At 63.8% G+C, this 57,671-nt stretch carries 44 protein-coding genes, 1 tRNA gene and 3 pseudogenes (1 of these 48 running past the window's edge); 21 read left to right on the top strand and 27 right to left on the bottom strand.

What is annotated here, in order from left to right; translation table 11 throughout:
• The 4 genes from DDA93_RS12535 to DDA93_RS12520 all read right to left on the bottom strand — a co-directional run.
• A protein-coding gene (locus DDA93_RS12535) for a LuxR family transcriptional regulator (RefSeq protein WP_116778949.1) crosses the window boundary here: on the bottom strand, nucleotides 1–2,202 show its 5' portion. 483 nt of this gene lie to the left of the window's left edge; 2,202 of the gene's 2,685 nt are visible here — the first part of the coding sequence; its start codon is at nucleotides 2,200–2,202; its stop codon lies off the left edge, out of view.
• Nucleotides 2,199–4,523, bottom strand: a complete 2,325-nt coding sequence (locus tag DDA93_RS12530; RefSeq protein WP_116778948.1) for a LuxR family transcriptional regulator — start codon at nucleotides 4,521–4,523, stop codon at nucleotides 2,199–2,201. The genes DDA93_RS12535 and DDA93_RS12530 overlap by 4 nt, the downstream gene beginning before the upstream one ends.
• A 337-nt stretch (nucleotides 4,524–4,860) precedes the next feature.
• Nucleotides 4,861–5,448: an aminoacyl-tRNA hydrolase gene (gene pth, locus DDA93_RS12525; RefSeq protein WP_116778947.1), complete on the bottom strand. Its 588-nt coding sequence runs from the start codon at nucleotides 5,446–5,448 to the stop codon at nucleotides 4,861–4,863.
• Between the two features lie 19 nt (nucleotides 5,449–5,467).
• Complete coding sequence (locus DDA93_RS12520; protein ID WP_024477531.1) at nucleotides 5,468–6,091, bottom strand: 50S ribosomal protein L25/general stress protein Ctc; 624 nt, start codon at nucleotides 6,089–6,091, stop codon at nucleotides 5,468–5,470.
• A 332-nt stretch (nucleotides 6,092–6,423) separates the two neighbouring features.
• Here DDA93_RS12520 and DDA93_RS12515 point away from each other — a divergent pair, with 332 nt between their 5' ends.
• Complete coding sequence (locus DDA93_RS12515; protein WP_116778946.1) at nucleotides 6,424–7,737, top strand: UDP-glucose/GDP-mannose dehydrogenase family protein; 1,314 nt, start codon at nucleotides 6,424–6,426, stop codon at nucleotides 7,735–7,737.
• A 20-nt stretch (nucleotides 7,738–7,757) separates the two neighbouring features.
• Here the strand turns inward: DDA93_RS12515 and DDA93_RS12510 are convergent, their stop codons facing one another.
• The 3 genes and pseudogenes from DDA93_RS12510 to DDA93_RS12500 all read right to left on the bottom strand — a co-directional run bounded on the left by DDA93_RS12510 (nucleotide 7,758) and on the right by DDA93_RS12500 (nucleotide 10,456).
• Nucleotides 7,758–8,747: a ribose-phosphate diphosphokinase gene (locus DDA93_RS12510; protein WP_116778945.1), complete on the bottom strand. Its 990-nt coding sequence runs from the start codon at nucleotides 8,745–8,747 to the stop codon at nucleotides 7,758–7,760.
• Nucleotides 8,744–10,188, bottom strand: a pseudogene (glmU, locus tag DDA93_RS12505) (bifunctional UDP-N-acetylglucosamine diphosphorylase/glucosamine-1-phosphate N-acetyltransferase GlmU). The gene DDA93_RS12510 and the pseudogene glmU overlap by 4 nt, the downstream one beginning before the upstream one ends.
• A gap of 196 nt (nucleotides 10,189–10,384) precedes the next feature.
• A tRNA-Gln gene (locus DDA93_RS12500) sits at nucleotides 10,385–10,456 on the bottom strand.
• A 488-nt stretch (nucleotides 10,457–10,944) separates the two neighbouring features.
• Between DDA93_RS12500 and DDA93_RS17140 the strand changes: the two genes are divergently transcribed.
• Nucleotides 10,945–11,841 (top strand): DUF222 domain-containing protein, encoded by an 897-nt coding sequence (locus DDA93_RS17140; RefSeq protein WP_347693678.1) that lies wholly within the window; start codon nucleotides 10,945–10,947, stop codon nucleotides 11,839–11,841.
• 38 nt (nucleotides 11,842–11,879) lie between these two features.
• A complete protein-coding gene (locus DDA93_RS16835) occupies nucleotides 11,880–12,542 on the top strand; it encodes an HNH endonuclease (protein WP_347693675.1) in 663 nt (220 codons plus the stop codon).
• Between the two features lie 392 nt (nucleotides 12,543–12,934).
• On the opposite strand, the gene DDA93_RS12490 is transcribed toward DDA93_RS16835, so the two are convergent.
• Nucleotides 12,935–14,743: an ATP-binding cassette domain-containing protein gene (locus DDA93_RS12490; protein WP_024476890.1), complete on the bottom strand. Its 1,809-nt coding sequence runs from the start codon at nucleotides 14,741–14,743 to the stop codon at nucleotides 12,935–12,937.
• Between the two features lie 65 nt (nucleotides 14,744–14,808).
• Nucleotides 14,809–15,783: a 4-(cytidine 5'-diphospho)-2-C-methyl-D-erythritol kinase gene (locus tag DDA93_RS12485; RefSeq protein ID WP_019483618.1), complete on the bottom strand. Its 975-nt coding sequence runs from the start codon at nucleotides 15,781–15,783 to the stop codon at nucleotides 14,809–14,811.
• Nucleotides 15,784–15,927: 144 nt separating this feature from the next.
• On the opposite strand from DDA93_RS12485, the gene DDA93_RS12480 reads away from it, so the two are divergent.
• From DDA93_RS12480 to DDA93_RS12470, 3 genes are read left to right on the top strand one after another with little or no spacing between them, the layout of a single operon-like run.
• Entirely contained in the window at nucleotides 15,928–16,758 is an 831-nt protein-coding gene (locus DDA93_RS12480) for a hypothetical protein (protein ID WP_019483619.1), read from the top strand.
• Nucleotides 16,758–17,207: a phage holin family protein gene (locus DDA93_RS12475; RefSeq protein ID WP_019483620.1), complete on the top strand. Its 450-nt coding sequence runs from the start codon at nucleotides 16,758–16,760 to the stop codon at nucleotides 17,205–17,207. Before DDA93_RS12480 ends, DDA93_RS12475 begins: the two co-directional genes overlap by 1 nt.
• A complete protein-coding gene (locus DDA93_RS12470; RefSeq protein ID WP_019483621.1) occupies nucleotides 17,204–17,791 on the top strand; it encodes a DUF3618 domain-containing protein in 588 nt (195 codons plus the stop codon). The genes DDA93_RS12475 and DDA93_RS12470 overlap by 4 nt, the downstream gene beginning before the upstream one ends.
• 146 nt (nucleotides 17,792–17,937) lie before the next feature.
• Here DDA93_RS12470 and rsmA read toward each other — a convergent pair whose 3' ends face one another.
• The 3 genes from rsmA to DDA93_RS12455 all read right to left on the bottom strand — a co-directional run bounded on the left by rsmA (nucleotide 17,938) and on the right by DDA93_RS12455 (nucleotide 21,295).
• Nucleotides 17,938–18,822: a 16S rRNA (adenine(1518)-N(6)/adenine(1519)-N(6))-dimethyltransferase RsmA gene (gene rsmA / locus DDA93_RS12465; protein WP_026041189.1), complete on the bottom strand. Its 885-nt coding sequence runs from the start codon at nucleotides 18,820–18,822 to the stop codon at nucleotides 17,938–17,940.
• Nucleotides 18,823–18,916: 94 nt separating this feature from the next.
• Nucleotides 18,917–20,113: a resuscitation-promoting factor gene (locus DDA93_RS17020; protein WP_279325275.1), complete on the bottom strand. Its 1,197-nt coding sequence runs from the start codon at nucleotides 20,111–20,113 to the stop codon at nucleotides 18,917–18,919.
• Nucleotides 20,114–20,365: 252 nt separating this feature from the next.
• Nucleotides 20,366–21,295: a TatD family hydrolase gene (locus DDA93_RS12455; protein WP_024476886.1), complete on the bottom strand. Its 930-nt coding sequence runs from the start codon at nucleotides 21,293–21,295 to the stop codon at nucleotides 20,366–20,368.
• Between the two features lie 262 nt (nucleotides 21,296–21,557).
• Here DDA93_RS12455 and DDA93_RS12450 point away from each other — a divergent pair, with 262 nt between their 5' ends.
• The 3 genes from DDA93_RS12450 to DDA93_RS12440 are packed head-to-tail and all read left to right on the top strand — an operon-like array spanning nucleotide 21,558 to nucleotide 26,427.
• Complete coding sequence (locus tag DDA93_RS12450) at nucleotides 21,558–22,526, top strand: MoxR family ATPase (protein WP_237715316.1); 969 nt, start codon at nucleotides 21,558–21,560, stop codon at nucleotides 22,524–22,526.
• 8 nt (nucleotides 22,527–22,534) lie between these two features.
• Nucleotides 22,535–24,094, top strand: a complete 1,560-nt coding sequence (locus tag DDA93_RS12445) for a DUF58 domain-containing protein (protein WP_207771343.1) — start codon at nucleotides 22,535–22,537, stop codon at nucleotides 24,092–24,094.
• Nucleotides 24,091–26,427: a DUF3488 and transglutaminase-like domain-containing protein gene (locus DDA93_RS12440; RefSeq protein WP_116778942.1), complete on the top strand. Its 2,337-nt coding sequence runs from the start codon at nucleotides 24,091–24,093 to the stop codon at nucleotides 26,425–26,427. Before DDA93_RS12445 ends, DDA93_RS12440 begins: the two co-directional genes overlap by 4 nt.
• A 19-nt stretch (nucleotides 26,428–26,446) precedes the next feature.
• On the opposite strand, the gene DDA93_RS12435 is transcribed toward DDA93_RS12440, so the two are convergent.
• Both DDA93_RS12435 and rsmI read right to left on the bottom strand, forming a co-directional pair.
• Entirely contained in the window at nucleotides 26,447–27,928 is a 1,482-nt protein-coding gene (locus DDA93_RS12435) for an NAD-dependent succinate-semialdehyde dehydrogenase (RefSeq protein ID WP_019483628.1), read from the bottom strand.
• Between the two features lie 205 nt (nucleotides 27,929–28,133).
• The gene (gene rsmI, locus DDA93_RS12430; protein ID WP_035747592.1) at nucleotides 28,134–28,955 is read right to left on the bottom strand and encodes a 16S rRNA (cytidine(1402)-2'-O)-methyltransferase; all 822 of its coding nucleotides are present in this window, start codon (nucleotides 28,953–28,955) and stop codon (nucleotides 28,134–28,136) included.
• A 332-nt stretch (nucleotides 28,956–29,287) separates the two neighbouring features.
• Here rsmI and DDA93_RS12425 point away from each other — a divergent pair, with 332 nt between their 5' ends.
• On the top strand, nucleotides 29,288–30,808 hold the full coding sequence (locus DDA93_RS12425) for a glycosyltransferase family 39 protein (RefSeq protein ID WP_024476381.1): 1,521 nt from the start codon (nucleotides 29,288–29,290) through the stop codon (nucleotides 30,806–30,808).
• A gap of 153 nt (nucleotides 30,809–30,961) precedes the next feature.
• On the opposite strand, the gene DDA93_RS12420 is transcribed toward DDA93_RS12425, so the two are convergent.
• Nucleotides 30,962–32,122, bottom strand: coding sequence for a TIGR01906 family membrane protein (locus DDA93_RS12420; protein WP_024476380.1), 1,161 nt, complete (start codon nucleotides 32,120–32,122; stop codon nucleotides 30,962–30,964).
• Nucleotides 32,123–32,249: 127 nt separating this feature from the next.
• A complete protein-coding gene (locus DDA93_RS12415) occupies nucleotides 32,250–33,242 on the bottom strand; it encodes a stage II sporulation protein M (RefSeq protein ID WP_019483632.1) in 993 nt (330 codons plus the stop codon).
• Nucleotides 33,243–33,323: 81 nt separating this feature from the next.
• On the opposite strand from DDA93_RS12415, the gene DDA93_RS12410 reads away from it, so the two are divergent.
• Nucleotides 33,324–34,127, top strand: coding sequence for an RDD family protein (locus DDA93_RS12410; RefSeq protein ID WP_024476379.1), 804 nt, complete (start codon nucleotides 33,324–33,326; stop codon nucleotides 34,125–34,127).
• A gap of 28 nt (nucleotides 34,128–34,155) precedes the next feature.
• Here the strand turns inward: DDA93_RS12410 and DDA93_RS12405 are convergent, their stop codons facing one another.
• From DDA93_RS12405 to DDA93_RS12390, 4 genes and pseudogenes are all read right to left on the bottom strand, one after another.
• Nucleotides 34,156–35,415, bottom strand: a complete 1,260-nt coding sequence (locus tag DDA93_RS12405; RefSeq protein WP_051317648.1) for an Ig-like domain-containing protein — start codon at nucleotides 35,413–35,415, stop codon at nucleotides 34,156–34,158.
• 132 nt (nucleotides 35,416–35,547) lie between these two features.
• Complete coding sequence (ahcY, locus tag DDA93_RS12400; protein ID WP_024476377.1) at nucleotides 35,548–37,038, bottom strand: adenosylhomocysteinase; 1,491 nt, start codon at nucleotides 37,036–37,038, stop codon at nucleotides 35,548–35,550.
• A gap of 38 nt (nucleotides 37,039–37,076) precedes the next feature.
• Nucleotides 37,077–37,301, bottom strand: coding sequence for a hypothetical protein (locus tag DDA93_RS12395; RefSeq protein WP_019483636.1), 225 nt, complete (start codon nucleotides 37,299–37,301; stop codon nucleotides 37,077–37,079).
• Between the two features lie 80 nt (nucleotides 37,302–37,381).
• Nucleotides 37,382–37,764: pseudogene (locus DDA93_RS12390) on the bottom strand (DUF3499 domain-containing protein).
• Between the two features lie 313 nt (nucleotides 37,765–38,077).
• Between DDA93_RS12390 and DDA93_RS12385 the strand changes: the two are divergent.
• Nucleotides 38,078–38,452, top strand: a complete 375-nt coding sequence (locus DDA93_RS12385) for a metallopeptidase family protein (protein ID WP_243400615.1) — start codon at nucleotides 38,078–38,080, stop codon at nucleotides 38,450–38,452.
• Nucleotides 38,453–38,500: 48 nt separating this feature from the next.
• Here the strand turns inward: DDA93_RS12385 and DDA93_RS12380 are convergent, their stop codons facing one another.
• The 4 genes and pseudogenes from DDA93_RS12380 to DDA93_RS12365 all read right to left on the bottom strand — a co-directional run bounded on the left by DDA93_RS12380 (nucleotide 38,501) and on the right by DDA93_RS12365 (nucleotide 44,371).
• A complete protein-coding gene (locus tag DDA93_RS12380) occupies nucleotides 38,501–38,698 on the bottom strand; it encodes a hypothetical protein (RefSeq protein WP_116778940.1) in 198 nt (65 codons plus the stop codon).
• 27 nt (nucleotides 38,699–38,725) lie between these two features.
• Nucleotides 38,726–39,798 (bottom strand): annotated as a pseudogene (locus tag DDA93_RS12375) (DUF5719 family protein); the annotation flags it as partial.
• Nucleotides 39,799–40,157: 359 nt separating this feature from the next.
• On the bottom strand, nucleotides 40,158–43,784 hold the full coding sequence (locus tag DDA93_RS12370; protein WP_084442848.1) for a glycosyltransferase family 2 protein: 3,627 nt from the start codon (nucleotides 43,782–43,784) through the stop codon (nucleotides 40,158–40,160).
• A 2-nt stretch (nucleotides 43,785–43,786) separates the two neighbouring features.
• Complete coding sequence (locus DDA93_RS12365; RefSeq protein WP_019483641.1) at nucleotides 43,787–44,371, bottom strand: WhiB family transcriptional regulator; 585 nt, start codon at nucleotides 44,369–44,371, stop codon at nucleotides 43,787–43,789.
• A gap of 331 nt (nucleotides 44,372–44,702) precedes the next feature.
• On the opposite strand from DDA93_RS12365, the gene DDA93_RS12360 reads away from it, so the two are divergent.
• Nucleotides 44,703–45,431, top strand: coding sequence for a TIGR03089 family protein (locus DDA93_RS12360; RefSeq protein WP_024476372.1), 729 nt, complete (start codon nucleotides 44,703–44,705; stop codon nucleotides 45,429–45,431).
• Here the strand turns inward: DDA93_RS12360 and DDA93_RS12355 are convergent.
• On the bottom strand, nucleotides 45,409–46,014 hold the full coding sequence (locus DDA93_RS12355; RefSeq protein WP_019483643.1) for a GtrA family protein: 606 nt from the start codon (nucleotides 46,012–46,014) through the stop codon (nucleotides 45,409–45,411). The genes DDA93_RS12360 and DDA93_RS12355 overlap by 23 nt on opposite strands.
• A 193-nt stretch (nucleotides 46,015–46,207) precedes the next feature.
• Here DDA93_RS12355 and DDA93_RS12350 point away from each other — a divergent pair, with 193 nt between their 5' ends.
• The 5 genes from DDA93_RS12350 (at nucleotide 46,208) to DDA93_RS12330 (ending at nucleotide 52,610) form a co-directional block, all read left to right on the top strand.
• On the top strand, nucleotides 46,208–47,389 hold the full coding sequence (locus DDA93_RS12350; RefSeq protein WP_116778938.1) for a 5-(carboxyamino)imidazole ribonucleotide synthase: 1,182 nt from the start codon (nucleotides 46,208–46,210) through the stop codon (nucleotides 47,387–47,389).
• A 23-nt stretch (nucleotides 47,390–47,412) separates the two neighbouring features.
• Entirely contained in the window at nucleotides 47,413–47,916 is a 504-nt protein-coding gene (gene purE / locus DDA93_RS12345; RefSeq protein ID WP_116778951.1) for a 5-(carboxyamino)imidazole ribonucleotide mutase, read from the top strand.
• Complete coding sequence (locus DDA93_RS12340; protein WP_116778937.1) at nucleotides 47,913–49,505, top strand: LCP family protein; 1,593 nt, start codon at nucleotides 47,913–47,915, stop codon at nucleotides 49,503–49,505. Before purE ends, DDA93_RS12340 begins: the two co-directional genes overlap by 4 nt.
• A gap of 15 nt (nucleotides 49,506–49,520) precedes the next feature.
• On the top strand, nucleotides 49,521–50,783 hold the full coding sequence (gene manA, locus DDA93_RS12335) for a mannose-6-phosphate isomerase, class I (RefSeq protein WP_116778936.1): 1,263 nt from the start codon (nucleotides 49,521–49,523) through the stop codon (nucleotides 50,781–50,783).
• A 189-nt stretch (nucleotides 50,784–50,972) separates the two neighbouring features.
• Nucleotides 50,973–52,610 carry an ABC-F family ATP-binding cassette domain-containing protein gene (locus tag DDA93_RS12330; RefSeq protein WP_116778935.1) on the top strand — a complete coding sequence of 546 codons (1,638 nt, stop codon included), beginning with the start codon at nucleotides 50,973–50,975 and terminating at the stop codon, nucleotides 52,608–52,610.
• Nucleotide 52,611: 1 nt separating this feature from the next.
• Here DDA93_RS12330 and DDA93_RS12325 read toward each other — a convergent pair whose 3' ends face one another.
• Both DDA93_RS12325 and glpX read right to left on the bottom strand, forming a co-directional pair.
• Nucleotides 52,612–53,643 carry a peptidoglycan bridge formation glycyltransferase FemA/FemB family protein gene (locus tag DDA93_RS12325; protein ID WP_116778934.1) on the bottom strand — a complete coding sequence of 344 codons (1,032 nt, stop codon included), beginning with the start codon at nucleotides 53,641–53,643 and terminating at the stop codon, nucleotides 52,612–52,614.
• Nucleotides 53,644–53,683: 40 nt separating this feature from the next.
• Complete coding sequence (gene glpX, locus DDA93_RS12320; RefSeq protein ID WP_116778933.1) at nucleotides 53,684–54,733, bottom strand: class II fructose-bisphosphatase; 1,050 nt, start codon at nucleotides 54,731–54,733, stop codon at nucleotides 53,684–53,686.
• Between the two features lie 157 nt (nucleotides 54,734–54,890).
• Here glpX and DDA93_RS12315 point away from each other — a divergent pair, with 157 nt between their 5' ends.
• From DDA93_RS12315 to DDA93_RS12305, 3 genes are read left to right on the top strand one after another with little or no spacing between them, the layout of a single operon-like run.
• Complete coding sequence (locus DDA93_RS12315) at nucleotides 54,891–55,520, top strand: DUF4245 domain-containing protein (RefSeq protein ID WP_243400614.1); 630 nt, start codon at nucleotides 54,891–54,893, stop codon at nucleotides 55,518–55,520.
• Between the two features lie 38 nt (nucleotides 55,521–55,558).
• Entirely contained in the window at nucleotides 55,559–56,173 is a 615-nt protein-coding gene (locus DDA93_RS12310) for a carbonic anhydrase (RefSeq protein WP_116778932.1), read from the top strand.
• Nucleotides 56,174–56,212: 39 nt separating this feature from the next.
• Nucleotides 56,213–57,640: a class II fumarate hydratase gene (locus DDA93_RS12305; RefSeq protein WP_019483653.1), complete on the top strand. Its 1,428-nt coding sequence runs from the start codon at nucleotides 56,213–56,215 to the stop codon at nucleotides 57,638–57,640.
• Nucleotides 57,641–57,671 lie beyond the last annotated feature (31 nt).

Genomic DNA, 57,671 nt, shown 5'->3' with positions numbered 1-57,671 from the left:
AAATCGCTGCTGCGGCACTGGATGCTGCAACAAAAAAAGAATCTCAAGAATCTCGGCTTCAGCGTGGACTAATCCGAGGGACCGGGCTTGATCGGCCCGTGCCACCACGACCGATAAATCAGGCGCATTCACGGCGGGCCACGACCGTGCAACTGTCACATAGGCATTGGAGACCAGCCGCCGGGGTAGGTCTCCTTGGTAGGGGAGCGCATCTAAATCGTGTGCATAGGAGGTGGACTTGTCCAGCCTGCCGACAAGTCCCCAAGCAAAAGCGGCAGTACCGAGCGCCAGTGGCAGCACCAATTCTGGATCGGAATATCGCAACACTTCGATTCCATCGGCCAGTAGTTCACACCCAGCTCTTACTCGCCCGCGTCGAACCTCCATCATTCCTTCGATAGCCGTCATTTCCCCGCCAAAGTATTGAACCTGTTTCGGAGCGTTCTGCTCATGCCATTGCAGTAATTGGGCGACTGCTGCGTCGTCTCTGATCTGCACCGACAGCACACCCTGTCGGGTGATGATAGCCCGATAGTGATCAGCCATCAGTCCTCCGGGCCTTGTCTCCGAAACTGCTCGCCACACAGTTCCACTAACATCGGATGCGCGCCCTGTGATCGCCGACAATTCCCCAAGTAGCACCCGGGCAAAACCGCTAGCGAGAGTCTCCGGTGAGTGTTCCTCAACTATTTGCCGAAGCCCCGAAATGGCGGCGGCATAATCCCCTGCGAGGCTGAATGCTAAATTCTTCAAGACCGCAGAGCCCCGCTCGAGGTGAAAGAACTGTTCTGGAGGCAGTCGATGTCCGGCTTTAGTCCACCTTCCCGCTATGGCCAGGAGACCATCAGGCCCTCCCCCACCTCGCAGGTAAATCTGTGCCTCGGTGACCGCCGCCGCACAAAGGGTGTACACATCTGTTGCGCTTTCGATCAGGCCAGAAACTTCGGACGCTGCGGCTTCAATGTCGGCAAGGCCCAACAGGCTCCGCGCGTTTTCTACCCGAGCAGCAATGGCGAATTGACGTGAGGTTACTGCCGCAGAAAAACGTTCAGCAAGGCCGGGCGCATAACCGTTGTTCGCCTGCCGTGCCGCTTCTAGCAAATCGTGATCGTCAACGGAGTAGCCAAGTTCCAACTTGAATGTAACGAGGGTACTGGCGCAGACGGCCTCCAATTCACTCTGACCCACCACCGATTCTTGGAGCCATCGAATGATCTGGACACGCCTGCCCGGTGGCATGAGGCTTGTAATAACTTCTCCATACAACTTTGGTGCGACTGTTATGCAACTCTTGGCGCCGCCATGATGGTTTGAGTAGGCCAGAAGATTGAGCTGAAACGCTCCGTCCATCGCAACCGCGTCCAGAATTTTCCCAGCAAGGGCCACGGGCATGCATCCCACCGATGCAACCGCTTCCACCACCTGGCGTTCGGCCGGGCTACATTCGTTGAGGATATTCTTCACACGATCAAGAAGCACATCACCTAAAGACTCCGGGGTAGAGGAGATTAACCAGACACCGTTTGTCTCAACCAAGGCCCCAGCGCTGATGAAGTGGGAGATGAGCGCCCTGGCAAGGTAGGGGCGCCCTTGAGACCAGTCAAAAATCAAAGCTACAGTGCCTGCACTGACTGTGCCTCCAAGCTGCTGCTGACAGAGTCGAGCGGTCTGATCACGGCTAAGTGCCGCGAGGTCAACCCGCTTGACTAGTCCATCCCGCCAAAGCTCATGAAGTTCTATGGGTTTGTCCCCGGGTTCATCGGAAACTGCTAGCAGCCGAATTTCCCCGGCAACCGCAAGCTGTCCTAGTAGGTGACCGCTATCCTCATCTAGGTGGTGGGCATTCCTCAGGACGACCAACACCGGCAGCCGAAGATCGCTAGCTGCGGTTGTCCGAAGACCCGATTTGATGAGGCGGAGTACTGAAAGGGGCGAGCCTACATCGGATAGATACTGACCCCCGATCACCGGCGCCAGCGCACCATAGGGAACGCATCTAAGGGTTGAATCGGCGTAAACGGTAACCGATAAGGTTTTCGACTTCAACCGATCCAGCACGGAGTCTACAACTGCCGTTTTACCGATGCCCGAGGGGCCACAGACCAAAACACCACCAATGGTCGGGTTCATAATGCTCGCCGAAATCTCCTCAACCTCCCTTTCGCGACCAATAAGCCCGCCAGGTTCGGCCTGAATGCTCATTGTGTGGTTACCTCGCCGAGTGCAACTTTGGCTAGCAACTCTGACTTCGTCCGGACGTGCAGTTTTGTGTAGACACGATATAAATGCCCTTCGACGGTGCGGACGCTGACCCCCAAAGTTGTTGCAAGATCCCGGTTGGTAGTGCCCTCCACCATTGCTTTCACAACTTCTAATTCGCGCGTCGTTAGGGATGCTAGCTGTCGGCGTGCCCCTAGAGCTGTACTGGTCGATCCAATAATCCCGCGCACCCGGTCAGCGACATGTGCCCTAAGCCCGGCACATTCCGACTGATCAGCGAGCTGAGTCGCTGCTGCGGCGGCGTCACGGGCAAATGGCAGGTCACCATTTGTCCGGGCTATGCCCATTGCCTCCAACACCAGATCGGGGTCTTCCGTCTCGACCCCCTTGGCATACAGCGCGCAAAGAGATGCGTAGCGCCCCTGGCAGGTCACTCCCAGTTTCATAACCGACCGTGCCACACTCTGGTCCCCGAGCCTCAGTACGTGGGACAACGTCAGCAGTTGCCAGAAAGAGTTTCCCCGCTCTCCGTCTTCTTCAATGAGGGCCTTCAATGCAAGTGCAGCTCTATCAGCGGAAACAATGCCCTGCAAAGCCAATGCGGCAAAGTGCTTGGTTAGTCTTCGCACTATCCACGGCACCTTATTGGACGGATTAGAGGCCGCCAGTAAATATCGTTCTGCGCGCTCTGGGGAATCTTCCGAGGTAATCCAGGCTAAGGCTGCAGCGACCAGCGGAGTTACCCCACCAGGATCAGATATTTGAAGCTGGGACAGAGCCGGAGTCAAGAAACTTTCAGCCTCAACGGGACGGCCTCCAACAGCGTGGACCAAACCCTCGACGATTTCTTCATACGTTCCGGTGCTTCGTCCCGCCCCACCGAGGTGTCGCCCCGCCACCTCGAGCATCGCCGTCATGTCTCCACTCACTGCTTCCAGCGTTGCCAACGTGACGGCAATTCGTGCCAACTGCGGCCGGCCGTCTGAAAGGCGAGAAGGGGCAAAAGCCTTCGCTGTCTCTCTTGCCTCATCCTCTCGGCCGGTGAAAGCTAAGGCTTCACACATCAGAATGGATACCTGAAGACGCTCGCCTCGATCAATTGCATAAGGATCAAACGTCGGCGACGTCAACTCGTCGATAGTCCGACGATAATCGCCGTCGTAAGCTGCTCGATACGCGCGGTTCAAGTGTCCCGCGGACGCGAGATCATTCTCTGTCCGGGCAGACAATGGGTCCCAACCGATTGTCTGTTCTGCCCACCGCAGATCGACCCGGCTAGCTCTCCCGAGGAGGGCATCCCTGAGCAGGGGGCCAGTGACCGAGACGACAGCCCGATGATCCCTCTCGATCGACACCATCTTCAGTTCGTGAAGTGCATCCAGATCACCTAATTGATCTGCCGCAACTGCGGCCAGGGGAGTAGCCTCGGCCGCCGCTAGGCCATCAAGCAGCTGCTGCTGCGACGGTTCGAGAGCTGCAATCTGGTCCATCACTATGCGGGCCGATGCCGGACCCAGATCCACCTCGGCAGCAGTCAGCACCCAAACTCCACTGACACAGCGCAGCGCACCCGAGGAGAGGTAGTCGTCTACTAGTGCGTTCAGAAGCCGGGGGTTTCCTCCACTCTGCCGATGAAGAAAAAGCGAGGCCGCCCGACACACCACTCCCCCTAAAGCGGACTTCATATCGGCGGCCACATCTTGTTGAGTCATCGATGCCAGATTGACCTGAGCAAGAGTTTGCTTCCGACAAAGATCCTGGAAACAAACTGGCGCTTTTGAAAGATTATCGCAGGCGGCGAGTAGCCGAATTGATCCCGTTTGAGCCAACTGCCCCAGCACGGTTGCAGAACCCTCATCAAGAAGCTCAGAGTCGTCGACCACAATAATTTTGGGGAGACCTAACGCACGCTCTTCGAGTAACTGGGTCAGGCCGGTGATTACCCGTACTGGGTGCTCCAGAATGTTGACGGGCAAGTCGGCAAGTAGTACGCGCAAGGCGCCGTAGCGCAATTGGGTATCGTGGTTCGAGCCACGTAAATGAATAATGCAAGTACTCGATCGCAAACGGTCAATCACCGATCGCAGTACTGTCGTCTTGCCGCTTCCGGCCTCACCCACGATAATCACCCCAGGAGGGCCGGATTCATTAACCAACTGGTCGCATACTGAATCCGCGAGCTGTCTGCGGATCCCCGCCGTTGGCGGCTGAACCTGTCCCGCACCAGAAACCATATTCGTCGGGGGACAGCCCGGTGATGATAGGGGGGTTTGGTAAACATACGTATTAAGGTCGAAACTCATGGAGAGACCAGCCCTTCGCGTTCCCAGCGTGTGAAGTACTGATCACCATAGGATCCTTGCTGATCGCGCGCATGAGTAGCGACTACTCGATTTTCCGAGCGGCATCACGCAACGACTACTCGGATCCTTAGCCCCGATTACACGCCGAATCGGCACCTCGGCTTCATGGGCCTGGCAGGAGAAGTTCCAGGGCAACAAAAAGGGACCGACGTTGGGATGGGGGTGGCCCAGTCTCAGAGGCCGCCCAACGTCGGCCCCCGTATTTGGGGCCTAGTAGGCCTGACGCGGTTTGGGCTTTGGCTGTCCCTGACCGGTGGTTGTCAACTTACTTTATACGCTATTTCCCAGCGGAGTGGAACTTCTGCTGAGCGCTGACAAGGCCCTCCACGATGAGAGATTCCACCGCGTCGGCCACATCTTCCAGAAGGAACGCGAGGTCCTTTTTCTCGACCGAGCTGAAGTCCCTGAGCACGTGGTCAGCCGCATCCTGCCGGCCTGGCGGGCGACCCACTCCGACCCTGACCCGAAGGTAATCCTTGGTTCCGAGTGCCTTGGAAATGTCGCGAAGCCCGTTGTGTCCGCCTTCACCGCCACCGGTCTTCAGCTTGACCGTGCTGAAGTCGATGTCAATCTCGTCATGCACCGCGATAACGCGCTCGGCGGGAATGTCGTAGAACCGACACAGCGCGTTCACCGGGCCACCTGTCAGGTTCATAAAGGTCAGCGGCTTGGCGAGCACCAACCGCGGCCCACCCAGACCTAGCCGCCCCTCAAGCACGGCGGCATGAGCTTTGTGGCTTTTGAACTTTCCGCCCAACCGGGCGCCCAGGACATCGAGAACCATCTGTCCCACATTGTGCCGGTTATGCCTGTAGTCGGGACCGGGGTTGCCGAGCCCGACTACAAGCCAGGAGTCAGTCGCCATGAACGCGCCGGAGAAGTGGCTACTCGCCTTCTTCTGACTTCTCGCCGGAGGCAGCTACAACGTCGCCTTCTGCGACTGTCTCTTCGTCATCTTCGCCGAGGTCCTGGACGGTCGGCTCGCTGATGTTGACGATCAGGGTGTCGTCTTCGATCAGCAGGGTGACGCCCTTCGGCAGTTCGATGTCTGAGGCGTGGATGTGCTCGCCGACGGTGCGTCCCTCGACGTTGACGGTCAGCGAATCCGGCAAATGGGTTGCTTCTGCTTCAACCTCAACCGAGGTGTGCTCAAGGTTCATGACGGCACCCGGTGCCAGTTCCCCTTCGACGTGGATATAGACGTCAACAGTGACCTTCTCGCCGCTACGAACGGTCAGGAGGTCAAGGTGCTCGACGATGCGCTTCAGCGGGTTGCGGACCACGTATTTGGCGAGGGCGAGGTGCTTTTCCCCTTCGACGTCGAGGGTAAGCAGGGCGTTGGAGGTCCGCAGTGCCAGCGTGGTGGCCTTGGAGGGCAGCAGAACGTGGATGGGATCGGCGCCGTGGCCGTAGATGACCGCGGGGATTTTGTCCTCGCGGCGTGCGCGGCGTGCTGCACCCTTGCCGAATTCGGTGCGTACTTCTGCGGGGAGCGTGAGGTCAGACATTGAGTCTCCTGTGTTGACGAGTAGTGGATCGTTGCTGGGCAAACGATCGGCATCTGTCTAGAAACAGTCAACACGCTTAGTGTTGGACTCTCGTCACTAGCCACCGTCGATCACGGAACAATTCCCGGAGGTACCGGGATGCTCCCTCGCCTAGGCATCGCGTTCAATCCTACAGCACCCTGAGCGTCCGGAAGGACACCGCCGAAGCCCGGAAGCCGGCGTCGTCATCTGGTGTTCCTCATGATCCTCTAATGTGTGACACATACCGTTGAAATCGAGGACGCCCGGCGGGTTTCCCGACGAAACCCGGACAGGCCGTACGAAGGATCAGCATGCGAATATCTGTTATCGGTTGTGGGTACCTTGGCGCAGTTCACGCGGCCTGCATGGCGAAGTTGGGACACGAAGTCGTCGCAATCGATGTGGACGAGCGGAAGATCAGCGAACTCCAGGCTGGCCGGTCCCACTTTTTCGAGCCCGGCCTGCCGGAGCTTCTTCACGAAGTCCTCCAAACCGGCCGGCTAAAATTCAGCTCAAACATCGCGGATGCCCGGGGTTCGCAGGTGCATTTCCTCTGCGTAGGGACACCGCAGCGGAAGGGCGAATACGCCGCCGACCTGAAATACGTGGACGCTGCGTTCTCCTCGCTCATTGACGCGCTTGAGGCCGGAAACCTGGTGGTCGGGAAGTCAACGGTTCCAGTGGGTACTGCTGCGCGGCTCGCCGATGACCTGTTGGAGAGGTTTCCCGAAGCCACCCTGGCGTGGAACCCTGAGTTCCTGCGAGAGGGCTTCGCCGTCAAGGACACCCTTAGCCCCGACCGACTGGTGTACGGAGTGCCGTCCGGCGAGGACGGGCATCGGGCTACCGAGCAGCTTGATGAGGTGTATGCGGGACCGATGGGGCTGGGCACCAGGAGGCTGGTTGTCGACTATGCCACCGCTGAACTGGTCAAGTCGGCGGCGAACTCGTTCTTGGCAACCAAGATTTCTTTCATCAATGCGATGGCGGAAGTATGCGACGCGGCGGGAGCGGATGTCACCCTCCTGGCGGACGCTATCGGGATGGACGACAGGATTGGCCGCAAGTTCCTCAACGCGGGCATCGGTTTTGGCGGGGGCTGTCTTCCCAAGGACATTCGTGCGTTCATGGCACGAGCGGGCGAGCTCGGCGCTGATCAGGCCCTGACCTTCCTTCGGGAGGTGGATGACATCAACCTCCGACGTCGGATCAGGGTCGTCGAGCTGACCCGCCAGTTGGTGGGCGGATCGCTCCTCGGGAAACGGATCACTGTGTTGGGGGTAGCGTTCAAGCCCAATAGCGACGACGTCAGGGACTCCCCCGCACTCAGCATCGCTGCCCAACTCCAGCTTCAGGGCGCTGACGTGACAGTTACCGATCCGGAGGCTCTGAGTAATGCGAAGGGTCGTTTCCCGGAGCTAACCTACGAGCCCGATTTCAATGCGGCAGTCACCAAAGCCAACGCCCTGCTGGTCCTGACTGAATGGGATCAGTACCGCTCGCTGAGTCCGGCGGACCTGGCCTCGCAGGTAACGAGCAAAAACATTCTTGACGGACGTAACGTTCTGGATCCAGTCCAGTGGCGGGCCGCTGGGTGGACCTACCAGGGTATCGGGCGGCCGTAACGGCCATCCCGATACCCCAATCAGTCGACTCTAGCGTTGCCGTCAAAGAGGCTGGTGACGGATCCGTCGTCGAACACTTCACGGATTGCCCGCGCGATCAGCGGCGCAATTGAGAGCACGGTGAGCTGCGGGAACCGCTTTTCGGATGGGATGGGCAGGGTGTTGGTCACCACTACCTCGCGGGCGCCGGACTCGGAAAGACGGCGGGCCGCCGGGTCCGAGAACACGGCGTGGGTCGCGGCAATGATGACATCCTTGGCGCCCGCGTTCTTCAGAACCTGGACCGCCCCGGAAATGGTCCCGCCAGTATCGATCATGTCGTCGATCAGCACACAAGTCCGTCCCTCGACCTGACCCACTACCTGCTTGGAGACGGCCTGGTTGGGAACCGTGAGGTCGCGGCTTTTGTGCACGAAAGCCAGCGGTGACCCGCCCAACCGCTCGGCCCACTGCTCGGCTACCCTGACCCGGCCGGTGTCGGGGGACACCACGGTGACGTTGTCGGCGTCGACCCGGGTGCGGATGTAGTCAGCGAGCAACGGAATGGCCATCAGGTGGTCTACGGGACCGTCGAAGAAGCCCTGGATCTGCGAGGTGTGCAGGTCAACGGACATGAGCCGGTTGGCGCCGGCCGTCTTGTACAGGTCGGCGACGAGCCGCGCGGAGATCGGTTCGCGGCCGCGTCCCTTCTTGTCTTGCCGGGCGTAGGGGTAGAACGGGGAGACAACAGTGATCCGTTTGGCCGATGCACGCTTCAGCGAATCGATCATGATGAGCTGCTCCATCAGCCAGTTATTCAGGGGCGCCGGGTGTGCCTGGATAACGAACACGTCGGTGCCGCGCACGCTCTCGCCGGATCGAACGTAGATCTCGCCGTTCGCGAAATCGTAGGCGGAGATGGGCAGCAGCTCGGTGCCAAGTGCTGCAGCAATTTCCTCCGCAAGTTCCGGGTGGGCCCGGCCAGAGGCCAGGACCAGTTTCTTCTCGCCGCGTGCGGTGATCTCACTCATGAACGGTCGCTTTCGTCAGTGCTGGTGATGCTGCTGGTGGATTCACCGGTGGCAAGTTTTTCAGGAGCGGCCGCTTGGGCCGCGTTTGCGGCTGAGCTGCGGGGCGTTTGGCCTGCACCCAACCCTCGACGGTGCGCTGGGGTGCGACGTTGACAGCAAGTGCGCCCGGCGGAACCTCGTTGCGCACAATGGCGCCGGCGCCAGTGTAGGCGCCGTCGCCGATTGTCACCGGGGCGACGAAGACGGTGTTCGATCCGGTGCGGACATTGCTGCCGATGGTGGTGCGGTGCTTGTTCACGCCGTCGTAGTTGGCGGTGATGTTGCCGCAGCCGATGTTCGTGTCCTCACCGATCTCGGTGTCCCCCGCGTACCCGAGGTGTGACAGCTTCGATCCGCGACCGATGATGACGTTCTTCGTCTCGTAGAATGCCCCGATCTTGCCGTCCTCGCCGAGGACCGTTCCGGGTCGCAAATAGGTGAACGGGCCAACGGTGGCGCGGGCGCTGATAGCGGCACCGGATCCATGGGTCCGAAGCACTGTCGCCCCTTCCCCCACCACCACATCGGTGAGGGTGGTGTCAGGGCCGACGACGGCGTCGCGCGCAATCTCGCAGGCGCCGTGAAGCTGGGTGCCAGGCAGGATCGTGACGTCCTCTGCCAGCTGCACCGAGGTATCGATCCAGGTGGTGGCGGGGTCGATGATTGACACACCGGAGCGCATCCATCGGGTCAGGGTGCGACGGTTGAGCTCGGCGCCGAGGGCTGCCAGCTGCACGCGGTCGTTGGCTCCCTCTACCTGCCAAGGATCGTCGGAGACGACGGCGGCGACCCTGCCACCCCGGTCTGAAGCGATGCCTAGGACATCGGTCAGGTACATTTCGCCCTGGGAATTCCCTGCGGTGACTGAGGTGAGGGCGCTGCGCAGAATTGCCGCGTCAAACGCGTAGATGCCCGAGTTGATCTCGTTGATGGACCGCTGGGCGTCGGTGGCATCCTTGTGCTCGACGATGCCGGTGACAGTGCCGTCGGCGGCCCGCAGAATCCGCCCATAGCCGGTAGCGTCCTCAAGAACGGCGGTCAGCACGGTCACCGCGTTGTCCTTGGTCGAGTGGGATTCAACCAGCTGAGCGAGAGTGTCGGCTGTCAGCAGCGGCACGTCTCCGTAGGTGACAACTATGGTTCCCTCAAGGGGCGCCCCGGCGGCCCGGTCAAGTGCGTCAAGCGCTACCTGAACTGCTCGACCGGTGCCTGGCACATCGTCCTGGTCGACGATGACCGCTCCCGGGTCGAGGCTGGCAATGTGGCTGGCGACGAGGTCTCGTTCGTGCCGGACCACGACAGCCATTGCCTCGGGGACCACTCCCCTGGCCGCGGCCATGGCATGCCCCACCATCGATCGCCCGCCCAGAGTGTGAAGGATCTTCGGTGTACGGGATTTCATCCGGGTACCCGCGCCCGCGGCGAGCACGATGACAGCGGCCGGGCGAAGTGCTCCTGCCTCTGAGTCTGATACCTGGGGATGCGTGTTTGAGGTCTGCGGACCCATTGAGGAGACACTCCTGCCTGTAGTTTCTCTGTCAACCGGAAAAGTACAGGCTCACACCGGCAATACTACCCGCGGCACTACCGCCCGACAGTTCCGCCCATAGGATTCGAACCTATACTCCACAGCTCCAAAGGCTGGGGTGCTGCCATTACACCAGGGCGGACTGCGCTGAAGGAACTGACTAATTTCCGTCCCGAAGCGCGGTTATCCAGTTTGCCACGAGTCGGGGGCATCCTGCGACTTGGTAGCCCCCATCCGGTCAGTCCGTGGCGAAGTGGGCAGAGTCACCTCGCCGGGTTTCCTCGGTTGCGGGCCATCCCTTCCAGCATGGAACCTGCACATGGGCCCTAACACAGTATTTCCCTCCCACCAGGAAGTGAACTGCAGCGGACTCGTGCACCTTGATGCGCTGCATCTCTCGTTGCAGCGGGTGCCCAGGGGGCGGTCCGGTGTTGGTTATGTGGGCCCGAAAAAGAGTTGAAAAAGTTTTTTTGGTGGCCCTGAATCGGCCCCTATTTTGTCAGTAGGCGATGATGGAATAAAGGTATGAAAGGCAGCGACGCTTCTGCTCCCGGATCGGGATTCTCCCCCGAATCCGGCCCCGGTTCTGGCCCGGATTCTGGCCCCGGTTCCGTCTTCGAGAGCGGGTCCGTGAACACTGCTTCGGGGAATGCGGGTGGGTACGGTCCGGGCGGTCCGCTGGGCGGGGAAGCGACCTGGACCGCTCCGACCGCTCCGACCGCTCCGACCGCTCCGACCGCTCCGACCGCTCCGACCGCTCCGACCGCTCCGACGAATCCGACCGGTCCGGGGGCTCCGTTGCCGTTGTCTGGCCAGGTGTCGGTCGCGGCGATGGTGACGTTGAACGCTCAGCAGACCGTGAACCTACTCAAAACGCTCGCAGTGTTGCGGTCCTGGGTCGACGCGCAGGAAGCCAAAGCGGCCACCCATCTTCATGACCTGATCGCCGAGGAACACCCCTGGGTCGAAGACCTGGACCGTATTCATGCCCTGGCCAGCGCGGAGATCAGCGCCGCACTGCGCATCCCGGAACGGACCGCAGAGTTCCTCCTGGAGACCAGTGAACTACTGACCCGTGAGTATCCGGCCACGCTACGCGCCCTGGAGGACGGCAAGCTCTCCCAACGCCACGCCACCGCCGTGGTACAGGAAGCCACCAGCATCCCCAACACCGTCCCAGCGGTGAGGGCCGCGTTCGAAGCCCACCTCATCGGCCTGGCGTGTCAGACCACGGTCGCGAAGTTCACCCGCCAAGCCCAACGGCTACGCGAAGCCCTACACCCCGAATCAATCACCCTCCGGCGCCAAAAAGCCTCCAGGACCGGCGCGTGTATCTGGACCCGGCGCAGGACGGGATGGCCTGGCTCCAAGCCTTCCTACCCTCCGAACAGGCCGCCGGGATCTTCCACCGCGTCGACACCGCAGCCCGGGCCTTGCAGGGCCCGGACGAGGCCAGGACTCTCACCCAACTCAGGGCCGATGTTCTGGTGGATGTCCTCACCAGTGCCGGACCCACCGGATACCTGAGTGGCCCGGCCAGAGGGACCAGCGGGCTCGAAGATTCCGTGCCCGCAGATTCCGTGCCCGCAGATTCCGCGCCCAGGAGCGATCATGAACCCGGCAGCGGCGGCAGCGGCGGCAACGGTCATAACGCGTCGACCGGGTCCAACGGGTCCAACAGTGGCGACGGGTCGGGTCAGTCGGGGGAGGCGAGCACGTATTGGGGTGTGCAGGCGAAGGTGTTCGTCACGGTCCCGGTGATGACTCTCCTCGGCGGGGATGCCCCGGGTGAACTGGAAGGGTACGGTCCGATTGATCCTGAGACGGCACGGAAGCTCGCCGGGCACGCACCATCGTTCACCAGGATCCTCACCCACCCCTTTACCGGGGCCAGGTTAGGCGCTGATGCGACCACGTACCGGGTCCCGCAGGACCTGAAGGATGCGGTCCGGGTCCGGGACGGGACGTGTCGGCATCCGGGATGTAACCGGTTGGCGGTGTTCTGCGAACTCGACCACACCACCCCCTGGTCCCAAGGAGGCACAACCAGCTACGGGAATCTGGCGTCCCTGTGTAAACGCCACCACATGTTCAAAACCGAAGGCTACTGGCACTACCAACAACCCGACCCCGGCACCATCATCGCGATCTCACCACTCGGCGAAACCTACCTCACCACCGCCGACCCACCACCAGCCCCACCACCCGACATCCCCCCGCCCTTCTAGCCCCGGTGATACGAACCCGAGGACCTCTCCGGATACGCCCGCGCGTGCCCCGGAGCCAGTTGGACCGGCGGATCGGATCCTCCACCAGATGGTAGGTGTAGATCAGCAGCAGGCTGATGGTCACAGCTATCGCCGTGCTGCTGCCTGGTCGGCCTCTACAGAATCGCGAAAAGGAACACAGCTGCAGCTACCGCTGTGAGGACGAGAACCCCCACCAGCGCCAGCTTGTCAGAGTGACGCATCCGGTACTTATCGCGACGCCTACCTCGAGGTAATCCAGCTACATTTGTCATACACCCAAGGTAGGCGCCGCCTGGTGGACCCGGAATACTGCCGCCTACTTCAATTTATGCAGATGGTACTTGAATGGGAACTCACTCACACTTGAATTCCTACTTACCGAGCACTTCGGCAGCGGTAAGCCACTGCAGTTCCAGATCCTGCTGTTCGGCCTGAACTACCTGGAGTTTCTTATTGAGGGTTGCCATCTTGTCGAAGTCGACGTCTCCCGAAGCTCCATCATTCATTTGGTGCTGAATTTTCTCGACCTGCGCCGCCGCCTTGCCGAGCTGGCGTTCGATGCGGGTCAGGTCCTTCTTCGCCTGTCTTGTCTCCTCGGAGCTGTACCTGGCAGCGGACTCCGCGCCATTCTGCCCTTCGTCGGAGTTCAGGGGCGAAGCGCCCGACCCGGCTTCAGCCGCGCGTCGCAGTTCCAGATACTGATCGACACCGCGGGGCAGATCACGGAGCTTCCCATCACCCAGCAGCGCCATTTGGGAGTCAGTGACCCGTTCCAGCAGGTAGCGGTCATGCGAGACGACCACGAGAGTACCCGGCCAGCCGTCCAGCACATCCTCGATCGCTGCCAGAGTGTCGGTGTCGAGGTCGTTGGTTGGTTCGTCAAGCATCAGCACGTTCGGCTCACCGACCAGTAGCCGAAGCAGCTGCAGCCGACGTCGTTCGCCACCCGAGAGGTCCTTCACCTTTGTCCACTGCTTCTCGTTGGTGAAGCCAAGCTGTTCCACCAGCTGACTGGCAGAAACCTCGCGACCGCCGACGCTGAACACTCGCTTTTCCTGCTCGATCACTTCAGTGACGCGCAGGTGCTCGAGTTCGTCGAGCTCCTTGACCTCCTGGGAGAGCACTGCCGTCTGAACCGTCTTGCCCTTCTTCAGCCGACCGGCGTCAGGAGTGACGTCACCGTTCAGCATCCGCAGGAGGGTGGTCTTGCCCGACCCGTTGACGCCCACCAGGCCCAGCCGCTGCCCGGGAGCCAACCGGAGAGTAATTCCGTCGAAGAGGGTCTTCTCCCCCAACGCCAGCGAAACATTCTCCAAATCCAGTACATCTTTGCCCTGACGTGCCATCGCCATCTTGCTCAACGCGAGCGAATCCCGGTGCTCGGGCACGTCCGCGATCAGCGCGTTCGCCGCCTCAATGCGGAACTTCGGCTTGGCCGTCCGTGCGGGAGCGCCCCGGCGTAGCCAGGCCAGTTCCTTCTTGACCAGCTGCTGCCGTTTTCCTTCGACCACCGAGTCCATCCGGTCACGCTCTGCGCGGGCCAGGACATAGGCTGCGTAACCGCCGTCGAACCCGTCGACGACGCCGTCGTGCACCTCCCACGTGCGGGTACAGATTTCGTCCAGGAACCAGCGATCGTGGGTCACTACCAGCAGGCCACCGTCGGTCGGACGCCAGCGCTCGGCAAGGTGGCGGGCAAGCCACGCCACGCCCTCCACATCGAGGTGGTTGGTGGGCTCGTCGAGCATGATGACGTCGTCATCGCCGATCAGGAGCTTCGCCAACGCGACCCGACGCTTCTGCCCACCAGAAAGCGATGAGACCTTCGCATGCCAGTCAACCTCGGCGACGAGACCGCCCATTACGTCGCGGATCTTGGGGTTCGACGCCCACTCATGGTCTGCCTGGTCGCCCACGATGGCCTCACCAACGCTAAGGTCACCGTCCAGGACGTCCGTCTGGTCCAGATACCCGACGTGTACGTCGCGTCGTCGGGTGACACGTCCCTCATCGGGGGTGGCTCGCTGTGCAAGGAGTCGCATCAGGGTGGATTTGCCGTCGCCGTTGCGACCCACCATCCCGATGCGGTCGCCGTCCTCGATGCCGAGGGAAACGCCGTCAAGGACTGTGCGGGTGGCAAACGTAACGCTGACGCTTTCAGCGCCCAGAAGATGTGCCAAGGGAGTGCTGCTTCCTAATCGTGGAGTTAAAAAATGGCTTGAACTGGCCCAGCTTCGGTGGCAGGTCAGGCGATGTAGTCGGTAACAATTCTGGCACCGTAGACCGGCCCATGCACGGCTGTGGCTTTCAGGCCGCTATCCGTAAGCTGTCCGGCCAATGCCGCCGCATGTTCTTCGCTCTCCGCAAGGAAGGCGACGGTAGGCCCCGAGCCGGAGACCAGGCCGGCGAGGGCTCCTGCGCCCGTCCCGGTTTTCAGGATGTCGACAAGCCCCGGGGCAAGCTCAAGCGCAGCGGCCTGCAGGTCGTTGTGCAGCAGATCCGCCAGTGCCCGGGCATCGCCGGACCGCATTGCCCCAAGAATCCGTGGGTCAATCTCGGGCGGCGCCCCCGGTTCGGTGCCTTCGCGCAGACGAATCTCATCGAGAGTCCGGTAGACCTCTGGCGTAGACAGTCCATAGCCAGAGGTCACGAGCACCCAGTAGAGGGGGGTTTTGGAAATCGCCGGGGTTAGCTGCTCGCCCACCCCAACGCCGACCGCTGTGCCGCCGACCAGTGCGAACGGAACATCGGCGCCGAGTTCCGCGGCCATGTTAGCCAGCTCGTCACGGGAAAAGCCACTCTTCCACAGTGCATCGCATGCGATCAGCGTAGCGGCCGCATCGGCAGATCCACCGCCCATCCCGCCTGCCACGGGTACCCGCTTCGTGATGTCCAACAATAACCCGGTTGAGTTCTCGCTGAGATCGGCGAGCAGCGCGGCCGCGCGGGCGGCCAGATTGGTGGCATCCAGCGGAATGCTCTCAACCGGCAGGTTGAGTGACCCCTGCCCGTTGACTGTCACAATTGTGCCCGGTTCTTCACTGACGGTTGCGGTGACCTCTTCGTACAGGGAAACGGCTAGATAGACGCTGGCGACACTGTGGTAGCCATCTTCCCGTAGCGGGCCAACCCGAAACGAGACGTTGATCTTTCCGGGCGCGCGGACTCGGACGCTGGCTGGTACGCCACCAAATAGTCCTGCCGTTTTACCTGCCTCCATAGTCTCCAACCTAGGCTACCGGGCACTGAACCGGGAAACCTGCGGCCGTCGAGGCCGCAAAAACGAAAGTAAAAGCATTGCGGAAAACTAGTAAGCGTGCTTACATTGCGAAGGTAAGCAGGATTACTATCCGGAGGAAATACTATGACTACCCAGAATTGGTCAGAGGACCCATTGACGGCAGCGCCGTCAGGAGAGCGTGTTCAGTCCGCCTCGGTGACCTCGTCCGTAACCACCGAAGAACGCAACGGCTCCACCGGGGTAAAAGACCAGGCGACAGGCCAGGCGAAAGAGGTGGGCCGCGAAGGTTTGGATGCAGCACAGAATGTCGCCCAGACCGCGGGCACCGAAGCGAAGAATGTTGCGGATGAAGCCAGCACACAGGCGAAGAACCTGCTCGGCGAGCTGGGGTCTGATCTCAAGGAACAGGCCGGTGCCAGCCAGCAGAAGGCCGCCGAGGGCTTACGCTCCATCAGTGATGAGCTCGGTTCGATGGCCGACAATGGCGACCAGAGTGGACCCGCCAACAGCCTCGTTCGCCAGGCTGCCCAGCGCTCGGGCGACGTCGCAGGTTGGCTGGAAGGCCGGGACCCAGGCTCCCTCCTGGAGGAAGTGAAGGGATTCGCCAGCCGTCGGCCAGGGACGTTCCTGATGATGGCCGCCGGAGCAGGTCTGCTCGCTGGTCGCCTCACCCGAGGCCTGGCTGGGGCGGGATCCGACGATCAGAACGCCACGCCAGCCAACCCGGCGCCCGAGTACCCGCCGACGGTTCCAGCACAGCGTGATACTTCCAATAATTTCAGCTCGCCCACCGCCGCCACCCCGGTTACTAGTGCTACGGGAGTAGCTGCTAGCGGAACTGGCGCTTCGGGACATGACCTCAGCGATCCCCTGAGCGACCCGTTGGCCGCAGAACCGGTCATTGAGCCCGGTCGGCGCACCCAGGACGGGCCACTGGACAGGGACTTGCGCTGATGAGCGGAACCCACACCGGAGGGCCCCCATCATACGAGCCGCCGCGCACCGAGGCCGAGGACCGGGCCGCCAACGAATCCCTGGGGTCTCTACTCAGTGATGTCAGCCGCGACCTCTCCACGCTGATGCGCCAGGAACTCGAGTTGGCGAAAGCCGAACTCCGTGAAAGCGGAACCAAGGCCGGCAAAGGTGCAGGGATGTTCGGTGGCGCAGCTATCGCCGGACACTTTGTACTGCTGTTCCTGTCGCTCGCGCTGATGTGGGCGCTGGACGGCCTCGTTGGCCTTGGCTGGTCTGCAGTGATCGTCGCAGTCATCTGGGGCATCATTGCCGCCGTGCTTGCGTTGACCGGCAAAAAAGAACTGAAAAGCGTGCGCGGCATGCCCGCGACAGCCGAAACCGTCAAAGACATTCCCCCCACTCTGAAACCAGGTGAACCTACCCCATGAGCCAGACACCAGAACAGATTCGTGAAGATATTGAACGCACCCGTCGCGACCTTGGCACCGACGTCGACGCCGTCGCCGACAAGGTAAGCCCGTCCAGCATCGCTCAACGCCAGGGCGACAAAGTGCGGAGCGCTGTTGGAGGAATCAAGACCTCCGTAATGGGCTCGGCCGACCAGGCCTCCAGCGGAACGAAGTCGGCAGTCCACAACGCCGGCGATGCCGTCCAGGATGCACCACATCAGCTGGGCAACAAGACCAGGGGTAACCCCTTGGCCGCGGGCTTGATCGCGTTCGGCGCTGGAATGCTCATTTCATCGCTGATCCCGGCGAGCGAGAAGGAGAAGGAAGCTGCAACGGCGCTGAAGGAGAAGGCTGAGCCTCTCACCAGCAGCGTCACCGACGCGGCGAAGACAGTTGTCGAGGATCTGAAGGAGCCAGCGCAGGAGGCGATGGATTCGGTCAAGGAGACAGCCGCCAGTTCAGTGAACACTGTCAAGGAAGAAGGCACGTCGGCAGCCGCCGACGTCAAAGGCTCGGCCCAGGACGCGAAAGACAACGTTCAAAACGAAGCCAGCCGCTCCTAGCGGGCGCTAGCCGTCCCAAACCCCGGGATCGAGTCAACGCAAATAGCCGAAATCCGTTGGAAAACCGGTCATATCTGTTGACTCGACCCCGGGGTTAGCGCCACGCACGAGCACGATCCCCGGGGTAGCACCACGTACGGACTCGATTACGGAGCGGTCGACTGCACGGGTTTCGCCTCGGCGATACGGGCAAACGCGGCGATGTCGAGCATTTCACCCCGAAGACTCGGGTCTACGCCAGCAGCGGCAAGGGCCTCTCCAGCGAGGACCGGGCTGCCCGCCCACCCGGCGAGGGCGGCGCGCAATGTTTTGCGCCGCTGGGCAAACGCCGCGTCGATGACGGCGAAAACCTCACGGCGGCTGGCCGACGTCGCCGGCGGCTCGTGTCTGACAAACCCGACGAGCCCGGAGGCGATCTTCGGCGCCGGCCAAAACACATTCATCCCGATTACGCCCGACTTGCGCATGGTCGCGTACCAGGCAGCCTTGACCGAGGGTACCCCGTAGGTTTTTGAACCGGGGCCCGCTGCCATCCGATCGGCTACCTCGTCCTGCACCATGACCAGTCCGTGGCGCAGCGACGGGAAGTTCTCCAAAAGGTTCAGGACCACCGGCACTGCGACGTTATATGGCAGATTCGCCACCAGCGCGGTGGGCGGGTGTGGCAGTTCGGTAACCCGCATCGCGTCAGCGAGCACCACGTCCAGGTTGGCTGCAGTCTCCGGCCGCCACCTGGCGACCGTGTCCGGTAGGCGCCCGGCCAGCACCGGGTCGATTTCCACCGCCACCACCCGGGCCGCAGCGTCGAGAAGGCCCAACGTCAGAGATCCGAGGCCAGGACCCACCTCGAGGACCGTCTCTCCCGGGTCAATATGAGCTGCCGCGACGATCCGCCGAATAGTGTTGCCGTCGATGACGAAATTCTGGCCGAGGGTCTTGGTGGGCCGCAAATCCAGGTCAGCGGCCAACCGGCGGACATCACCGGCGCCGAATAGGGGTTGGACCGGCTGGGGGTTAGGGGGCTGAGTCACCTAAGCCATGGTAGTCGGGCGCCACGCAAAAGCGGGCCCCGCCTGGGGAACCCGATTTTGGTGTTTGGTTGCCCGTAGGCCGCTACCCGAGGTGCTATCCAAGCCCGAGCTTCGCCGAACAGGAAGGCCAGTGGCCCCAACCGCCGTTTTGCTTGAGCACTTCAGCAGTGGCAATCTGCTCCGCTGGCGACGCGAGATGCGGCAGCGGGGCATACTTGCCACCACCCGCACCCAGCCAGCTCGGGGCACTGAACTGCAGTCCACCGTAGTAGCCGTTTCCGGTATTGATGGACCAGTTCCCCCCGGACTCACACTGGGCCAGCGCCTGCCAGGCCCCGCCGGCTGGGGCGGGGCCGCTTGATCCGGCGGGCTCAGGCTCATCCGCAGGTGCCGACACCTCCACGCGCTCCGGCTCCGGCTCCGGTTTGGTCTCGGGCTCTGGTTCTGGCTTCGGCTCCCGCGTGCCGATGGCAAGTAGTTCAGTCACGGGTTCGAGGGTGACTTTATCGCTGAGGAGTTCGCGATTCTCCTCCCGACCGTCGATCACCACGGCAGTGAAGATTTTGGTCCGCTCGCCGTCGACACCGGCCCTGGTAACGCGCTGCTCGCCCACATCGAGCGTGTCGTCGTGGACCTCGTCGGTGGTGAAACTGATGCTTTCGGTGACGGTCTCGCGGTGGTCGCTGTCGACTCGGGTGATTTTCAGCCCAAGGCCGTCGACGAGGGAGGAGGTGACCGGAACGCTGACCCGATCCTCGTCACCGAGAACAATTTCCGCTTCGTCGAACAGGTCCTGAACCGATTTTACGGTGGATGTATGGGTTGCCGTCGAACCATCGACGGTCACGGTCACGCTTTTGGGGGTCGAGATTTCCAGTTCGGAGCTGAGCGTAGTCAGGCGGGTTTCGAGGTCAGCTGAAATTGCTGAGGAATCGGCGACCCCCAGCTCGTTGACTACGTCCCCTACCGTCGATCCGGTGGTGTGAACAACGGTGTCCGCTCCGTTGAGTACGACGTCGATCGCCGTGGCCCTGGTGATCTGGATGGCCGAACCATCCTCGACGGCTGCCGCCAGCGAAGGGGTGACCTGGTCGTTCTCGGTAACGACGACGTTGGAGTTGGCTAGCACTTCGCCGACGGTTCCGCCAAAGGTCTGAACGGTACTTGCCTGGCCGTCGATGTTGAGGACTATCGACTTGTTGTTGCCAACAAAGGCGACGAGTCCAAGCACCAGACACATCATGACTATCCCCTGGCCGGCTGTCTTGATCCAACGATTTCTGCTCGCCACAAAGTCCCTTACGGTCGACTTCATCCGGGCACGGGGGAAACACGGCAGTAAATTGGCACACCGGTGGCCCGGGTACGTCACTGCCGTGAAGGCATGCACTAGTGGCGGGAGATCTGGTCGCCCGAACGGCAGCGACCAGCCAATCCCGCAAAAGAACTGTATTAGACGGAAAGCCTTCCCCGACCCCGGCTAATAAATGCTCACCGTAACCGAAATGAGATAAACGGGCAAGTCGGGCCAGTCCCACACTGGTTAGCCGAGCTCCCACTCTCCATACACCCGCCGGGTGTTATCTGCGATCGACTGGCACAGTGTCGCCAGGTCGGCGTCAAGCACATCCGCCATCCCTCTGACCGTGTAGGGCACCAGATACGGTGCGTTTGGCCGGCCGCGGAACGGGTGCGGCGTCAGGAACGGAGCGTCAGTTTCGGTCAGCACCAGCGCCGGATCGGCAATACGCAGCGCTTCCCTGAGATTGTCTGCATTTTTGAAGGTCACCGTCCCGGCGAAGGACATGTACCACCCGGCGTCGTTGCAGATTCTGGCGAGATCGGCGCCACCGGAGAAGCAATGGAAGACCACCCGGTCCGGCGCACCCTCACTGCGAAGGGTGGAAACGACGTCGTCGTGTGCGTCCCGGTCATGGATCTGGAGCGTGAGATCCAGCCGTTTGGCGATATCGAGGTGCCGTCGAAAAGAATATTGCTGGCTGTCGATCCCCGCAGCGGGAGTCCGGTAGTAGTCCAGGCCGGTCTCCCCAATGGCCCGCACCCGGGGATGAGTAGCCAATTCTTCGATTTCCGCGAGCGCGGCGTCGAGGCCTCCGCGCTCCGCGAGCAGCGGGGCATCGTTGGGGTGAATCGCTACCGCCCCCAGCAGGCGGGGTTCCTGATCGATGGCCTGAACAGTGAATCGTGATGACTCGAGATCGCACCCCACCTGCACTGCGCCGCACACGCCCACAGCGGCAGCAGCATCAAGAGCTGCTGCGACGCTGACCAACGGGAGACCGCTGCGGAAGTCCAGGTGGGTGTGATTGTCCATCACCGGCACCGGCAAGGGTTCGGGCGCTGGCGGGTAGCTCCGCTTGTCTTCGCGACCGGCACCAACCGGAGCGTCGCCGTCGGCGGTTGGACTGGGTGAGACGGGGCGGTAGGCCGGAGGAATAGCTGTAGAAGGCATAGTCCAACCCTAGCCACCGGCACATTGGCTGAGGAACTTATCTCCACGACACCAAGTTGTCCTAGTAATCTGTAACAAAGCAGTTGCTGCGTACTCCACGGACCGAACAACCGCCGGGGTGACTGACCAGGGCTGGCCGACTCAACTGCACGTTGGCGTGCAGTGTACGCGGAAGGTTCGCATGGACGCCCACAACCAGTACGTCTCACCCAATGGCAGGACCGGGAGGGAGGACTCCCCCACCTTGGGCGATGCTCCAGCGATGACCGCGCAGCGTTTCGACGAAACCGCTGGCCAGATCCTGGGATCGATCAACACGGTTATTGACGGCAAGCCCGCCGCGGCGCGGCTGGCGCTGACCGTGTTGCTGGCCCAGGGTCATCTGTTGCTGGAGGACGTGCCCGGAGTGGGTAAAACCATGTTGGCGAAAACACTGGCCCGCACCATCGATTGCTCAGTCAACCGGATCCAGTTCACGCCGGACCTGCTGCCGTCCGATGTCTCTGGGGTGTCGATCTATAACCAGGACACCCACCGGTTCGAGTTCCGGCGGGGTCCCGTTTTCGCCAACATCGTGATCGGTGACGAGATCAACCGCGCCTCAGCGAAGACACAGTCAGCCCTCCTCGAATGTATGGAAGAGCACCAGGTCACTGTTGATGGTGGGACTTACCGGCTGGGTGAACCCTTCATGGTGGTGGCAACCCAGAATCCGATCGAGATGGAGGGGACCTACCCGTTGCCCGAGGCGCAACGGGACCGGTTTATGGCCCGTATCTCAATGGGCTACCCGGACCGCAGCGCCGAATTGCAGATGCTTCAGAACCACCAGTCCATCTCTCCGCTGGAAGCGGTCCGTCCCGTGGCGAATGTGGCGGACGTTGCCGCGATGATGGAACAGGTGCGCCGGGTCTATGTCTCTCCCACGGTGCGCGATTACACGGTGGCGATCGGTCAGGCGACCCGGGACCATCACTTGCTGCGGCTTGGCGCCAGCCCGCGCGCACTCCTGCAGTTGCTCCGTGCTGCCAAGGCCGGCGCTGCATTGGAGAGCAGGGATTTTGTGCTGCCCGATGACATTGCTGCCGTCGCTGAACCAGTGTTATCCCACCGGTTGATCCTGGACCGCAAGGCACTGAGCGCGGGAGAAACCCCCCAGAGCGTGGTGGCGGGCATCCTGTCGAAGGTTCCAGTGGAACGCACGACGGCGAACTCCTACCTTCGCGCATAGGCGGCGGGATGCAACTGCTCGCCAGACTGCCGTCCCGGGTCCTTACGCCGCGTGGTTGGGGACTGGTGATCGCGGGGGTGACTGCACTCCTGTTCGCACAGTTCCTCGGCCGCCGGGACCTGCTGTACCTTGGCGTGCTGCTGATCTGCCTCCCGCTCCTGTCGGTCCTGATGCTGCGCCTGATCAAACCCCGCTTCACGGTCGAGCGGAAGTTCGCCCCGCAGACCATGGAGACGGGCTTCACCTCGACCGTCACCCTGTCGGTCGCAGCGAGCGGCCCGGTCAGCGGGAGCATGGTGATGCAGGAAATGTTGCCCGCCCGGTTCGGTGAGTCCCCCGAGTTCCACTACCCGTCCCGTCTTCCAACCCGGGGCGCCAGCGTGTACGAGTATCGTCTGCGCTCCTCCGGCCGGGGCGTGTTCGACGTCGGACCGGTCACCGCCGCCTTTACCGATCCCTTTGGGCTCGGCACCTCACTCCATACCCTGGGCGGCACCGACCGGCTGGTGGTCACCCCCGCCCCGGTGGAGCTGCCCCATTCGCCGTTGACCGGCGCCCGGGGCGCCGATGGTTTCGCTGCAACCCGACGCAACGCCAACCCCAGCGACGACGACATCATGACCCGCGAGTATCGGCCCGGCGATCCGATGCGCCGGGTCCACTGGGCAGCGACCGCACGACACAATGAGTTGATGGTGCGCCAGGAAGAGTCGGTCACCACGCCCGAGGCCACCCTCATCCTCGAACAACGCCAGATCAGGTACAGCTCAGGGGTGATCGGCGCATTCGGTGCCGACCTGGAGGATGATGGCACGTCGCTGCGATCTGCTCCGGGCTTCGAATGGGCGGTCATCGCTGCGATGTCCATCACCGCGCACCTGCTCGAACGCAACTATGCCCTGCGGTTTGTGGATGAGACCGGCGCCCCAGCCCTGCAATCGTCGGTGTCCGCTCCATGGCCGGAGGACGAGGAACACGCAGGACAGACGGGGATCCATAACGTTGCGGAGGGGCTGGCCGCTCTGGAGCTCTTCCCCGATCTGTCCAAACGGACTACTAGCCGGCGGCACTCGCGGCGCAGCCCATCGCCCGTCAACACCGGCACAGCACCGTCTGCACGACGTCAGCCGTTTGGTGACCCAATGATGGACAAGCTCGCCTCCTACCGGAACCGCGGCCCCCTGATCGCTATCCTTGGCGCCATCACCGTCGCCGAGGCACGGGACCTGGCCGCTGCCACCGAGTACGGGTCCACCTCGTTTGCAATTCTGGTCGCTGACCGGCCCCAGGACCTGCATCCGGTAATGGAAATCCTGCGTGCTGCCGGCTGGCACGCGGTGGCGGTGTCGCCCTCCGCCGATCTGGCAGCTGCCTGGACCTACTTCGACTCCCCTGTCGGGGCCAGCGCATCAACAGCAAAGACCACTGTCGGGGCTGGCGCTGTCGGGGCTAACACTGTCGGGGCTGGCGCTGTCGGGGCTCACACTGTCGGGGCTGGCACTATTAAAGCTGACACGGTGCGGGGCGCGGTCCGCTCCACGACCACATCGCCTGGCGGCCAACCGTGACCTCTACCTTGCCCCGCCCCGCGCTTTCGCCGCAGCGGTTGGCGCCGCAAACCGGTCGACGGTTTCGGACCGACCAGCGGCATTGGGTCTCGACGGCAGCAGTATTTGTCGCCGTCATGCTGACCTCCCTGAACCTGAATTCGGTGGTGCTGGGTTGGACCTGGCTTAACCCGGTGGCATTCACCGTTGGCGGTGTGCTGCTGGTCATGGGTGTTGCCAGAAGCATCCGTCTACCGGGTGCGCTGGTCCCGGTCGCTGGAATCCTGGCCCTCGTGGGATCGCTGGTCTGGCAGTTCTTCCCCACCCAGAACGTCTTCGGGGTCTTCCCCGGCGAAGGCTCGGCCGGGCGGCTGGCGGTCCTGTTGAATCATGCCGAGAACACGGTGGTGTCACAGGTGGCGCCGGTATTGCCCGGGACCGGTATTTTCATGGTCATCTGCGCGGGGCTGGGTCTGATCGCGATTCTCACCGACACGCTGGCCACCACCCTCAGAATGCCCGCCATCAGCGGTCTGGCGTTGCTCGCCGTCCTGGTGATTCCCGCCGTCGTGCGGCAACAAAGTGTTGGAATTCCCGGGTTCGTGGCGGCGGTGGTGGGTTTCCTTCTGATCCTCGGCTGCGTCCAGTGGCGGGACAGCCAGCAGGCAGCCGGTCCGTCCCACGATGCCTCGGGCGGCCGGCTGGCCCGCGGGTTGTCGATCGGCGCCGCGGCCCTGGCGGTCACGGTGCTGGTCCCCTTGGCCATTCCGGGATTCAATGTGGGGGCGTTCCCCCAGGGTGCCAAGGTCAATTTGTGGGGTACCGCCACCGGGCTAAATCCGGTCGTGACCCTGGGAAATGATCTACGGAATCCCACTGGCTACGGCCAGATTACCTATGCCACCGACTCCCCGGATGCGCTCTACCTCCGGGCTGTCACCCTCGAGGACTTCGACGGACAGCGGTGGGAACCGGACCAGCGGTACGGCCTCAGGGAACCCGGGGTGGAGAACATGGGAACCGACGAGGTGAGAGCTTCCATCGACACCGGAGTAGTCACCACCACCCGGATCACCACTAATTCGTTCACCAGCCCCTGGCTCCTCGCCCCCTATGCTCCGGTGGGTTTCTCCAACCTTTCGGGCCGCTGGTCCTGGGATCCGCTGAACCTCAGCGTGATTGCCACCGATAACGGGTCCACCGCCCAGCAACAGTACGACGTCCGCAGCGCTGAGCCGGAACTTTCCCGCGAGGTGCTGGAGGATATTGGCCCGGTCCCCGAGGGGGCTGTCGACGCCCAGTTTCTGGCCCTGCCGGACACCACTCCCGGGATCATCAGGGACACGGCCGCGGAGCTGACCGACGACATCGCCAACCCCTATCAGCAGGCTCTGGCCATCCAGAACTATCTGCGGGGACCAGCCTTCACCTATTCGGTCGACGCCCCGGTCGACGGCGGGTATGACGGGAACAGCCTCGACGTCGTTGCCCGTTTCCTCGAATCCCGGTCCGGGTACTGCGTCCACTATGCCGGTGCAATGGCGGTGATGGCCCGTCTGGCGGGCATTCCCAGCAGAGTGGCTGTCGGCTATGCGCCCGGCGATGCGACCGGAGGATCGGTGCAGGGCCCCGACGGGCTTGAGCTGACCGAGTTTACGGTGACCTCCCAGGACGCCCATGCGTGGCCTGAGCTCTATTTCGACGGCGTCGGCTGGGTGAAATTCGAGCCCACACCCTCCCGCGGCGTGGTTCCCGACTACGCGCAGACGGCCTTTGCCCCCGGATCGCCGGTGCCGAATACCGACGACCTGACGCCGGGGGGCAATCCGCCGCTCGAACCGGGCACGCCAGTGGATCCCCCGATGGGCGCCGACGGCCAGCCTGCCGGAGAAGCCGATCCTGACCGGGCGAGGGAGACCTCGGCTCTGATCACAGCGGCACTGGTGGTCGCTGCACTCCTGCTCATCGTGCCGTTCCTGTTGCGCACCCTGCGCAGCCGGAATCGCCGTCGCAAGTTCAACGCGGCCGTAGGATCCAGGGGGGCAGCAACACTGGCCTGGGCCGAAGCCACCGACCTTGCGGCCGACTATGGCCACCCTGCGCTGCCCACCGACACCCCCCGAACCTTCGCTACCCGGCTAGCGGCCAGCACCAGGATTGATGATGCGGCGGCGACCGCCCTGGCTCGGCTCAGCTGCGCCTACGAGACTGAGGAGTACGCCCACCCGGACCACCTCGTGCACGCCGGGTGGGAGGACATCGAGTCCGTCGTCCGGTCCCTCCGGGAACGCAGCAGCCGCACCGTGCGGTTCAGGGCTCGGTGGCTGCCCAGGTCCCTCTCCAACGACTCCTGACCATGACCTCAGCGAGTCGTCAGGAAGCGGTGGGGTCAGCGATGCCGACGTACTGGGTGTAGAGGTACTCCTCGATCCCCTCGGAACCACCCTCACGGCCCAGCCCGGACTGCTTCACTCCCCCAAACGGCGCCGCGGCGTTGGACACCACGCCAGCGTTCAGGCCGAGCATCCCGACGTCGAGCCGCTCACCGATGCGCAAGCTGCGGTTCAGATCGCGGGTGAACACATAGGCAACCAGTCCGTACTCGGTGTCATTGGCTAGCCGGACTGCCTCGTCCTCCGAGGCGAAGGTGATGATTGGCGCGACGGGACCGAAGATCTCTTCCTGCAGGATCCGCGATCCCGGTGCCACATCGGTCAGGACGGTCGCCTGGTAGAAGTACCCTGGGCCGTCCACCGGCGCGCCACCGACGAGGCAGGTGGCTCCGTCGTCGAGTGCTGAAGTGACCAGTTCGTGCACCTTGGTGCGGCTCTTCTCATCGATGAGCGGGCCGAGCGTCGAGGTTTCCTCGGTGCCGCGGGACGTTTCGAGCGTCTTCATCTTCGCAGCGAACTTCTCGGCGAACTCAGCCGCCACCGATTCGTGGACGATGAACCGGTTGGCTGCGGTGCAGGCTTCTCCCATGTTGCGAAGCTTCGCGAGCATCGCGCCCGCCACTGCGGCGTCGACGTCAGCGTCTTCGAAGACCACGAATGGGGCGTTGCCGCCGAGCTCCATCGACGTGCGCAGCACGTTCTTCGCCGCTGCGGCCAGCAGGTTGCGGCCCACCGGGGTCGACCCGGTGAAGGACAGCTTGCGGAGGCGGCTGTCGTCGATCAGCGGCCCGGTGACGCCCTGGGCGTCGGAGGTGTGGACAACGTTGAGCACGCCCTTGGGCAGGCCAGCCTCTTCGAGAACTGCGGCGAACAACGACGACGTGAGCGGTGTCAGGTTGGCGGGCTTGAGCACCATGGTGCAGCCGGCGGCGATGGCCGGCGCGATTTTGCGGGTAGCCATCGCCAGCGGGAAGTTCCACGGCGTAATCAACAGGCACGGACCGACGGGCTTCTTGTTCACCAGGATCCGGGTCTTGCCGTCGGGTGAGGTGGAGTACCGGCCCGTCGCGCGCACCGCTTCCTCAGAGAACCAGCGCAGGAATTCCGCGCCGTAGGTCACTTCGCCGCGTGCCTCTGCGAGGGGCTTCCCCATTTCCATGGTCATCAAGAGCGCGAAGTCATCCGCGCGGGCGGTAACCAGCTCAAAGGCACGCCGCAGGATTTCACCCCGTTCACGGGGGGCGGTACGAGCCCAGCTCTCCTGCGCGGCGGCGGCCGCGTCCAGGGCCGCCATGCCATCGGCGGGGCTGGCGTCAGCGATGGTTTTGAGGATCTTCCCGGTGGCCGGATCCTCGATGTCGAAGGTCTTCCCGGTCGAGGCGTCCCGCCAGCTACCGCCAATCAGCAGGCCGGTGGGAACCTGGGCCAAAAGTTCCTGCTCACGCTGGGTGGTAACTGCCATAGTCGGTGCCTCCAAGAGGGTTTGCGGGGTGGGAATCGCGAGAAATCGGCGCGTTGGCCGTCCAGCACCACGCTAGACCCGGGATTGGAGGCCTGTCCATGCCAGCCTGCACGGCGTCACCCGTCCTGCGCTGTCCAGATGCACAACGATATCCAGGTGGGTAGCGGCAGACCCCGGTCATGACGCGGCGATCAGCGCGCGGCGATCAGCGCGCGGCGATCACGGCAGCGTAGAGCTCCCGCTTACTGATCCGCGATTCCTCGGCGACTGCCGCCACGGCATCCTTCAACCGGATCCCCTCGTCCACCAGAGCGGCTACTGCGGCCACCCGGTCCGCCGGGTTGGCGGGTGCGGCCGGTGGTGCGCCACCGACGACGACGGCGATCTCGCCCCTGACCTCAGTGGTTTCCGCCCAGTCCAGCAGCTCAGCTAGTGGGCCCCTGAGTACCTGCTCGTAACGTTTGGTGAGCTCCCGCGCTACCGCCGCCGGGCGGTCCGCTCCCAGGACCTGGTGCAGCGACCTCAACATCACCTCGAGGCGGTGGGGTGCCTCGAAGAACACCATGGTCCGCCGTTCGTCAGCGAGCTCAGCCAGGCGCGAGTTCCGCTCCCCCGTCTTGCGCGGCAGGAATCCTTCAAAACAGAATCGGTCCGTCGGGAGCCCTGAGAGGGCAAGCGCGGTCAGCACTGCTGACGGGCCCGGAGCCATGGTGACCTCGACGCCGTCGGCAATCGCGGCCTCCACCAGCCGATACCCGGGATCGGAAACTGACGGCATCCCGGCGTCGGTGACCATGAGCAGGGTCTTTCCGCCCGCCACCTGTTCCAGCAATTCAGCCGTCCGGGCCACCTCGTTGTGCTCGTGATAGCTGACAATCCTGCCCTGCACCCTGATCTCAAGTGCCCTCAGCAGCCGTTGCAGCCGCCTGGTGTCCTCGGCGGCGACAATGTCAGCAGTTTGCAGCAGCGAGACCAGGCGTGCTGACGCGTCGTTCGCGTTCCCGATCGGGGTTGCAGCAAGGACAATCCGGCCGCCGTCGGGAGTGCCCTGTGCGGCGAAATCCGCCGCTGTCTCGAATTCTTCGGATGCGTCCTCGTCAGAGGAGATCGCGTCGGATTCCAGGGGCGAAGCGTCGCTATCATCGTGGGTGTTGCCAGTGGTATTCACCGTTCCAGCGTAGACCCGCAGCGCCAGCGCCGCTGGCCCACCCTGGCGGTAGCATAAGCAAGGTGAGTCATACCGCCGTTTCCCCGCCGCCGGCTGCCGGGGTTCCGGCGGCTCACGGCTGGGTTCATTCTCCGCGCACCGCCTATGACGCGGTGGTGCTGCGACGTCGGCTACTCGGCGAGCGCCTCCCGATGGGAATTCTTGCGTGGCTCCTACCGCTGACCGTCATGGTGATCGGTGGGTTGCTCCGGTTCGTCAGACTTGGCGAACCTGAGACCCTGGTCTTCGACGAAACGTACTACGTCAAGGACGCCTACTCCTACCTGCTGTCCGGGTACGAGCGGGAATGGCCCGAGGACCCCGACGCCGACTTCAACAGCGGCAATACCGGGGTCATCCTGGGCACCCCCGACTATGTGGTGCATCCACCGGTGGGCAAGTGGATGATCGCCATGGGGATGCTCCTTTTCGGTAGTGATAACCCGTTTGGCTGGCGTTTCTCCGCCGCCGTGGTGGGCACGCTGTCCATACTTTTCATCGCTCTCATCGCTCAGCGGCTTTTCGGTTCCCCGATCCTCGGTGCAGCTGCCGGCTTGCTCACCGCCGTCGACGGGCATCACCTGGTGCATTCCCGGACGTCACTCCTTGATGTGTTCCTGATGTTCTGGCTGGTGGTAGCGTTTGGCGCGCTGCTGCTGGACCGGGACCACGCACGCCGGAAACTAGCGGCGAAGCTGTCGGTGCTGGCGGCTGCGGCCCCGGGCGGCGCTCGACCGTCGGCCGCCGACTTGCTGTACGGTCCGTGGCTCGGGCTGCGACCCTGGCGGATTGTGGCTGGTCTCAGTCTTGGCCTGGCCCTGGGCACCAAGTGGTCAGCAATCCCGTATATCGCGGTGTTCGGCCTGATGACCGTGCTCTGGGACATGAACGCCCGCAGGGTTGTCGGGGTGCAGCGGTGGATTACCGGCGCTGTCCTAAGGGACGGGGTTCAGGCTTTTACCTCACTCGTACCGCTCGCTGCCCTGACCTATCTGGCCACGTGGACCGGTTGGTTCCTGTCCTCCGACGCGTACAACCGCCAGTGGGCAGCAGACCACCCAGCCCCAGCGTGGGAGTGGCTCCCGGCGTCGATCCGGTCGCTCGCCGACTACCACCGGGCGGCGTATACCTTCCATGAGGGTCTCGGCTCCGAACACCCGTACGAGTCCACTCCCTGGTCCTGGTTGGTGATGGGCCGACCAGTGTCCTTCTACTACAAGGGTGATTTGGGTGTCGACCAGGGGTGCGCAGTCGAGGCTTGCTCCCGTGCGGTAACTTCAGTAGGCAACCCACTGATCTGGTGGTCCGCGGCAATCGCCCTCATCGTGCTGATCTTCTTCTGGGTGGGACGGCGGGATTGGCGCGCTGGCGCTATCCTCGCCGGTGTCGCGGCAGGGTATCTGCCATGGTTCCTCTACCCGGAACGGACCACCTTCTTTTTCTACGCCATCGCCTTTCAGCCCTTCCTCATCCTGGCCCTCGTCTACTGCCTGGGCCTGATCCTCGGCCGTTCCTGGGCCCCTCCCGCGCGCCGCCGGACGGGCCTGATGCTGGTCGGCGGGTTCGTGGCGGCGGCCGTGCTGCTCTCCGCCTATTTCCTGCCGATCTGGACGGCCGAGCTCATCCCCTATGACCAGTGGCGGCTTCGCATGTGGATGCCCAGCTGGATCTGATCCTCATCAAGGGGCTGATTGCGTGTGGCGTTCAGCCCGCGCCGTTCCGGCCTCGAACCCGTCAACCTCCGCCAAACCGCTGAAGGGTTAGCTCTGGCGACCTGGGGAACCACCAGCCCACCACATCTCGCTTCTCAGCGGTGGACTGGCTCGCTAGAGCGCCAACGAATCCAGGCGACGCTGCTGGGCGGCCTCACCTGCGAGCCGCGACCTGTCGCGTCGGCCCTTTGTGGGCCAGGTGAGCACGAGGGTGACCACCGTGACGATGAGGACGAGCGCCGCGACGGTGATTGCTGCGTCCATCCAGAACTGTGCCGGGAAGAGCCGGATAAGGGTGTCGTCGGCCCTGAAGGTCCAGGTGCCGTCGGCGAAGAACAGGGCGTGGACCTGGGTGAAGAAGGTCTGCCAGCCGAGGATGGCAGTCACGGTGAGTGCAATCATCAGGATCAGGGTTGTGAGGGCCCCGGCGAACAGGCCTCTGCGGACACCGCCGGGATAGGTGCGCGCCAGGTACCAGCAGGCGGCGATGGTGAAGACGAACATCGCGAGCGCGACGGCGAAGCTGATCACCAGGACCACCTTGACGTCGAGCATGTGCCCCACCTCGCTGTCCAGGAAAAGCTGGTCGCCGTCGGAATTGACCAGCTCTCCGAGGTAGCGCGGCGACGCCCAGTTGAGGATGTAGTCGACGGTGTACGACCCATAGGTCATTCGGTCGTCGGTGCTGAAGCCGAAGCTGTCGGCCGGGAAGCCCGGCCGGTGGTACTCCACCCAGAGGAAGAGAGGTGAGGTGACCGCCCGGATCGCCGCCGCGAGGAGCATGATCGGGAAGAACCCGGCGATCAGGACCTGGAATACCCGCGCCATGACGGGTTTGCTGGTGAATGCTTCATCCCGTTCGGCGGCCCGACGTTTCGCTTCTTCCTCAGACGGACGGGCCGACAGAGCCGCAGTGTCAGGCGCGGGATCGTCGACGGTACCGCTGGTCGCGGAGCTGCTGGACTCAGGCTGGTCCGACACGGAGCTCCTGGGCGCGGGGCTGTCACCGACAGAATCACTGGCCGGCTCCGGGTCGCTCTGTTCGGCAGTTGCTGCCGCAGCGGGGCCTGTCGCACCTGCACCCCTGGCCGGCTCCTTGTCGTCGAAGCGGCTGAGATCCGGCATCGTGCTCGCCCTGCGCATCGGTAGTGAACTCCGTTGAGCAATGACCGATTCACCAGCCGGTTCCACCGGAATCGCTGTCGTCTCCGGGGCGGACTCCCCGGCTGGCACGTCAGCTCCAGTGTGCTGCTTGGTCTCGTCGTTTTCAGCCACTGGGTTATCTCCTAGAAATTGCGCAAGTACTTACGAACGAGCGTACCGCCGCGCCCCTTGGATCCTGTGGAGGCCGGTCCGACGTCGGGCGGCTGACCAAAGTCCTGGACCTGCCAGCACCAACAAATCAGGCAGTGCGAACCGTTTCGCCCCGGTCAAGGCTCGAAAGATCCCCGGTATATCCGGCGTTCACCGCCCGGCGTCCCAGCAGCAGCGTATAGGCCCAGTAGCTGGCGAACACCAGGAACCCAATGCTGATCCTCAGCCAGGCGGGGAGCGGGCTGGGCGTAACGAACCCCTCCACCAGCCCGGAGATGAAAAGAACGAGCACCAGGCCAAGCGCAACGGTGATGAGCGATCGGCCTTCCTCCGCGAGCGCGTTGGCCCTGGTCCTGGACCCCGGCGACACCCAGGACCAGAAGATGCGCAACCCTGCCGCGGCTGCGATGAAGATGGCCGTCAGCTCCATAAAGCCGTGGGGCAGGATGTAGATGAAGAACGTGTCCAATTCACCGTAGGCAGCCATGGTGCCACCAGCCATGCCGACGCCCTGGGCATTCTGATACAGGATCCACGGCCCCCAGACGCCAGTCACCCCGAAGGCCACCGCCTGCAACGCAATCCAGGCGTTGTTGGTCCACACGAGGCCCGCGAAGGATGCCGCAGGGTTCTCGAAGTAGTAGTTGACGAAATCTTCCTGGACGTACTGCTCAGCGAACTCGTCGCCGCCCATCGCCGCGATGACTCCCGGAGTATTAGCCACCCAGGCACCGTACAGCCAGGCCACCCCGATGAAGAGCACGCCGACGACGACGGTCAGCCACCGCACCCGGTAGAAGGCCGCGGGGAGGGAGACGACGAAGAAACCTGCGACGTCTTCCATAAAGTTGGAGCGGGCGCCGGTGAATCGGGTCCGAGCTCGGGACAGCCGCATTGACAAGGCGCCCGACAGGGCACTCTCGGGGGCGATTGACCTGATCATCGACAGGTGGGTCGAGGTGCGTTGATAGAGCACCAGCAGTTCATCGGCCTCGGCCCCCGACAGCTTCCGCCGGCGGACCAGCTCATCAAGCCGCTCCCAATCCGGGCGGTTCACCTCAACGAAAGCATCAACGTCCACCCTTTCAGCTTAGCCGGGCCGCGGCCGATAAGCTTCAGGATGAAGGGCCCACCGGGGCCCGGTCGACCAGGGAGATGTGCAATGAGTTCGGTGGTGACAGGTGAGGCAGTAGTCCTGGAGTTGCGTCCCGCGTCCTTCGGCGCCCGCAGCATCAGCCTGCTCATCGACATCATCGCCCAGGCCCTTCTGGCCCTGGCGATCATTCTGGGGGTCAGCGGCACCTTGGGGGGTTCGCTTGACCCAGCCTTGAGCCAGGCGCTGGTCCTGGTCCTGGTCATCTTCGTCGTGCTCGTGGTCCCGGTGACCATCGAGACCCTGACCAGGGGCAAATCGCTGGGCCGATTGGTCATGGGGCTGAGGATAGTGCGCGACGACGGCGGCGCCATCCGCTTCCGGCATGCCTTCATTCGCGGGATGCTCGCCGTCCTCGAAATCTACCTGCTGGTGGGTTCCCTGGCATTCCTGGTAGCGGTGTTCAATGAGCGCTCGAAGCGGCTGGGTGACCTGCTGGCGGGCACCTACTCCATGCATGAACGGGTGATGGAGAAACCCCGGACCCGGGCTGTGACTCCCCCGCATCTCACGGGCTGGCTTGCCACCGCGGATCTTCTTCAACTTCCGGATCCCCTGGCACGGCGGGTAGCGGCATTCATCGGCCAGGCACCCCGCCTGACCCTGATGGCGCGACAGACGCTGGCAACCGAGCTGGCAACCGAGGTGTCCGTTTACGTCGCTCCACTGCCCCCCGCAGACACCCACCCCGAGGACTTCCTCAACGCGGTCCTCGCCGAACGTCGGGAGCGGGACCTCGGAAGGCTGATGCGGCAGCGTGCACGCACCACCAAGGCTGCCGAGCGGCTACACCGGCTGCCGTTCAGCCAGTAATCCGTCAGGCGTGCTGGGATTCCGATGGTTACGGCTGGTTGCTGTATTCACTCCAGGGGGTGTTCCAGTCGCCGAAGCCGTCCCAGATGAACATCGGGCCGTAGCCGGTGTTCTTGATCTGAACGACGTCGCCCGGGCCGAAGGTGTCGTAGAAGTACTTGGCTCCCTCAGGAGACATTCCGATGCACCCGTGGGAGACGTTGATGTTACCCAGCGCGACCTGGGCGGCAGGCAACGCTTCGTGCACGAAAGCACCGCCGTTGGAGATGCGGCTTGCATGATTGACGACTGTGGGCTCATAGTAGGCGTCGTCCCCGGGCTCCAGCCCAATTGACTCGGCGGTGAATTTGGTGGATTCGTACTGCTCCATCACCACGTGGTAGCCGATCGTCGACGGCCAGTCCTCCGTTCCGAGAGTGATGGGGAAGCTTCGGGTCAGGGCCCCATCAATATAGACGTCCATCATCTTGGTCTCGTTGTCGACGACCGCCAGTTTGGTGTTGTGGGTATTGATGGTCATCTGGTTGTCAAAGTTACCGATCATGCCGTTGCCGTAGTCCACCCCAAACAGATTCATGTCGACGGTGATGGTGCTGTTGGGTGCCCAGAACTCTTCGGCGCGGTATCGCACTTTGGTGTCGCTGAGCCAATGGAAGGCCCCGGCCTGGCCGCTGGAGCTCGTAATGGTGATCGCTGACTCCACGTCGTCGCGATTAATTACCGGCTCGCTGAAGTTGATCTCGATTGGCTGGCCCGTTCCCACGGTGGTGCCGTCCAACGGGTAGATACCCGCATCGGCTTCGTTGGCGGGCATCACGGTAGTGAAGCTTTGCGATTCGGTGGCGGTATTCCCAGCGGCGTCGGCCAGCACAAAGTCGAAGTCGTAGGTGGTGGCGAACTCGAGTCGCTCGCTGGCCGTCCACACCGAATCGCCGTCGCTGAATGTGCCTTCAACTGGCTGCCCGCCGTCTGCTGAACGGAGCGTCACGCTTTCGATGACCGCGTTTTCAACCCGGATTTCGGGCACCGCGATCGGATTGACCTCTTCGGCGTTGTCGGCGGGAGTCGCCCCGAACTCAAATGCTGTCGCCACCGTGGGTGTTGGGGACGGCGTCGCCTCGGGCACGGTGGCGTTCGGTGAGGAGGTGGCGTTCGGTGAGGAGGTTGCGGCTGGCACGTTTTCGATCCCGGCCCAGTTGGGGGCGACAGCTATTGCGGCGCCGGCCGCGATCAGGACAGCCGTCACCGCCACCCCACCGATGACCCACCCTTTTCGGCTCCTGCTCATACCCTGCTGACCTTCAGTCATCTTGTCCTACCCACAATCCTGCTGAAAAAATGGCCACCCCACCACCGATTTTACGGTGTGGGGCAGCCATTTTTGGCCAAGCTCTAGGTCACAGCCACGTCAAGCCAGCGGCTAGTAGCGGTAGTGATCCGATTTGTAAGGACCCGATGCCTCGATGTCGAGGTATTCTGCCTGGCTTTTGGTGAGCTCGGTTAGCTCGACGCCGATCGCGTCGAGGTGCAGCCGGGCCACCTTCTCATCGAGGATCTTGGGCAGGACATACACCTGGTTGGCGTACTCGCGGTTTCCCTCGAGATCGTTTTGCTTCCATTTGGTGAACAGTTCGATCTGGGCGATGGTCTGGTTGGCGAACGAGTTGCTCATCACGAAGGAGGGGTGCCCGGTGGCATTGCCCAGATTCAGCAGCCTGCCCTCGGACAGCATGATGATGGTGTGCTCGGCCGCGCCGGTCGCCTCATCGGCCGGGAAGACCCATTCGTGTACCTGGGGCTTGATCTCGACCTTGCGGATGCCGGGGGTTTTCGCCAGACCCGCAATGTCGATCTCATTGTCGAAGTGGCCAATGTTTCCAACGATGGCCTGGTGCTTCATTCCGGCCATGTGGTGCGCCATGATGACGTCCTTGTTGCCGGTCGTGGTGATGAAAATGTCACCCTGTGCCAGCACCGTCTCGAGCCGGGCCACCTGGTATCCGTCCATCGCGGCCTGAAGCGCGCAGATCGGGTCGATCTCGGTGACGATGACTCGTCCACCCTGGCCACGGAGTGCCTCAGCGGCACCCTTTCCAACGTCTCCGTACCCGCACACGACGACGACCTTTCCTCCGATGAGGACGTCGGTCGCACGGTTGAGACCGTCGGGTAGGGAGTGCCGAATGCCGTACTTGTTGTCGAACTTGGATTTAGTGACCGAGTCGTTGACGTTGATGGCCGGGAACAGCAGCTTGTCCTGCTGTGCCAGCTGGTAAAGCCGCATCACGCCAGTGGTGGTCTCTTCCGTCACACCCTTGATGTCTGCTGCGATCCGGGTCCATTTCTGCGGGTCAGCGGCGAGGGTGCCGCGGAGGACGTCCAGGACGACCGAGAATTCGTGGGAGTAGTCAATGTCGTCCTCGGACGGTCCGGCGGGAACCTCACCGACTGCCTCGAATTCAACGCCCTTGTGCACCAGCAGGGTGGCGTCGCCGCCGTCGTCGAGGATCATATTGGGGCCTTGCTCGCCCGGCCAGCTGAGGATCTGGGTGGTGGTCCACCAGTACTCCTCGAGGGTCTCGTTTTTCCAGGCGAAGACCGGTACCCCGGCGGGCTGGTCTGCTGTGCCCGAGCCAACGACTATCGCCGCGGCAGCTTCGTCCTGGGTGGAGAAAATGTTGCACGAGGCCCACCGGACCTCGGCGCCGAGCGCGGTGAGGGTTTCAATGAGCACTGCGGTCTGAACCGTCATGTGCAGGGAGCCGGCGATGCGTGCGCCTTTGAGCGGCTGGCTGTCACCGAATTCACGGCGCAAAGCCATGAGTCCTGGCATTTCATGCTCGGCCAGGCGGATCTGGTGGCGCCCCGCTTCGGCGAGTGAGAGGTCGGCAACTTTGAAGTCAAAGGTCATGGTGTGGCGCATTCCTGTTCGTTGGTGCTGCACTGGGACTAATTTGCGACTGGCCCGTCGTGCTCGTCGGAGCCGGCCTCGGTGGCTGCTACTAGTAGTTCGGGGCGGAGGAGCACAGGGATGCCCTCGTCGATGCTGTATTGCACCGGGTTTCCTGTGCTGTCGGTCACAGAGGAAACCAGGAACTCCCCTTCTTCAACCAGCGCTGAGCCAGTGACGGGACAGCGGACCACAGCAAGCAGATCAGGCGATATGGGGCTCATGAACCAAGCTTATCGCGGGCATGGCGGAGGCAGAACCGTGATTTGCCCCGGGACCGCCTCGGCTTCTGTCCGCGAGGATTCTACTGTTCGCGGAGGATGCGCAGGTGCCCGCGTCGTGCGCCGCTGCGCCAGCGGGTGGTTCAAGGGTTCCCTTGTTGCCGCGGATCACGGGGCCAGTGTCCTGGTTGCGGTCGGTGGCAGCTTCACGGACGGCGTTGACGAGGGCAACGAGGTCGTCGGGGTGGGGTTCCTGTGGCGTCGATGGCAGGGCGAGTCTGACTACTTCCCAGCCCCGGGGAACGGTCAGTCGTTCGGCGTGAGAGGTACACAGATCGTAACAATGGGGTTCAGCGTAGGTGGCCAGTGGACCAAGGACCGCGGTGGAATCGGAGTACACGAAGGTGAGCGTCGCGACGGCGGCGCGCTCACAGGCAGAGCGTGAACAAGTTCGAAGGGATCCCACGACTAGTCAGCCTACCCGCTCGGCCTTTCAAAGGCGGGGATCATGGCGCAGGTCAGCGCGGCGTTGATTCGGCTCAACGGACCCGCTGCGTCCCATTCCGATCCTGTTTTAGGCACCGCTCGTATTTAAGGGCCCGGTTGGCCCACCAAAACCTTGCATTGGGGCGCAATGGGTTTACAGTCAGTACATGCGGGACAGTTCAACATTCTCTGTGCAGTTGACCGACCCAGACGACGCCAAAGGGTCCGCCCATCGCGGCCCGAGTTTCAGCCGACGTCGGAGAAACAGACACGGCCGGGGCCTTCGCGGGCCGATGATCCCACCGCACCTTCCCGGCTCGCGCAGCCGATCTGAACGGTTCGACGAATGGGTGATGGAATCGGCCCAGCGGTTGGAACGACTATGGGGAGAGCGCATCCTCGATCTGCAAATGGTGGTCCAGGACATTCCGGCGAATCTCGAAACGATGACCGCACAATCGCTGCGCGGCCTGCTCGGCACCGCCATACCCGCCGCCCCAAACCGGCCGCCGACCATCATCATCTACCGGCACCCGGTTGAGTTGGCCGCGGGTGGCTTCATTGCTCCCAACGAGTTGGTCCACGACGTGGTAGTGGAGCAGACCGCAGAGTTACTGGGGATGACGCCCGAAGCCGTGGATCCAGCCTACGGGCGTTCCCGCGCCTGATCCTGAGGCGCCTGATCCTGAGGCGCCTGATCCGAGCCGGTGTAGAACTCAGTATCCCAGGTTGACCGGCACACTGAGCTGCCCGGCGCTGCCGGGAGGTAGCGATGTTACCGAGATCCCTGCTTCGCCATCCATCTGGTGCATCTGGGCGCCGTACACCGGATCACCCGACGCCCCAATCAGGACCGCCACCACGTTGTCCCCGAGATCCGCTGCTTCCACGCTCACTGTGGTGCCGCCAGCCACGCTGACTGTCTGCTCGGCCTGCAGAGTTCCGTCTTCGTTTACCGGAGTGAGCTGAACCTCAGACCGACCCGAGGGCGCACCGAACGCGAGCGCGCCTCGGACCCGCTGGGGAACACTGCCACCTGGGTGTTGCCGAGGCGTGCTCCGGATGGGGCGAACCCGAAATCGACGGGTTCCCCGGCCTCCACACCCCGATTTACTCTGGCTGAGGCGGAAATCAACACGTCGGAGGTGACCTCGACCGTGTAGTCACCGGACGGAAGACTTTCGAGCGACACACCAGTGACGGCACCGGCAGTTGCGGTGAGCACTCCCCCGTCCGGAAGCTCAACCTCGCCCCCCGAACCGTAGACCCTGACATTCAGAACCGCGTCGGTGCTGCCCGGGACAACGATCTGGACTGCTGGGGTGGCAGCCTCATAGCCGTCCTGGGCGCTGATTTCGTCGGCAATATCCTCATCCTGGACCCGCACCCCCGGGATGACCTGGGTATTGCTTGCAGGAGCCGCTGGCTGGAGAAGCTCCACACCGCCGGGGATGAGTTCCCGCAAGACACTCTGCTGGATGCTGCCGGTCACTCGACCGCCGTCGCTCAGCACGCGGACCGCCAGCTGGTCCTGATCGGTGGCGAGACCAGCGAGCACGATCGACTCGGTGGCGCCGGGAGCGATGAGTAACCCGCGGGTACCCCCCGATTCTACCGGCCCTTCGGTCCCGTACAGCTCAAGGTCGACCGTGGCAGGGGTGCCCGACGGGTTCGAGAGATTCAGGACTGCGGTGGCGCCCACCGTGGTGGACGCGCCAAGAATCCAGAAGTCGCCGCTGGGCGCTCTACAGTGGGCAATCGCCAGGCCACCCAAATCACCGTCAGTGGCGGTGTAACTCGTGACCGCCCCGGCGGTGGCAGGCTGGCTGCCCACCGGTTGGGCCGAAAAGACGCTGACCCCGTCGGCTGTCTGGTCGGTAAGGACCCCCGCCGTCCGGTTGGTCAGCCCGTCCTCGTTGGTCACGGCCTCCGGGACCGCGCCTGCCCCGGATTCATCCGACTCACCTGTCGCGATGGTGGCCAGAGCCTCACCTGAGCCCAGCGGGCTTAGCATGCTGCCAGGCAGGTTCCCGCCGAGGCTGCTCAGCACCATGCCGCTGACCGTAGTGGAAGCCGACTCTGATTCAGGACTGAACTCCGGGTCAGCGAGCGCCGCATCGCTTTCGAGTAGCCGCGGCGGTGCCGGGCAGACGCCCGTGTACTCGCCCGCTGGCACCTCAGCGACCGGGATGGGGAATTGCGCCGCAGCACCCGTTGGGTCGAGGACGGCGACGCCGGCCACCAGCGCGCCGCTGGTACCGACCAGGAGAACTCCCGCGCCTATTCCGACAGCCCGCCGCAGTGTACCGGCACCGGCCCGCCGCCGCTTGATCCGCGGTCGTGACGCCGGCTCGATTTCAGCTCCCGGTTCGGTCATGACCGTCCCCTTCCGCTGAGTATCGATACTTCGTCAGGTGTTTCGCCGAGCCGGGCTGTTTCGCCGGGGCTGGATGACTCGCCGAGGTGAGGTGATCCACCGTCCGCCGGGGACACGGTATCCGCCGCTTCATCCTCAGATTCATCGGCCGAAGGCGGGACCAGTGCGACCGGCTGGCCGCGACGCCCGGGGTAGGCCCGCACGAATCGTGGCCGCGATGGCATGGGGATCGCCAGCAGAACGGTGAGTCCGATCACGAGGGCAGAGCCAATCGCAGCCCACGGCTCCCAGGGTGTCTCGTAGCTGACTTCGACCCTGCCGCCGTCTGCCGGTAAGGCGAATGCCTGGGACCAGCCGGATTCAACTGAGTCAAGGACACGCCCATCGAGGGTGGCCTGCCAGCCGGCGTCGGCGCGTTCGGCCAGCACCAGGGTGCGGTCCGCCGAGCCAGCCGGAATGATCGAGGTGACAGTCGCGGGCCCTGAATCGACTACTACTGAGGTGGTTCCGTCGGCCTCCACGATCCGCGCGCGCGCTCCGGTGGTCGAGCCTTCAACCGTGGGGGTCTCAGGCGCTGCCACGTTTTCCTCACTCGAGGGGGGTACCACGCGCCAGAGCCAACCGGAGTTGGTATTTCCTACCGCGACGAGTCCAGGCACTGAGTCAATCTGACCCGCAAGTACTTCCGCCGCCGAGTCCGATTGCTGCAACACCACGAACCCCACCCCCAGTTGGCTGAGTTCCTCCCGTGGGTCGTACCCGGAGCCAGCCACGATGACCGCGACGGTGCTTCTGATGACGGCGGTCGCCTCGTCGTCCTCGCGGAGGTCTGCGGACCCCAGTGGGCCGTACAGGCCGCGGGCCGAATAGAGCTGCGAGAGCTGATCGAGGGTGGTGCCGCCGCTGCGCATCAGGGCGGCGCTGACGTTATTGCTGCCGTCGACGTTCAGGACCAGGGACTTGGTGCGCTCTGAACTGTTCCCACGGTCGGCAGCGGTCGCGGGCAGAGTGCGTTCGGTGCTGGCTGCGACCAGCATGTCGGCGCCGAAGCGGGTACCCTGCGGGTCGGAATCGCTTGCGCCGGCGGCCGGATCCGTGGTCGCGGCAGCAACGCTGTCGGCTGGTGACGGCACCGCCCAAAGCGCCAGACTCACCGCCGGACCGAGTGCGAGGAGGACGGCGGCGGCCACTAGTGCAGGGCCGGTCCGTCGTCGCGGTGCGGTGGCGTCGGCCCGGGCGCGACGAGCGGTCCGTAGCTGGTGGGCGGAGATCGCCTTGTCTCCCCCGATCACGGCGGCTGCGGCGATGGCGAGCATCAACACCGAGACGAGAGGGCCGGTGAAGGGGGTGATCAGCGCCGAGGACCCCACTGACACTGCGACAAAAGACAGGACAGTGGTGAGCACCAATGCTCCAAGGCCAAGAAGCCAGAGCCCCAAAGCCATCGCGGTCCCGCGGCCGGGGATAAACAGGGCTGCAACGGCCAGCAGGATTGCCGGCCCGCCAACGAGCAGTGCTACCAGCAACGCCCACGGACCGTCAGGAAGGAAGGGCAGCGCTGCGATCGGGGCCAGCGGTTCGAAGGCAACCGGGTAGCCCAGCAGTTGCTGCCACAGTTCAGCCCCGACGAAGGGAACCGGCACACCCGGATCGCCCAGAACGGCCCGTAGCTGGTTTGTGGTTGAGGCGATGAACGGAACGAACAGAGCCAGGGGTGGCAGTAAGGACCACCACAGGGTTTTCGCCCGGCGACGCAGCAACAGCATCGCGCCGAGTACCCCTACCGCCAGGAGTGGGAGCAGCGACGGCGCGCCAGCTGTGATCACCGCCAGCAGGAGCCCTGCAGTAGCCGCGGCGGTCCAACTGGGCACCCCGTTGATGCCTGGTTTCAGCATCACCTCGACGGGGCGACGACGGGCATACGCGTCGTCGGCGTCGTGAGCGGGAAAACTTGGCACAGCACTGGGATGCGTCCTGTCGCCAGGCTGCAGGTGGGCGCCCAGCTGCGGCGCCCGAGCGGCCCCGACTGCACGGAGCAGGGCCAGCCCAGCCAGTGGCAGGAGCAGGTGTGCGATCAACGCACCCAGCCGGCCACTGCCCAGCGCCACCTGAAGCGCTGGTGCTGCTGCCCAGAAAAACGCGGCCCAAAAGCGCAGTCCCCTGCTCCAGGTCAACGCTCCGGTGGCGAACCATGCGGACAGCCCGGCGAGTGGCAGGGCCAGCAGCATCAGGGTGACCAGCACAGCGTTTCCGTTACCCAGGCCGAGGGCGGCCAGCAGCCACAGCACATAGCCGAAGGGATCACCGTGTCCCGACATGCCTGAACCCAGGGTGATCCACCAGGTCGAGGCGTTTTGCCAGATATCGACCATGCTGGTGGAGACCGGCAGGAGTGCTCCCCCGGCCAACGCGGGAGCACCGATGAACCGGTACAGCGCGACCACTGAGACAGCGGCAAGGGCCAGCGCTGCGGCAACCGCTCCGACACCAACCCAGGTGCGGGAAGGTGCGACGAGTGAGCTGAAATCTTCGGCGGCGTCGCCTGACGGGATGTAGGTGCTTTGCTCGTCGGCAATGGCCTGCTCGCTGAGATGACCCTCAGCGGAGAAGGCCTCTAGCACCGAGCGGCGGTGGGACCAGACTTCACGGCGGCTGGTGCGCAGCGCCCGCACCACACTGCGAGGGCGCTTCTTCGTGAGGGCTACCCGGCGCCGGGACCTGAACAGGTCAACCGGGCGGAGCACTGCGGCGATGCTCGCGAACAACTGGCTGAACCCATACCCCGGGTCCTTGGCCAACAGGCCCATGAGGAGCCGGCCGAACCCACCAATCACCGCGCCGACCGCGAGGAACGGGATCTTCCACAGCGTCGCGTGCTTTAACCGCAGATAGACCTCAGCCTTGCGGGCGGCGCGCTGGGCGGCGGTGGGATGCAGACGCGGTTCGGCGTGGCGCATGACCGCGCTGGGAACGACCACCACGCGGTGCCCGGCCAGCCGGTTACGCCAGCAGAAGTCGACGTCGTCGCCGGTACCGGGCAGCGCCGGGTCGAAACCTCCGAGCGCCTCCCAAACATCACGGCGGACCAGCATGCCCGCCGAGTTGACGGCAAAGACGTCGCTCCGCGAATCGTATTGGCCCTGATCAAGTTCATCGACGTCAATCAAGGTCACCCGTTCGGCCCAGCGGCTGATGGACAGACCGACGTCGATGATCTTTCGACGGTTGTCCCATTCGACCTGTTTCGAACCGGCCACCGTGACCGAGGGAGCGCGCTCGACGGCGAGCAGGAGTTCATCAAGGGCGTTCGGCTCGGGCGCCGAATCGTCATGGAGTAGCCAGATCCACTCGTGGGTGTCGTCGGCGGTGGATCGCGAGGGAACCTCGGCGAGACCTACCCGGACTGCTGCACCAAAACCGGCTCTCGCCGCCGAGCCGACCACTGGGCTGCCGACCGGAAGCTCCAACTGCAGGATCGACGCCGAATCGTCAGTGGACCCGGCGTCGACGCCGACGACGAAGTTGGGCTGGTACCGCTGTGCTCTAAGTGCCGCGATGGTGGCTGGAAGAAAAGCTGAGCCGTTGTGGGTAACCACAACGGCTGTGACGCGGGGGTGCTGCAGAATTAGACCGCTCGCTTTCGTAACCGGCGCCGTTCGCGCTCGGACAGCCCACCCCAGATGCCGAAACGTTCGTCGTTGGCGAGTGCATACTCAAGGCACTGCGACCGCACGTTGCAGGCACCGCAAACCTTCTTGGCGTCGCGGGTGGAACCACCCTTTTCAGGGAAGAACGCTTCAGGGTCTGTCTGCGCGCAGAGCGAGTCAGCCTGCCAGCCGAGCTCACCCTCGTCGTCGAAGTCCTGGCCAATCCCGGGGAGCCCAATCCACACCGACTGGTCGCTGCGCGCCGGTGCCTGCCTCGACGGCGACGAGATGCGTTCGGGGGCCAATAGATCGGAGGGCATCGGATCGGCTGGCGCATCGGGCAGTTCAACTTCGCTGGGGTCATCAGCCAGGGCCTCGTGCGCCGTCAGGAAGGCAGTGGCCTGATCCTCCAGCGAGCTCTCGGTGCTACGCCGGTAACGTTCAGCCGCATCAGGGTCCGCCGGATCGACAAACCAGTCGCTCGGCACCCCACGTGATCCGTAACGAGCCGATGCCTGTGCCTCGATGGTCGTACGGTCGTGGACCTTCTCTGCCTGTCCCATGTCAGCCCTCCCGGTGTTGCCGCTCCAGCAGCTACTGTGGTGGATTCAGGCACGACTGCTGAGCAAAAAGGTGTTTTGCGAGAGGCATGCGGCCCAAGTATCCGATGTGCTGGAACTTTCCGATACCTAATTACACGCGTGTAATACGTATTCAGTCAAGCGCTGGGAGGAATCTTATAGAGTTATTTCCCGGGAACCCGTTCACGCCACGCTGAGAGTTTGTCACGATGGCGGCGGCGTGTCCCCCGCGACACTGGCGATTCGTCCCTGCCAGGAAAATCAGCCAGAAAATACGGAAAAATAAAATTCGCCAGGAAGGCCCCAACCGGTCATGGATTCAGCCACACCAGTCCCCCAGCTCATGAATCAACTCCGCACGGTGAACCCGTCGGCTCCGCGCCTGATCTGGTATGGGCCGGGCAGTGAGCGGATCGAGCTCTCCGGCCGAGTACTGGACAACTGGGTGGCCAAGACCTCCAACCTCCTGGTCGAAGAACTGGACGCCACCGCCGGCACCCGGGTTGCGCTGCAGCTGCCGGGCCATTGGAAAACCCTCGTATGGGCCCTGGCCTGCTGGCAGGTAGGGGCCATACCAGTCGACGGCTCCGCCGGATCGGACCAGCCGGTGGACATAGTGGTGAGTTCCTCCGACGCCGCGACGGTAACCGGACCAACCCAGCTTCTGGTGCTGGTAGCTCTCGGCGCGCTCGACCTGAAGTGGCCAGGGCAGCTCCCGGCCGGGGCGGTCGACTATGCCGCCGAGGTCCGCAGCTATGGGGATGAGTTCTTCGATCTTCCGCCAGCTGACGCAGACCGGCTGGCCGTGGAGCAGGATGGCATGGGGCTGGGCATGCAGGTCCTCTTCGATCGCGCCTCCGCCTGCGGCTGGACGCCCGCCGGCGTTTTACTGGTGCCGGCAGACCTGCCGCTGGAGACGGCTCTGGCCGCAGCAGTGCACTGCTGGACCACCGGGGGCACCTTGATCGTCGTCGACCCGGGTGTCGAACTGACCGAGAAACTGCTGGCTAGCGAGCGCGTTACTGATCGCGTGGGAGGGTAGGGTCCCCCGACGGGCTGTCCAGCGAATCGACAATCCTGGGTCCCGCCGGAGCGCCGCTTGTCTCGCTCACTTGACCATCAGTGCTTCTTTCGTCGGGGTGGCCGAAGAGTTCACGGTCGTGGCTGAAGGCGGGGTCCTCGTCGAGTTCGACGTTGAACACCCAGAACCGGTAGGCGACGAAGCGCAGGATCGTGGCGAGCACTGTGCCGACGATCCCGGCAAAGAACAGGGTGGGTCGGTCAGTGATGTCGAGCGGATACTTGGCGATCCAGACACAACCCGCCGCGATTCCCATTCCGATGACGTTGATGAACACGAACATGGTCAGTTCGCGCATCGGGTTGGCCTGCCTGCGGCGCCTGAAGGTCCAGTAACGGTTGGCGATCCAGGAGAAAACGGTAGCGACTGACGCGGAGACGAAACGCGCCTTGACCTCGCTGTCTGCCATGGGGCCGTGGATCAGGTACCAGAACAGTCCGTTGTCGATCACAAACGCCACACCGCCAACAGCACCAAACTTGGCGACCTCTCGCCAGAACAGGGAGGCTAGGCCCCTGATACGCTCTGCCACTCTGGAAAACATGACCCTCCGCGGTCCGGTTGCATGACTGGTTCACCTTGATCGCGGACATGCAATCGTGAATGAAGTACCACCATGCTCCATGCATAACGGCCAGTGAGTTATTTTAGCCGTCAAGCATGGGAGATTCCTAGAAACCCTCCCGGCGCAGGCTTCGCATACCAGCGCACCGCCGAGCAGTGGGTACCCTGAATACGTGACTTTCCCAGTAATAGGCGTAGTTGGCGGCGGCCAGTTAGCCCGAATGATGGCCCCCGCCGCTGTCCAGCTCGGCTTCACCCTCCGTGTCCTTGCCGAAGGCCCTGACGTCTCGGCGGTAGCCGCTGTCGCCTCCTCGACCATTGGTGACTACCGCAACCTCGACGATCTCCGGGACTTTGCCAGCGGTGTGGATGTGCTGACCTTCGACCACGAACACGTCCCCGGCGACCTGCTCAGGGCGCTGCAGTCCGACGGCGTCAACGTGCAACCGCAGCCCGAGGCCCTCGCCCACGCACAGGACAAAATTGTGATGCGCCGCGCCATCGACCGGATGGGGCTCCCCAATCCTGAGTGGGCTGAGGTCTCTTCGGTCGAGGAACTGTGCGTTTTCGGGGACCGGATTGGGTGGCCTGTGGTCCTGAAGACCCCCCGCGGTGGGTACGACGGTAAGGGCGTCATGGTGCTCGACACACCGGCCGACGCCGGCCGCGCCGCCGCGTGGTTCCAGGGCAGCCCGCTGCTCGCCGAAGCCAAGGTCGAGTTCAGCCGTGAGCTGTCGGCCCTGGTGGCCCGCACCCCGTCCGGGGCCTCCCGGGCCTGGCCGGTCGTTCACTCGATCCAGGTGGACGGGGTCTGCGATGAAGTAATCGCGCCCGCTGCCGACCTCCCCGCGGACCTTGCGGCGTCGATCGGTGCGGCCGCGCTCAGAATCGCCGATGAGTTGGGGGTGACCGGAGTAATGGCGGTCGAACTCTTCCAGACCCCGGGCACCGATACCGGCTTCATGGTGAATGAGCTGGCCATGCGCCCGCACAACTCCGGCCACTGGACCATGGACGGCTCAGTCACCGGACAATTCGAGCAGCATCTTCGCGCGGTCCTTGACCTGCCCCTGGGCGACACCCGAACGCTGGGTACCGTGACAGTGATGAAGAACTATCTCGGTGGCGACAACGTTGATCTCTTTAGCGCCTACCCCGCGGCCCTGGCGGCTGAACCAGCTGCGAAAATTCATTCCTACGGCAAGGATGTGAGGCCCGGCCGCAAGATCGGCCACGTCAATGCAGTGGCTCTGGCAGGCGAAAGCCTCGAAACCGTCCGGAACAGGGCGGAACGAACTGCGGCTATTCTCCGGAATGGGCCCGCCAGTTCAAAGACCCGGAAGGAAAACGCGTGAATAATCCGTTGGTAGGGCTCGTCATGGGGTCGGATTCGGACTGGCCGGTCATGGAGGCGGCGGCGCAGGCCCTGACCGAATTTGGGGTCGCCTTCGAGGCCGACGTCGTCTCAGCCCACCGGATGCCCACCGAAATGATCGCGTACGGGCAACAGGCACAGGAACGGGGCCTGCGGGTCATCATCGCCGGCGCGGGCGGCGCCGCGCACCTGCCTGGAATGCTGGCCTCGGTGACCGTGCTGCCGGTGATTGGCGTGCCGGTACCGCTAAAGTACCTCGACGGAATGGATTCCCTCCTGTCGATCGTTCAGATGCCTGCCGGAGTGCCAGTTGCCGCCGTCTCAATTGGTGGTGCCCGCAACGCTGGGCTGCTCGTCGTGCGGATGCTTGCGGCCGGCGAGGACAGCCTGGCGCAACGCCTCCGAGGCGAGCTCGTCGATTTTGCGGCCGGCTTGAGGGAGACCGCCGTTCAAAAGGGTGCGGCCCTTCGGGCGCGAGCGACCCTGCCCGAGGAGAGCGGCGTATGAGCCAGGCTTCCGACCCGGAGGGGCAATGGTTGCTCACAGACCCGGTTCGCTACCCGGAGTCAGCGACACCCAGGGTCCGCACCAAACGCGCCTTCGTCCTGCTATTGCTGACCCTGGTTCTTCCTGGCTCGGCGCAGATTGTCGCCGGCGATCGGGGCTTGGGCCGGCGGGCGCTTCTGGTGACCTTCGCGGTCTGGCTGGCGGTGTTGGCCGCTATCGTCATCGCGGTCACCAACCGGACAGCACTGGTGAGCGCGGTGACCCACCAGTGGTGGTCACTCATCCTGATTATCGTGTTGCTGGTACTTGCCGTGTCCTGGGCCATTCTCTTCCTGAACACCCTGCGGATTATCAGGCCCCCTCTGCTGGAGCGATCCATGCGTCCGGTTGTCGCCGGATCATTGGTGGCACTGATGGTGGTTACCAGCGGATCCCTTGCCTACGGCGCGTATCTGCTCAATGTGAGCCGTGGCACCTTCGGCTCCATCTTTCAGGCCGGGCCCGCATTCGATCCGGTTGATGGGCGGTACAACTTCCTGCTGATGGGCGGCGACGCCGGTGAGGACCGGACCGGACGCCGGCCCGACAGCATTTCGGTGATCAGCGTCGATGCGTCTTCCGGGGCCACAGTGACCTTCAGCATCCCCCGCAACTTCCAGAATGCCCCGTTCACCGAGGATTCCCCCCTGTGGCAGATCTACCCGGACGGGTACAACTGCGGCGATGAATGCATTATCAACAGCCTTTACCCGATAGTCGCCCAGGACCATGCCGACCTCTACCCGGAGTCCGACGATCCGGGAGCGGAAGCGATGATGGATGCCGCCGGCGGCATCCTGGGGATCGAGGTACAGGCCTACATCCTGGTCGACATGGAAGGCTTCTCCCAGGTCATCGACGCCATGGGCGGAATCACCATCGACGCTGGCGGGTGGGTTCCGATCACCGCCGCAGAGATCCCCGGCACCAACCCGATCCGGCACTATCCGCCCTCCGGGTGGATTGCCCCCGGTGTGCAGACCCTCGATGGGTACCACGCGCTCTGGTACGCACGATCCCGGGAGTTCGTCACCGATTATCACCGCATCGCCCGCCAGCAGTGCGTCCAGCAGGCCATGATCGCCCAACTGGATCCGGCGACCGTCCTTACCCGGTTCGAGGATCTGGCCAGTGCCGGCGCTGACATCGTCGAAACCGACATCCCCCTGGACCAGTTGGGGAGCTTCGTCGACCTTGCCCTGAAAGCGAAGGACCACGAAACCCGTCGCCTGACTATCGGCCCACCCGACTTCGGCACGGCCGCAGACAACTTCGTCACCTATCCGGTGTTCGAGGAAATCCATCAGCGGGTGCAGCAGACCCTGGCGAAAACCACCGGGGCCGAACCGGCAGCAGACGCACCCGTCCCAGCTGAACTGGAGGCAGCCACAGCGGTGTCGGTCTTCAAACCGGCGGAACCAACCATCGTCCCCGCGCAGGTGACCGCCCCGGAAATTACTGAAGAGTACCTGCAGCAGCTGGCCACCATCGGGGATGTTGCAACCCTCAGCACCCTGTTGGACAACAACGGGGAATGCAGTCCCGCCTAAGGAAACGAGTCAGCCATGTACCTGCTGGAGAACACGCTGCGGCCCTACGCCTGGGGCTCCGAGACGGCTATCGCTGAGCTGCTCGGCCGGGTCCCCTCGGGGGGTCCCGAAGCTGAACTCTGGGTGGGAGCACACCCAGACTCACCCTCCCAGGTGGTGCTGGAGGACGGTACCCGCCAGCTCCTGGACCAGTTGATCGCCTCCGACCCGGAGCGGGCGCTTGGCAACGAAGCCGTGCAGCGTTTCGGTGACCGGCTGCCATTCCTGCTGAAGGTCCTCGCCGCCGCGGCGCCGCTGTCCCTCCAGGTCCACCCGAGCAGCACCCAAGCTGCGGCCGGGTTTGCGGCCGAGAACGCTGCCGGCATACCTGCCGACGCTCCGCACCGCAATTACCGGGACGGGTTCCACAAACCCGAGATGATATTCGCGCTCACCCCGTTTGAGGCTCTGTGCGGGTTCCGGCCCGTGTCCGAAGCCGCTGACGTGTTCGAGCGGTTGATCTCAGCCGTTGAGGCCACCGGGGCCAGCGCGCCCGCGCTACTCGCCGACGTCGTTAGCGACCTCAAGGGAGCGGATCAGCGGGAGGCCCTTCGTGGCGCCTTCACCCGTCTGCTGACCACGGCCGATGCCACTCAGGCCGCCGAGTCAGTCGCGACGGCGCTGGCATCGGTACCCGGCAGGGACGCCGCGACCGTGCGCGAACTCACCGACCACTATCCAGGCGACCCCGGCGTCCTCGTCGCCCTGCTGTTGAACCGGGTGTCATTGGATCCCGGTCAGGCCATCTACCTTCCGGCCGGGAACGTCCACGCCTACCTCAGCGGCCTGGGGATTGAGGTGATGGCTGCCTCGGATAACGTGCTGCGGGGTGGGCTGACCCCGAAACACGTTGACGTTCCCGAGTTGCTGAAGACGGTGCGCTTCGAATCGGTCAGCGTGCCGGCCGTCGAGGTCCGGCACACGGGGCTTGGCCAGGAACTGCACTGCCCGCCGTTCGATGAATTCGCCCTGCAACGCCTTGAGCTCCGCGCCGGGTCGGATTCAATGGCCTCCGCTGATGTACCCCTGGCCCAGAACGGTCCGGTGTTGGTGCTGGCCGTCTCGGGCAGCATCGTCCTTGACTCCCCTCGCGGCGACCTGCTCGTGCCTCGCGGTTCCAGTGCCTTCGTCCCGGCCAACGAGGCTCCCGTCATGGTCAAGCTCGCCGCCGGTACCGGGCCCGACACCGATCAGGACGACGACGGCGCCCTCGCCTTCGCGGTGACTCTCGCCGGCTGAGCTCCACCACCTGGGACCTTGCATCGGCTCCGGGGCGCAGAAAAGTGGCCTCCCCGCATCTGAGTGGTTGGCCCACCACTTATCTGCACCCCAGCCACTTTTCTGCGGGCCGGAGTGTAGCCCAGCCACTTTTCTGCGACGCCGGGGTGCAGCGCAGCCCTTTGCGGCCCGAGTCCCTAAGATAGATGGGTGACTGCTTCCCTCGTGGCGAAGGACCTCTCCGGAGGCCACGCCCACCGCACTCTTTTCTCCGGCCTGAATCTGACGGTGGCACCGGGCGACGTCGTCGGCGTTGTCGGCGCCAATGGTGCGGGTAAATCGACGCTGCTCCGGCTCCTCGCTGGCGCCGACGACCCGCTCGGCGGCAGCGTGACCACCACCCCCACTGATGCGTTTGTCGGATGGTTACCGCAGGAGCAGGAACGACTTCCTGACGAGACCATCGGGGGCTACCTCGGTCGGCGGACGGGAACGACGGCGGCCACCGCGGCGATGGAAGCCGCCGCCGACGAACTGGCCTCCGGAACCCAGGCAGCCAATGACACTTATGGGGCCGCCCTCGACCACTGGATGGCGTGTGGGGCCGCCGATCTCGCCGACCGCGTCCCCCAGGTACTGGCTGAGCTTGGCCTGACGCTCGGACCTGACACCCCGATGACCGGTCTCTCAGGCGGGCAGGCTGCCCGGGTGTCGTTGGCGGCGCTGCTGCTCAGCCGCTTCGACATCGTGCTCCTCGACGAGCCCACCAATGACCTGGATCTGGCTGGCCTTGCGCGCCTGGAGGAGTTTGTACGGGGTCTGCGTGGCGGTGTTGTCCTGGTCTCGCACGACCGCGAGTTCCTGGCCCGCTGCATCACCACGGTGGTGGAACTTGACCTGGCCCAGGGCAGTGTTGCCGTCTACGACGGCGGGTACGACGCGTATCTTGAGGAACGCGCCGTCGCGAAACGTCATGCGCGGGAAGCCTACGAGGAGTTCGCCGACAAGAAGTCCGACCTTGTCTCCCGCGCCCGCACCCAGCGGGAGTGGAGTTCCCAGGGCGTCCGCAACGCGATGAAGAAGAGCCCGGACAATGACAAGATTCGCCGGCGCGCGAGCATGGAATCCTCGGAGAAGCAGGCGCAAAAGGTCCGGCAGATGGAATCGCGGATTTCCCGCCTCGACGAGGTGGCCGAACCGCGCAAGGAATGGCAGCTGCAGTTCAGCATCGGCTCCGCTCCGCGCTCCAGCTCGGTGGTGGCAACCCTCAACCGCGCGGTCGTCAGCCGCGGCGGGTTCACTCTCGGGCCGGTCACGCTGCAGGTCAATGCCGGGGACCGGATTGGGATTACCGGGCCGAACGGTGCGGGGAAATCGACCCTGCTGGCCCTGCTGCTGGGTCAGTTGGTGCCCGACGACGGCGGCGCCGGGCTGGGCGCGAGCGTCGCAGTGGGAGAGATTGATCAAGCCCGCGGCGTGTTTGCGGAGTCCGAACCGTTGGGCGATGCGTTTGAAGCGCTGGTCCCGAGCCTCAACCGGGCTGAGGTCCGCACCTTGCTGGCCAAGTTCGGGCTCAAGGCCGACCAGGTCAGCGGTACCGTGGGCAGCCTCTCCCCCGGGGAGCGCACCCGTGCCGCGCTGGCCCTCCTGCAGTCCCGCGGAGTGAACCTGCTGGTGCTTGACGAGCCCACAAACCATCTCGACCTGCCGGCCATTGAACAGCTGGAGGAGGCACTCGAGAACTACGATGGTGCGCTGCTCCTGGTCTCCCATGACCGGCGCCTGCTCGAGAATGTCAGGCTGGACTCCCGCTGGGCCGTGGCCGACGGTCAGGTCACCGCCAACTAGCCTAGGAGCGTCCGGGCAGCTTCGCCTTCAGCTTCGCTGCAGTGGCCTGGGCGAGGCGCACTCCGTCCCGGGCCAACGGCATTGCCCGGGAATACAGGGGGTAGAGGGGCGAGAGCGGCTTGTCCCAGGTTCCGGCCAGCTGGTTCTCGTGCTTGGCCCAGCCCATCTTGAACTTGGATACTCCGTCGTTGAGCAGCCCGTTGAAGTCGTAGCGCACCGCGCCGCGCTCCTTCATGGACTGAATTGCCAACCACTTCAGGGCATAGTTGGCCCGCAACTGCTCCCCCTCGGGAGTCATCCCCCCATAGAGTTCGAAGATCGTGTGATCGCTGGCGGACAGCCAGAGGAACGCGACGACGTCGTCGCCCTGGAAAGCGGCGATCACCGGCGACGCGCTGCCAAGGTTGTCGTAGATGTCCAGATAGTAGGGATTCTCGTGGATGCCGAACCCCGCCCGCTCGGCAGTCTGTCGATAGACGGCAAGGCACCGGGGCAACTCCGCACGGGTCACCTGCCGGTACTCGAGGTCCTCCCGGCCGGACTTCCTGATGTATTGGCGGTGCTTTTTACTCATCCCGGCGAGCAGCTCATCCTCACTGAGGGTGAGGTCGAGGATGAGGGTACGGCCGATCAGGATGGTGTTCGCGGTGCTGCGCCACCCGGCTGCCGGCAGTGCCATGGCGGGAGCCGCATCGGCATCCCAGTCGGGTTCGATGCTCAACGCCACTGGCCGGTGCGCCTGGCGGACATAGACTTCCAGCGCGCCCAGCACGTCGGCCTCGCGCCCCGGCACTGTCTGTGGCCCGCGCGGGCAGTACGCCAGGGACCTGAACGGCACGGGAAGCTTGCGGAGCAGCACCTGTGCGCAGCCCACCAGTACGCCGTCGTCCTGCATCAGCACCCGGTCAACACTCCACCCGTGGGCGGCCTTGGTCTTGCCCCAGCCCCAGAGCTGCTGGGGGTGCCCCAGCAGCTCATTCACAGCGGAGTCCCACCGGGACTCGTCGACGCATTGCACAACAGTAAGGGTCATGCCCTCAACCCTAGCGCTGATCGAGAACCCGCCGGGCGTCCTACTTCAGACGCGCGTAGCTTTCCCACTTGTGGGCCTGGTGCTCGCCGTCGACCACGCGGATGGTTCCCGACTTGGACCGCATCACGATGGACTGGGTCAGGACTTTACCCTTGTTGTAACGGACACCGCGCACCAGATCGCCGTCGGTGATGCCGGTGGCAGCGAAGTAGCAGTTGTCACTGGTTACCAGGTCTGAGGTGGACATCACCCGATCAAGGTCGTGACCGGCGTCGATGGCCTTCTGTTTTTCCTCATCGCTGGTGGGCCACAACCGGCCCTGGATCACTCCGCCCAGCGATTTGATGGCGCAGGCAGCAACGATGCCCTCGGGGGTGCCGCCGATACCCATCAGGGCGTCGACGTCGGTGCCCTCACGCGCTGCCGCAATGGCTCCGGCCACGTCGCCGTCCATGATGAACTTGGTGCGCGCACCAGCGGCACGGATTTCGTCGACCAGGGGACGGTGGCGGTCGCGGTCCAGAATCATCACTGTCACCTGGTTGACCGACTTGCCCTTGGCTTTGGCGATCAGGTGCAGGTTCTGCTTGACGGGGAGGCGCAGATCAACCATGTCGGCGGCCTCCGGGCCGGTAACCAGCTTCTCCATGTAGAACACGGCGGAAGGGTCAAACATGGTGCCGCGCTCGGCGACCGCAAGCACCGCAATCGCATTGTTGATGCCGAGCGCGGTGAGGCGGGTGCCATCGATCGGGTCGACAGCGACGTCGCACTCGGGGCCGCTACCGTCCCCGACCCGCTCGCCGTTGTACAACATGGGGGCTTCGTCCTTCTCCCCCTCGCCAATGACCACGACGCCGTTGAAGTGGACCGTTGACAGGAGCGAGCGCATGGCGTCGACTGCTGCACCATCCGCTTTGAGCTTGTCGCCGTACCCGACCCAATGGCCACCGGCGATGGCCGCAGCTTCGGTCACACGGACCAGTTCCAGGGCGAGGTTGCGGTCCGGCTCGTCGTCGCCGACCGCCAGCGAGCGGGAGAGCGTTGAATACTGGGCTGATTTGGCGTTGTTGGACACGTCAATCCTCATCGTCGAAGCGGTGCTGTGCCATTGCTGGCGAAAGCTGCGGGACTTATCCCCTGCCGCAATCATAGTGGCCGCTGGTCTGCCCGCACTATGCGTGACGACGATACGAGACGGCGGGGCCCGAATAGGTGCGCACCCGCAAGTGGTGGAAAATAGATGTGTGAGCACCCCCCAGCCCGGATCGACAGAGCACCCCACCGACGGCGACGCGCGCCCCGACACTGAACCGCCAGTCACGCCGGTATTGACGCCAAAGCAGGCGAAGCGCGCCAACTCGACAGTCGTCGGCATGCTGATAGCAATTGCGGCGACCTTCGGCCTGGTGCTGCCGGTGTTGCTGTTCAATCCCACCCACACGGCCGAGACCTATGCCCGGGATATTGATGTACCGAACGTGTCGTCCGAGGCAGCGGATATTGCCGGCTATGTTCCACTGGCACCCGACCTGCCGGCAGGGTGGACCTCGAACTTCGCCCGCTGGAACACCGGCGGCAGCGACGGCGTCCCCTTCTGGGAGGTGGGCTATCTCACCCCCGAGCGGCAGTTCATCCAGCTCACCCAGACCGACAACGCCAACCCCACCTGGACGGCGCAGCGGTTCGACGGCGCCCAGGTGTCGGGCCAACGCACCATCGACACCCTCGACTGGGAACTGCTGGACAGTTCGTCGGGTGACACCTTCCTCACCGCAGAGACCGGTGAGTACACCCTGATTCTGAACGGTACCGCCGATCTCGCTGAATTCGACGTGCTCGGCGCTGCAATCCTCGACGATCTAGCCGCGTCTTAGAGTCCAATCGTGGGCTGGAACCGGCGTAAGGTTGTGCCGTGGATAACGAACTGACCCCCGTTGATGCCTGGTCCCGCCTCCGTGACGGAAACCTGCGTTTTGTTTCGGGCAGCTCCTCGCACCCGAATCAGGACGCGCTGCATCGTGCCTCTTTGGTTGACACCCAGCACCCCTTCGCTGTCATCTTCGGTTGTTCGGATTCCCGGCTGGCCGCCGAGATCATTTTCGACCTCGGCCTCGGCGACATCTTCGTGGTGCGCACCGCGGGGCAGGTCATCGACGACGCGGTGCTGGGATCCCTGGAGTTCAGTGTGAGCGTGCTGAATGTTCCGCTGATCGTGGTCCTTGGGCATGACCGCTGCGGAGCCGTCTCGGCGACCATTGACGCAATCGACTCCGGGGAGATGCCCGCCGGTTTCCTGCGCGAACTGGTGGAACGGATCACTCCCTCCGTCCTCACGTCCCGACGCAACGGGGTTACGGACATCAACGCGACGGTCGTTGAGCACATCAAACAGACCTCCAAACGCATGGTCGATTCCTCGCGGGTCATCGCCGACGCCGTCGAGAACGGCACCACAGCCGTGATAGGTGTCACCTACCGGCTTGAGGACGGCAAGGCTGAGATCGTTTCCGGATTTGGTGCCTTGTAGGATTTGGTGCCTTGTAGCCCCACCGGCGAGAATTGGCGCATGACTCAATCGCCTGGATCCGACGCCGAATTCCGTATTGAACACGACACGATGGGCGAGGTCCGGGTTCCGGTCAACGCGCTCTACCGTGCCCAGACCCAACGCGCGGTGGAAAACTTCCCCATCTCCGGCACCCGCCTCGAGCGCGCGCACATCGAAGCGCTGGCCCGCATCAAGAAGGCTGCGGCGACCGCCAACGCCGAGCTGGGAGTGCTCGACGACGAGCGCGCCCGTGCCATCGAGGCCGCAGCTGAAGAGGTGGCCCAGGGACTCTACGACGGCGACTTCCCCGTCGACATTTACCAGACTGGTTCCGGCACATCGTCGAACATGAACATCAACGAGGTCATTGCCACCCTGGCGAGCCGTGCCCTTGCCGCCGCGGGCAGCGAAACCTCGGTGCACCCCAACGACCACGTCAACGCCTCACAGTCGTCCAACGATGTGTTCCCAACGTCCGTCCATGTGGCCGCGGCGTCGGCACTGACCAAGGACCTGGTCCCGGCACTGGAACACCTCGCAGCATCGCTGGAACGGAAAGCCGACGAGTTCAAGACCGTGGTCAAGTCCGGTCGCACCCACCTGATGGATGCGACGCCGGTGACCCTGGGCCAGGAGTTTGGCGGCTACGCCGCCCAGGTGCGGTACGGCGTCGAGCGCATCCAGGCTTCCCTCCCCCGGGTGGCCGAGGTACCGCTGGGTGGCACGGCCGTCGGCACCGGCATCAACACGCCGGCCGGTTTCCCTGCACGGGTCATCGAACTGCTGGCCAGCGACACCGGGCTCCCCCTCACCGAGGCACGCGATCACTTCGAGGCCCAGGCCAACCGTGACGGGCTCGTTGAGGTCTCGGGGATGCTGCGTACCATCGCCGTGTCACTGACCAAGATCAATAACGACCTGCGCTGGCTGGGATCGGGGCCCAACACCGGCCTCGGTGAGATCGCGCTGCCCGACCTGCAGCCGGGATCGTCGATTATGCCCGGCAAGGTCAACCCGGTGATCTGTGAGGCAGTCATCATGGTGTGCGCCCAGGTGATGGGCAATGACGCAACGGTGGCCATCTCCGGCACCAACGGAGCGTTCGAGCTCAACGTCGGCATCCCGGTCATCGCCCGCAACGTGCTGGAATCGGTGCGGCTGCTGAGCACCTCCACCCGTGTGATGGCCGACAAGATGATCGACGGCATCACCGCCAATGAGGAGCGGGCCCGATTCCTGGCCGAGGCATCGCCGTCGATCGTGACCCCGCTGAACAAATACATCGGCTACGAGAACGCAGCCAAGATCGCCAAGAAGGCCGTCGCCGAGGGCCTCACGGTCCGGGAGGCCGTCGTCGCCCTCGGGTTTGTGGAACGCGGGGAGCTCACCGAGCAGCAGCTCGACGACTCCCTCGACGTGCTCTCCATGACCCGCCCTCCGCAGTAGCCCAGCACCACCCCCGAACGCCATAAACTGG

It is taken from the genome of Arthrobacter sp. Bz4 (assembly GCF_003075455.1).
GTDB lineage: Bacteria > Actinomycetota > Actinomycetes > Actinomycetales > Micrococcaceae > Arthrobacter_D.
The sequence above is the reverse complement of the archived record's forward strand: the minus strand, read 5'-3'. Positions and strand labels throughout refer to the sequence as shown.

Coding starts and splice junctions, on each gene's coding strand:
- DDA93_RS12475 (WP_019483620.1), top strand. CDS start 16,758: ATGAGCGGAACCCACACCGGAGGGCCCCCATCATACGAGCCGCCGCGC.
- pth (WP_116778947.1), bottom strand. CDS start 5,448: ATGGCGACTGACTCCTGGCTTGTAGTCGGGCTCGGCAACCCCGGTCCC.
- DDA93_RS12480 (WP_019483619.1), top strand. CDS start 15,928: ATGACTACCCAGAATTGGTCAGAGGACCCATTGACGGCAGCGCCGTCA.
- purE (WP_116778951.1), top strand. CDS start 47,413: ATGGGGTCGGATTCGGACTGGCCGGTCATGGAGGCGGCGGCGCAGGCC.
- DDA93_RS12470 (WP_019483621.1), top strand. CDS start 17,204: ATGAGCCAGACACCAGAACAGATTCGTGAAGATATTGAACGCACCCGT.
- DDA93_RS12510 (WP_116778945.1), bottom strand. CDS start 8,747: ATGAGTGAGATCACCGCACGCGGCGAGAAGAAACTGGTCCTGGCCTCT.
- DDA93_RS12305 (WP_019483653.1), top strand. CDS start 56,213: ATGACTCAATCGCCTGGATCCGACGCCGAATTCCGTATTGAACACGAC.
- DDA93_RS12395 (WP_019483636.1), bottom strand. CDS start 37,301: ATGAGCCCCATATCGCCTGATCTGCTTGCTGTGGTCCGCTGTCCCGTC.
- DDA93_RS12355 (WP_019483643.1), bottom strand. CDS start 46,014: ATGTTTTCCAGAGTGGCAGAGCGTATCAGGGGCCTAGCCTCCCTGTTC.
- ahcY (WP_024476377.1), bottom strand. CDS start 37,038: ATGACCTTTGACTTCAAAGTTGCCGACCTCTCACTCGCCGAAGCGGGG.
- DDA93_RS12530 (WP_116778948.1), bottom strand. CDS start 4,523: ATGAGTTTCGACCTTAATACGTATGTTTACCAAACCCCCCTATCATCA.
- DDA93_RS12360 (WP_024476372.1), top strand. CDS start 44,703: ATGGATTCAGCCACACCAGTCCCCCAGCTCATGAATCAACTCCGCACG.
- DDA93_RS12450 (WP_237715316.1), top strand. CDS start 21,558: ATGACCGCGCAGCGTTTCGACGAAACCGCTGGCCAGATCCTGGGATCG.
- DDA93_RS12445 (WP_207771343.1), top strand. CDS start 22,535: ATGCAACTGCTCGCCAGACTGCCGTCCCGGGTCCTTACGCCGCGTGGT.
- DDA93_RS12435 (WP_019483628.1), bottom strand. CDS start 27,928: ATGGCAGTTACCACCCAGCGTGAGCAGGAACTTTTGGCCCAGGTTCCC.
- DDA93_RS12520 (WP_024477531.1), bottom strand. CDS start 6,091: ATGTCTGACCTCACGCTCCCCGCAGAAGTACGCACCGAATTCGGCAAG.
- manA (WP_116778936.1), top strand. CDS start 49,521: ATGTACCTGCTGGAGAACACGCTGCGGCCCTACGCCTGGGGCTCCGAG.
- DDA93_RS12365 (WP_019483641.1), bottom strand. CDS start 44,371: ATGGGACAGGCAGAGAAGGTCCACGACCGTACGACCATCGAGGCACAG.
- DDA93_RS12340 (WP_116778937.1), top strand. CDS start 47,913: ATGAGCCAGGCTTCCGACCCGGAGGGGCAATGGTTGCTCACAGACCCG.
- DDA93_RS12405 (WP_051317648.1), bottom strand. CDS start 35,415: ATGAGCAGGAGCCGAAAAGGGTGGGTCATCGGTGGGGTGGCGGTGACG.
- DDA93_RS12485 (WP_019483618.1), bottom strand. CDS start 15,783: ATGGAGGCAGGTAAAACGGCAGGACTATTTGGTGGCGTACCAGCCAGC.
- DDA93_RS12385 (WP_243400615.1), top strand. CDS start 38,078: ATGATCCCACCGCACCTTCCCGGCTCGCGCAGCCGATCTGAACGGTTC.
- DDA93_RS12455 (WP_024476886.1), bottom strand. CDS start 21,295: ATGCCTTCTACAGCTATTCCTCCGGCCTACCGCCCCGTCTCACCCAGT.
- DDA93_RS12515 (WP_116778946.1), top strand. CDS start 6,424: ATGCGAATATCTGTTATCGGTTGTGGGTACCTTGGCGCAGTTCACGCG.
- glpX (WP_116778933.1), bottom strand. CDS start 54,733: ATGAGGATTGACGTGTCCAACAACGCCAAATCAGCCCAGTATTCAACG.
- DDA93_RS12325 (WP_116778934.1), bottom strand. CDS start 53,643: ATGACCCTTACTGTTGTGCAATGCGTCGACGAGTCCCGGTGGGACTCC.
- DDA93_RS12425 (WP_024476381.1), top strand. CDS start 29,288: ATGGGAATTCTTGCGTGGCTCCTACCGCTGACCGTCATGGTGATCGGT.
- DDA93_RS12410 (WP_024476379.1), top strand. CDS start 33,324: ATGAGTTCGGTGGTGACAGGTGAGGCAGTAGTCCTGGAGTTGCGTCCC.